This is a genomic window from Sorangium sp. So ce375 (genome assembly GCF_051473855.1).
In the GTDB taxonomy this organism is placed as follows: Bacteria; Myxococcota_A; Polyangia; order Polyangiales; family Polyangiaceae; genus Sorangium.
This window is the reverse complement of the sequence record NZ_CP150335.1, coordinates 12,807,449-12,865,119: the sequence shown is the minus strand read 5'-3', so window position 1 is coordinate 12,865,119 and position 57,671 is coordinate 12,807,449. Positions and strand designations below refer to the sequence as shown.

Sequence of the window (57,671 nt, the reverse complement as noted above, 5' to 3'; positions counted from 1 at the left end):
TTCCGGGCACTGCGACGGGTCGAGCACCGCCGGGTCGCACGGCCTCGCGCAGAACGCAGGCGGGCCGCGCGGGGCGTCGTACACGCCGTTCCCGTCGCGATCCAGGAAGATGGGGTTCGTGACCGCGTAGGGCGCCACCGGGTACCAGTCGGGGACCGGCGGCGACGCCGTGAAGAACCGGGAGAGCGCCTTGACCTGCGTGAAGGCGAGGCTCGCGACCCGGGGCAGCTGGAGCTCGCCGAACGACACAGGCAGCGCGACCGGCGTGAGCAGGTCCTCGTCGCGCAGGCCCATCGCCACGACGACGACCCAGCCGTCCGACGAGGGCGCCGGCAACAGGAGCCGCTCGTCGACGTCCACGATCGCCGACGGCCCGGCCGACGGCTCGAGCACCCGGACCAGCCGGCCGCTCACGTAGACCTCGACGCGATCGACGCCGAACCAGCTCGCGGTCTCGATCCGCAGGTCGAGCGGCACCGTGTCCCCCTCGACGCGCGCCACGCCGCCGAACGTCGCGCCGCCCACGCTCGCGCGGACGAACGGCCCGTACGTGGCGAACGCGCTGCCCGCGCGGAGCGACGCCGTCGCCTCCTCGACGTCGATCGCCGCCGGCTGGTCCGTCCGCGAGCGGAAATAGGTGCGCGGGAAGCCCGGCTCCGGCGAGGCGCCGTGGCTGTCGCTGCTCCCTACTTGCGTCGGAGAGAAGCCGTGGTCGAGGTAGCGGAGCAGGTCGTCGACCTGGCCCGCGTGGAAGGTGCACGGCCGATCCGCGTCCTCGGGCGGGACCGCGCCGCCCTCGCCTCCCAGGCAGAGCGCCTCCCCGTCGGCCGCGGTCCTGTCGAAGCCCCAGATCGCGTCCTGCTCCTCGGGCGTCCTCGTCAGGATCCGCTTTGTCACGCTCCAGGCGAGCGCCGAGCGGGCGCGCTGCTGGCACACCGCGTACCGCTCGCCGGGCTTGCACGCCGGCAGGCCGCCAGGAAGCTCGGCGCAGGCCGCGCGGAGCGACGCCTCGTCCCTCGCGGCGTCGATCCGGGACAGGCACCTGTTGAAGTCGACCACCTCCTGCACGGTGGGGGTCCGGAGCAGATCGAACCGCTTCGCGTTGAAGACCTCCATCGCGTCGAAATCGCAGCTGCCCGCCTGGAACAGCGGGTTGCTCGCCTCGAGCGTCGGGATGGTCCGGTTCAGCGTGAAGGGGTCGACGCCGAGCTGGTCGATGTACCCGATGAACCCGTCGCGCGGGTGAGCGACGATCACGAGCGCGTCCTCGCCCTCCGCCGCCGTGCCGCGCACCCCGTCGATCACGTCCCCGCCCGCGCGGCAGACCCAGTCGAAGACGCCGTGATCCGGCACGTCGAGCTCGTCGTAGCGGAGCGGGAAGCCGATGAAGTGCCCTAGCTCGAGCGTCGAGACCTCGGCGCCGACCGCCGTCTTCAGGAGCGGCTCGAGCTCTAGCTGCCTCACCGCGGGCCCGAGATCCGTGTGCACGTCGTGATCGGTGGCCACCGCGACGTCGAGCCCCTCGACGACCGCCGAGGTGACGCGCTCCTCGAGCGGCATGCCGCTGTCGAAGCTCGGGCGCTGGTGCAGGTGCATGTCGATCGACGCCCAGCCCGTCGAGTCGATCTCGCGCGGCACGACCGCCTCGATCCGCCGCAGCTCCCCGGCGCGCACCTCGAGGTCGGGGACCTCGAACCGGCCGAACTCGGGCCCGCGCGTGACGAGGACGCGGTAGCGCCCGGGCTCGATCTCGGCCGCGCCCTCGCCCGTCGCGGACCGCTCGATCTGCCGGACGCCGCTGCCGAGGCGGCCGTGGCCCAGGTAGACCCGCCTCGTGCCGTCGCCCTCGAGCGGCTGCCCCGCGGCGTCGAGCGCGACGAACGTCAGCTTGGCGGGCGCGAGCCGGCCTCCCTCGTCGACCACGCGGTACGCGATCCGCGCGGGGCTCGGCAGCTCCGCCGCCACCGAGACCGTGGCCCCGGCGCCGAGCGCCACGCGGATCGGCGCGGACACGGCCGTGCCCTCGGGGTTCTCCGCGACGAGCAGGTAGCCGCCGGGCGCGAGCCGCGCGTGGAAGTCGCCGTCCTCCACCGGATCGAGCCCGAGGTCGGCGTCGATGGAGCTGAGCAGCCCCACGTCCCCCGAGCGCGCGAGGTTCGCCTCGACCAGCGCGTCGACGCTCGCGAAGCGGGCGGCGGGGTCGGGATCGCGGAAGACGTGGACGCGCGCGTTCGGCACGGGCGCGCCCGTCGACCGCCACCGCACGGCGCCCTCGAGCGCGCCGGTCGGCGTGCCCCGGGCGCCGTACACAACCTCGGCGACGCTCGCGATGTCGCCCTCCCCCACGGCGAAGTACCGCTCGTAGGTGAACGACCGCTTCGTGTCGCACGCCTCGTCGTCGGAGTCCGCCGTGAGGCAGCTCCGGCCGGCGCTCAGGAAGGCCGTGGCCGCGCTCGTGAAGACGGGGACGTTGACCGTGGAGGGCGGGCTGCCCTCCGGCGCCTTCGTGAAATAGCCGTAGCTGACGTCGCCGCCCGCCGCGGCGACGAAGTCGAAGCTGAGCGGCTGCTGGAACGTGTCCCTGCCGGCGAAGAGGGCGTCGAACACCGCCTTCTCCTCGTCGAAGCCCATGCCGGGGCCGAAGATGTCGTTCTGGTTGCCGAAGAAGACGAAATCGCCGGCGACGATCCCGCCCTTCAGCTCGGGATCCCCGTTGCGCTCGTCGCCAAGGATGCCCCTGAAGATGTCCGAGGGACCCGTGTAGTTCACGAGCGAGAGCGGCTCCCCGCAGGCGCACGTGGGGCAGCCGTCCTCGCCCGCCGCCAGGCCGTCCTCGCACTCGAGCGCGCACGAGGCGACGCTCGGGCACCCGAGCACCTTGTCCGGCAGGAGGAGCGTCGTGCGGATCGTGACGAACCGCTCGCCCGGGCGCAGAACGTAGTCGGTGCGGAAGCGCATCTCCGGCTTGAGGCCGTCGAACAGGAGGCCGAGCAGATCTTCCTGGGTCTTCAGCACGCCGAGCGCGTGGAAGAGGAACCCTCCGTCGCCCTCGACGCGGACGATCGCCTCCTGCCCGTCGGAGCCGTCCTTGACCACGGAGACCTCGGTGGCGCCGGGGTCGGGCACGAGCAGGTTGGCCACGGGGAACGACTCGGCGAAGCGGTCGCGGCCCGCCGCGCTCGCGAAGCGCGGATCGGGGCGGCGCAGGTCGGCGTCGACAAGCGAGCCGCCGTAGACGCCCGGCCCCGGCGAGTGGCGCGGGCCGAGGATCGCGACCCGGATCTCGTCGTTTTCCAGAAGGAAATCGCCGACATCGGCCATCGCCACCGGGCCGCCGACCAGCTCGAACCGGTTCTCGATCGTCTTGGCGCGCAGGAGGTTCGGCTCGTCGCAGCCGGCCAGGCCGAGGACGGCGAGAGGAGCGAGGCAGGCGAGGGCGCCGCGCGGCGCGGGCAGGGCGAGGGCGGAGCGGCGGGTTCGCATGGCGGGCCGCTAGAGGTTGAGCTGGAGCTGCAGCGCGACGGCGTCGTTGTCGAGCGCGACGCCGTGGCGCTCCTGCCGGTGGGTGAAGTCGGCCTGCGCCTTGAGCGTGTTGTCGATGAAGTGGTAGCTCGCACCGGCGGTGAGGGCCCAGCTGTCCGTCTCGTCGGAGATGTCGAGGTTGGGATCGAGCCACTCGAACCGCGCGCTCACGCCGACCTTGATGCGCCTCACGAAATAACCCAGCTCGCCGACGAGCCCTATCGACGTGACCGGGGCGAGCTGGCCGAGCGGCTGTGTCGGGGTGCTCTCGGGGCGGCTCTGGTTCCAGAGGAGCTCGGCGAGCGCGTGTGCGCCGTCGAGGTGGACCAGGAGGTCGGCGCCGATGCCGTGGAGATCGCGCGTCCCGCCGTCGCTGAAGAAGTAGCCCGCGCCTGCGCCGACGCGGAGGCGCGAGGCGGCGAGGTCCTGCACCGAGCGAGGGAGCGGGCCGAGCGGCTCGGTGGCGAGCCGCGCGACATAGGCGATGTGGTCGAAGCGGTTGCCGAAGCTCGCGGCGTTCTCGACGTAGCCGGCGAAGAGCTGATCCGCGCGCTGGAAGCCGTTGAACATGCCGGCGAAGTAGCTGAACGCCCTGCCCCGGAAGTGCCCCTCGACGTGGAGGCCGACCTGGCGGGAGGGCGCCATGGCGCGCACGGCGAGGGGCCGCTCGATGAGCGCGCCCTCGCCCGCGCCCGTCATCGCGGAGCGGCTGAACGGCACGTCGTGTGCGCCGAAATAGAGGTTCGCGAACGGGAAGTGCGCGTAGCCGATCCACGCCTCGGAGAGCCGCGCCGAGCCGTCCGCGCCCCCGGCGAGCTCGCCCGAGACCGCGAACGGCACAACCCCGGCGAGCGTCCCCGCGAAGCCGACGCGCGCGCGCCGCAGCCGGAACCCCTGCCCCTCGGCGACGTCGCCCGCCTGGAGGAAGGCGTCGTCGCCGATGTAGGGGACGGCCTGCGCTTGCACGAGCACGATGGGCGAGAGCACGAGGCGGCCGATCGCGAGCTGGAACGGCGGTCCGGCCGAGCCGCCCGCGGCGGGCGCGGCGGGCGCGGCGCCCGATCCGGCAGGTGACGGAGCGCCTGCGGCCGCGGGCGGTGCGGCAGGCGCGGCCGCTGTGGGCGGCGTGGCGCCGGCTCGCGTGACGTCGGCCGGAGACGCGCTGGCGGCGGGTGCGCCGGGTGCGGCCACCGCGGACGGCGCGGCGCCGGCTGGCGGTGCGCCCGGCGTGGTCGCGGGGGTGCCGGGCGCGGCGCCGGAAGGCGGAGTGGCCGGCGTGGTGCCGGGCGGTGCAGCTCCGGGAGGTGGTGTAGCCGGAGCGGCGCCGGGGGGAGCCGCGCCGAGCGGCGGCGCGACCGGAATGGCCGGCGCGGCGGGCGGGGGAACCGGAAGCGCGTCGGCGGCCGGGGGCTGGGTCGGCAGCCGCTGGGCGGGCTGCGCGCTGGCCTGCGGACACCCGAGCGCCACCGCTGCCGCGAGGAGCGCGGCGATCACGGCGCCGTCCGCCGCAGCGCTGCCCCCGCGACGCTGCGGCCGGGAACATCGAGGATCGGCACCGCGACGAGTCCATGCGCAAGGTGTCATTGGCATCCGTGCTGGCCGGCGGGCGAGAGGGGATCGCAACGAATTCGGCGACAGCGCCGCTGGCAGGCGCCATTCGTCTATCCCACGTGTCGACAGGGTGTCAACGCGCCGCACCGCCGCCGCGCGCACCAGGCGAGTTGCCCTTTCCGAGCACCTGCGATGAGCGTACACTCGTTGCTCCCGAACCCCGCGGCGATCGACGTCGATCGCCGCCCGTTCCCGGAGGCGGGCTCGCCCGCCGCCGCGCGGAACGCCGGAGTAGCCGGCGCGCCGCGCGGTCGACCTCTCGCTGGATGTCCGTCAGCCGCGCGAAGGCGCGCAAAGGAGGTGGTGAATGAGGGTGTGCAGGAGAGCGCACGGCGCGGCCGTAGCGCTGCTTGCGGTGCTGGCTGCGCCTGGAATGGCGCAGGCGCAGGAGGTCGTGCCGCCGCCCCGGACGCTCGCGGAGGGGCCTGCGGCGGTACTGGCTGACGCGCAGTTCAAGGCGCGGTTGGAGGCGCTCGTGGCGGAGCTTCCGTCCGCGCAACTGGGACGGAGCTGGAAGAGTGTTGTTGACGAGGCGCTGCGGCGGGTGACCGACCTGCCGCACCCGATCGCGCCGACGCTTCCGTCCTCGGACATCCTGGCTGATCCGGAGGCGCTGGTGGGGATCGACGTCCAGAGTCAGGAGTTTCCGGAGACGGGCACGACATTCGAGCTGGGCCCATACGAGGTCACGCTCGCGCCGGTGGTGCTACCCGTGTCGCCGGTGGTCTGGAGCGTGCCTGGAGAGCAGGGGATCCTCCCCGGCGCACGGGTGCGGCTGCCGTGGGCCGTTCCTTAGCGCAGCCTCCTGGTTGAGATAAAACTCTGGCCGGAGGCTCTCGACAGCCTCCCGGTTCAGAAACCCCTCTGGCCGGAGGCCCTCGACAGCCTCCCGGTTCAGAAAAAACTCTGACCGGAGGCTCTCGACAGCCTCCCGGTTCAGAAACCCCTCTGGCCGGAGGCTCTCGACAGCTTCCCGGTTCAGAAAAAACTCTGACCGGAGGCTCTCGACAGCCTCCCGGTTCAGAAACCCCTCTGGCCGGAGGCTCTCGACAGGTAGTGGGTGGTGGTCGCGCGGTGTGGGGGACGGGCCATTGTCCGCTCTGGTGAAAGATCAGGACAGCGGTAGGCGCTCGGAGAGGGTGGCGGTCGCGCGGTGTGGGGGACGGGGCGTTGTCCGAGCCCAACAGCGATGTCTCCTCCGGCTTCGCCGGAGGAGACATCGCTCAGGCGAGTTCGGCGGGGCCCCCGCACCGCGCGACCGCCACCCTCTCCGAGCGCCGGTCGACTCGGCACTACCTCTTCTTCCTCTTCTTCGCTCCTTCGCGTCCCCGTCCGCCGCGCCCTCACCCGCCCCCGGAAGGCCCGATCATCCTCTCCGGCCGTACGATCTCGTCGAACTTCTCCCCGTCGAGGATCCCGAGCGCGAGCGCCGCCTCTCGGAGCGTGGTCCCCTCCGCGTGCGCCTTCTTCGCGATCCTGGCAGCGTTGTCGTACCCCACGTGCGGGTTCAGCGCCGTCACCAGCATCAGGCTCTCGCGCAGGTTGCGCTCGATGCGCTCGCGGTTCGGCTCGATCCCCCGCGCGCAGTGCTCCTCGAACGACGCACACCCGTCGGCGAGCAGCCGGATCGACTGCAGCACGTTGTGGATGATGAGCGGCTTGTACACGTTGAGCTCGAAGTTGCCGCTCGCCCCGCCGACGCCGACCGCGACGTCGTTGCCGAGCACCTGCGCGCACAGCATCGTCATCGCCTCGGCCTGGGTGGGGTTCACCTTGCCCGGCATGATCGAGCTGCCTGGCTCGTTCTCCGGGATCGTGATCTCCCCGATCCCGCAGCGCGGCCCGCTCGCGAGCCAGCGGACGTCGTTCGCTATCTTCGTCAGGCTGCACGCGAGCACCTTCAGCGCGCCGTGCGCCGCGACCAGGGCGTCGTGCGACGCGAGCGCCTGGAACTTGTTCGGCGCCGTGACGAACGGCGCGCCCGTGAGCTCGGCGATCTTGTCCGCCACCTTTGTCGAAAACTCCGGGTGCGCGTTGAGCCCCGTCCCGACCGCCGTCCCCCCGAGCGCGAGCTCGAGCAGCGGCGGAAGCGCGCGCTCGATCGCGGCGATGCCGGCGTCGAGCTGCGCCACATAGCCCGAGAACTCCTGCCCGAGCGTCAGCGGGGTCGCGTCCTGCAGGTGCGTGCGACCGATCTTGACGATCCCCGCGAACGCCGCGCTCTTCTGCGCCAGGGTCTCGCGCAGCCGCCGGACCTCCGGGAGCAGGCGGCGCTCGATCTGGAGCGCGGCGACGACGTGCATGGCCGTCGGGAACACGTCGTTCGAGCTCTGCGACCTGTTCACGTCGTCGTTCGGGTGAACCGGCGATTTCGACCCCATCACACCGCTGCTCATCTCGATCGCGCGGTTCCCGATGACCTCGTTCACGTTCATGTTGGTCTGGGTGCCGCTCCCCGTCTGCCAGACGACCAGCGGGAAGTGGTCGTCGAGCTTGCCCTCGATGACCTCGTCGGCCGCCGCGACGATGAGCGCGCACCGGTCCGCCGGCAGGAGCCCCAGATCGCGGTTGACGAGCGCCGCCGCCTTTTTGACAGTCGCGAGCGCGGCGATCATCTCCCGCGGGAAGCGCTCGCCCCCGATGCGGAAGTTCTCGAGGGAGCGCTGCGTCTGCGCCCCCCAGTAGCGGTCGTCCTGCACCGCGATCGGCCCGAAGCTGTCCTTCTCGATGCGCGTCCCCATGGCCGCGTCTTAGCGGCGGCGAACGCCCCCCTCAAGCGGCGCGAAGCCCTGTCGCCGGCGCATGCGCAGCCGCGCAGGTGCGTAGGTGCGTAGGCGCGTAGGCGCATTCGCGCCGCCGCGGTGAAAAGCGGGCGTGCTCTTGTTTTCCCGCCTGTTTTTTGCGAAGTTCCGGGCCGCGCACGCGCGAGAAACACGGAGATCAGCATGGCCGGCATGGACACAGTACCGCGGGAGCTGCTGCAGGCTGCCTACAAGCGCAACCCCATTCACCTGCTCAAAATCCCGCTTCATTTCGGCATCTGGGCCGCGGTCACGTGGGTGCTGTACGCGACGCAGCACCACGCGCTCGCCCTCCCGATCGGGGTCGCCTGCTCGTGGTTGATCGCCAACCTCGTCCGCGGCCTCGGCGCCGTGGCGCACGACGCCGTCCACGGCAGCTGCTCGCGATCGAAGCTCACCTCGTACGTCATCGCCCTGCTCTGCTGGGCGCCGACCGGCATGAGCGTGACGCTGTACACGAACTACCACCTTCATCATCACAAGATCGCGAACACCTACCCTGACGTCGACAACTTCGTCGTCACGGATTACACGCGGAATCCCGTCCTCGCGAAGCTCCTGCTGCTCGCCGTCTACACGTTCGCCTATCCGCTCTACTTCCTCGGCTGCATGGCGCGGTACGTGAAGCGGCTGTCGCCGCTCCAGCGCGTCAAGATGAACGTGGAGCTCCTCGGCTTCTACGGGCTCATGGCCTTCTTCTTCTGGGTCATGCCGCTCCAGGTGTTCTTCTTCTTCTATGTCCTGCCGTTCATCTTCGGCGCCATCCTGGCCAGCGTGACCTCGATGATCGAGCACTACGAGATGCTCCCGGGGGAGGACGCCTACAGCTCTCGCACGTACGGGACGAGCGCGCGCGTCACGAACTTCCTCTGGAACAACGTCACGTACCACAACGAGCACCACAAGTTCCCGGGCATCCCGTTCTACAACCTGCGCAGCTTCCACGAGGCGGCGTATCCCTACTACGATGAGCGGGTGAAGTCCGCCTGCCACCCGTCGATCGTCGGGGTCGCCCTGGAGCTGTACGGCCGCATCCTGAAGCTCGAACTCGCGAAGCTCGACGAGCGGTACCGCGGCCTCAACAAGGACGACGAGCGGCGGAAGATGATGGCGCTGAACGGCATCCAGCCCGGCGCGACCGCCTGAAAAAAAATTGGAGAGATCCTTCCGCTCGCCGGACGGCTCCAATAGCAGCCGAAGGAAGGATCTACCTACCTCACGATGACCCGGATTGGCTGTGGTGGAGCGAGATAGCAGCGCAGGACCTCACGGGCCTCCTCTTGGCTGAGGTGCTGGAGTTTAATCTGCTGCAGCACTTCCTCATCGGAGGCGCCGGAGCGTGCAAGCACGAGTCCAAAAACATCGCGACGCGCCTCCGGCGCAAGAGGGCGCGACGAGCAGTACCTAACATAGGCCTGTGCCATCGCCTCCCAGATCGAGATCTCGCGCTCGGGGTTTGACTCGCGCTCGAAGTCGTCGAGCCACTTCTCGAGCGTGCTGTCGCCGAATTCACCAAAGATTTTTTGCAAGGCTTCGATGCGTGCGATTTGCTCAGGAGTAAGCGCGCTGCGGCGTCCCACATCAACGTTGATTTTTGCGGGGTCGATCCAGTGAACCGACGGCTTTGAGACCGGTGGCGCAGCGCTTTCAAACAGGGCGAGATAAGGGGAGAATGCGAAGCGCCTATTCCTCTTGAACCCAGTCATTTCTCGCAAGACACCGAGTTCACGCAGCCTGGCCATGTAGCCATTAGCGGTCACGTACGACACGTCCAGCTTCGTCGCAAGGGTAGCCGTCGTCAATACCGGATGTGCAAATAAAACATCGAGTGTACGCAGCAGGGCTGCTCCGGCCTTCCCTTCGCTCTTGAGCAACTCCTGAAAATGACCATACAGATCTAGAATCTTTCGAGAAGTTGCATGTGCCTCAGTCGCAACATCTCGTACGCCTCGCAAAAAGAAGGACAACCATTCTTTCCATGCACCGTGTGTTCGGACAGCCTGAAGGCGATCGTAGTACTCGATCCGGTTCTGCTTTAAAAAATGACTGAGATACAGAAGCGGCCGCGAGAGAACACCTCGGTTGCATAGGAGGAATGTGATCAATAGACGTCCAACGCGTCCGTTTCCGTCGAGAAACGGATGGATCGTCTCGAATTGCGCATGCGCGAGACCAGCATGAATTAAGGGCGGTAGCATCTCGTCATGGAGAAACCTCTCAAAATCGCCCATTATTTGGAATAGCTGGTGCGGCGGAGGCGGCACGAATGTTGCGGTAGTCAGAGTGCATCCAGCCGGTCCGATCCAATTCTGCGTTCGGCGAAATTCACCTGGCTCCAGGTGTTCACCGCGAACCCCCTGCATCAGACGACTGTGGATCTCTCGTATGAGACGCAGGGACAAGGGCAACGAAGTCTGCTCAAGGCCATAATTCATCGCCCCGACGTAGTTCACTACTTCGCGGACATCTCGCAGTTTGCCATCGTCGTGTTCGCCTGCCTCGAACTGAAGGACGTCGGTGAGGGAGGCCTGGGTCCCCTCGATTTGCGAGCTGAGGACGGCCTCCTGTTTGACATACATCGCGACAAAAAGATCAGGATTGGGCAGAATCCCTGTAATTCCATCGAGGCGGCCGAGCGCAACGTCTGCTGCGGAAAGGAGCCTGGCGAGCTCTCCTTCTATCGGGACGGGCGGATCAGGCGGAAGGGGTGTGGGTTCAAAGGCGACATATCCGGTGGGCTGCTGAACGAATCGGCCCGCTCTCATGGTTCGGGTTCCTTGCACAAGGGGGGCGAACGGCCCTCATGATAAAAGAAACGGCCAATTTCTTTAACATGCAGCGTCGCGCGGCGCCATAGTTAGGAAAGACGAACGATGTCAGCAGACTTCAGCCACTTCCGACGACCATCGCCGTACCCCTCGAGGTCGAGGCAGGCGGCGTTCCGTTACGCTTGGTCGGCATTTTGCTTCCGGATTCCTGTGCTACCCCGGCGCCACGAGCGGACTCAGCTGCACCGTCGTCGTCGGGCCCCCCACGACCTACACAGGTTGGGTCGCTGGAGCGGCATCAACGAGCAAGCCTAGCGGCGGAAGAGGATGGCGCTGAACGGCATCCAGCCCGGCGTGACGGCCTGAGCCGGACGAAGGCTCAGTCCGCGGCGAAGCAGTAGATACGGCCCGCGCCGCCCACCGCGACGAGCTGCTGCTGGCTGCAACCGGCGGGAGCGTGCACGGAGTTCCACGAGTTGTAGGGGGCCTGGCTGCTCATGTTCGGACCGAGGCCGTCGGAGTGCCCCACCTGCGGCCCGGGCGTGGCGGTGGACGACGTCCAGTCGTTGCACGTGTCGTCCAGGGCCGTGCCGTCCGCCGCCGAGCCCGTGAGGATGTCGTGCTCGATCGGCGTGGGAGAGCCCTGCCACTGGCCGTTGATGCGGTTGCCCTTGTGATCGACGAAGAGCTCCGGGTTGCCCCCGGGCAGCGCGTGCAGCGCCTCGACACTGGCGGCCACCGTGACGCCCTTGGCGTTGACCCAGGGCCCCTTGCCGATGCGATCGCGGGCATTCTGCGTGCTCGTGCTCAGGTACGCGCGCCACGTGCGACCGCCGGCGCCCACCTCGGCCGCGAGCGCCTGGCAGGTCGTGTCGGCGCCGTCGATCCCGCCGAGATCGCCGCCGCTGTCGCTCGGGGTGGACACGAAGAAGCCCAGCGTTGTGCCGCCCGGGTCCCCGCCGGCCCCGGTATCGGGCCCGCCGGCTGTCCCGGCGCCGCCCTCGCCTGCGCCGCCCGCTCCGCTCGTCGCGCCCGCCCCACCAGCGCCGCCTCCTCCGACGCCCGAGCTGCCCGACCCGCCGCTGCCCCCGGTACCGCCGCTCGCGGCGCTGCTTGTCGACGCGCCGCTGCCAGTCTGGTCATTGCTCGTACCGCTAGAATCGGATTCATCCGAGCAGGCCGTAGAGGTGACGAGGAATGCTGCGGAAAGGGCGAGGTAGATCTTGTGCACGGCAGAGCTCCTGAATGGGCGAATGGCGCGCACAATACCGACAGCTCGCCCCTTGCCGCAACTCTCGAGCGCGGAAATGCTGATAGGTTGGAGACAGCCCGAACGAGAAGGCAGCGCGGTAGACCTTGCGGCTGACCGATCGGGTCGACGTGCTCTCCCGTGCGACCATGGCGGGAAGAGGCGCCTTTCAGGTGCTGTGCCGCCCTGTTACGCTCGCGCTCATGGCGCGCACAGCCCCCGCCCCGAATATCCCCGCGATCCCCGGCATGAATCCCGGCGTGTTCATCATGGGCGGCGGCGGCAGCAGCGGCGGCGGCAATGGCAAGGGCGGCAAGGGGAGCGGCAAGGACCAGGGCGCCGACGGCTCCAACGGGGGCAACGGCGCCAGCGGAGGGGGGAAGTCGGCCTGCGGCGGCGCGGGCGGCGACGGCTCCGGCTGCCCGAACCACCACGGGTCGAAGAAGAGCGGGAAGGTGTCGAAGGGCGACCCGGTCGACGTCGCCACCGGCCGCGTGTTCACCGACCCCGTTGTCGACCTCGAGTTGCTCGGCCCCCTCGGCTTGCAGTTCGTGCGCCACTACAGCACGAGCGCCCACGAGCGCGACGTTGGCCTCGGCTTCGGCTGGGTGCACTCGTTCGCGTGGGCCGTCGAGGTGCGGCGCCAGACCACCGTGCTGTGGACCGACACGGGCGCAGAGCTCTCGTTCGACCCCATCGCCGAGGGGGACGCGGGCATCGGCCCCGACGGCTGGGTCCTGACCCGCGACGCCAGCGGGTTCGTGCTCGATGACGCCGCAGGCACGTTCTACCTGTTCTCCGAGCGCGACGGCTCGACATACCGCCTCTCCGCCGTGCGCGACGCCCATGGCAACACGACGCGGCTCACCTACCGCGAGGGACGTATCGAGTCGATCGCCGACGCCGCCGGCCGCGTCGTGCGCGTGCGGCGCACGCCCGGCGGCCGCATCGCCGCGCTCGAGGTCAAGAACGCGCCAGAGCGAGGGAGGTGGGTGACCCTCCGGAGCTATACCCACGACGAGCGCGGCGACCTCGTCGCTGACGCCGACGCCGAAGGCTGCGTCACCCGCTATACCTACGACGATCACCGGCTGACATCACGCACGGATCCCGAGGATCTCACCTTCCATTTCCGGTACGACGAGCGTGGCCGCTGCGTCGAGACGTGGGGCGATCACCCCGATCCGGCGCGCCTCGGCCTCGCGGAGGGCGTGCCCGATACGCTCGCCGACGGCACGAAGGCCCGGGGGATCTACCACTGCACGCTCGTCTACGGCGACGACGGGTACTCGGAGGTGGCGGACTCGATCACCGTGCACCGCTACTTCGCCAACGAGTTCGGCAAGCTGGACAAGGCCGTATCCGGCGGGGCCGTCTACTGCCGCACCTACGATGAGAACGGCAATCTGCGCTCGTTCACCAACCCGCTCGGCGCCACCACGACATGGGTCCGCGACGCCCGCGGGCGCACGCTCCGCGTGAGCGATCCGCTGGGGCGCACCACCGTCATCGAGCGCGAGCCGGACGGGCACATCCGCCGCGTCACCGATCCAGGCGGCGGCGTCACGGAGGTGACGCGCGCCGCGGGCGTCCTGTACTGGACCGACCCGATCGGCGCGACCTTCGAGGTACGCATCGAGGCGCGCGGGCTCATCACGGAGACCGTCGCGCCGAACGGCGCGCGCACGCGCTTCCTCCACGACGCGCAGGGCAACGAGATCCAGAAGATCGACGGGACGGGCGCCGTCACAGAGCACGTCTACGATTTCTGGGGACGCTGCCTGTCGGTGCGCGACGCGCTCGGGCACATCACGTCGTACGCCTACAACGACCGGGGCGATCGCATCGCCGTCCGCCACCCGGATGGGGGCGTGACCCGTTACGCCCACGATCGCAACGGGGACGTCGTGCGCGTCGACCACCCGGACGGCACCTCGACGCGCTTCGATCGGGGAGGCCTTCACAAGGTCTGCGCGATCCGCCGCCCGAACGGTGAGGTGAACCGGCTCGGCTACGACCGCGAGGGCCGCCTCGTGCAGGCCGAGAACGCGCGGGGAGACGTGTACCTCATGCGATATGACGCCGCGGGCCGCATGGTGTACGAGCGGACGTTCGCCGGGCTGGAGAAGCACTATCGGCACGACATGGCCGGACAGCTCCTCCTCGAGAAGACCGGCGCGGGCGAGATGACCGAGTTCGCCTACGACGCGGCCGGACAGCTGGTCCAGCGCACCCTGCCGGACGGGGCCACGGAGTCGTTCGAGTACGATCATTGCGGCCAGCTGATCGCCGCCGTCACGCCCACCGGGGAGCTCACGTTCACGCGCAACGCCGTGGGCTGGGTCGTGGAGGAGCGGCAGATCGCGTCGGGGGACGCGTTCTCTGTGCGGCGAACGTACGATCTCATGGGCAACGTGGTGCAGCGGACGACGTCGCTGGGCCACTCGGCCGCCTTCGCGCGGGACGCCTGCGGCCGGGCCACGCAGGTGGTGCTGGACGGGCGCACCGCGGTCGGGGTCGCGCACGACGCGCTCGGACGCGAGATCGCCCGCGCGCTGCCGGACGGAGGGCGCATCCAGGTCGTCTACGACACGCTCGGCCGCATGGCGCAGCGCTGGGTGGGCCACCCGGCGCAAGCGAGCGCGGGCGCCGGCCGGCCCGAGTGGGTCGGCCCTCGCCCGCCGGGGACGACGGTGTACCAGGCGTTCCGCTATGGGCCGTGCTCGGAGCTCGTCGAGTCGTGGGACGACGCGCTCGGCCGGAGGCTGTTCGAGCACGACCCCGCGGGCCAGCTCCTGGGGGTCCGCGACGAGCGGGGCCGGGGGCAGCGCTTTGCGTACGACGCCGCGGGCAACCTCCACGAGCCGGACGGCGAGCAGCGCACGTACGGCGCCGGGAACCGCCTGGTGCAGAAGGGTGGCACCACGTACGCATGGGACGAGTCGGGCAGGCTCACGAGCGCGCGCGACGCGGAGGGGCGGCTGACGCGGTACACATGGAACGCCCTCGGGCTGCTCGGCGCGGTCGAGAGGCCCGACGGGAAGGTGATCGAGCTCAGCTACGATCCGTTCGCGCGGCGCATCGGGAAGCGCACGTTCGAGCGAGCGCCCGACGGGAAGCGGCGCGAGCTGTCGAGCGTGCGCTTCGTGTGGGACGGCGGCGTGCTCGTCCACGAGATCAAGCGCGTGGCGCAGGTGGCGGGCGATCCCGTCGTGGAGGAGCGCACGTACTGCTTCGAGGAGGCCCGGTACGCCCCCTGGGCCCACCGCGACACGCGGGTGGCGGGCGGGCGGCGCGAGGAGAGCCCGTGGTTCCATTACCTGAACGACGACGTGGGCGCGCCCGAGCGCCTGGTCGGCCCAGCGGGCGAGGTGGTGTGCGAGCTCGACCGGTCCGCGTTCGGCGCGAAGGTGAAGGAGGGCGGGCGGACCACGACGCCGCTCCGCTTCCCGGGCCAGTACGAGGACGAGGAGACGGGGCTCGTCTACAACCGCTACCGCTACTTCGATCCCGCGCTCGGCCGGTACCTGAGCGCGGACCCGGCGGGGCTCGACGGCGGGTTCAACGGCTTCGACTACGCAGGCAACGCGCCGACGCGGTTCGTCGATCCGAGCGGGCTGATGCCGTTCTCGACCGTCCGGAACGCGGCCGGGAACAACCCGGAGGGCAAGGATTTCACCGATCCGAAGAACCGTCGCGGGGTGCCGGGCGATATCGAGGGCAAGAGCCAGGGAGAGCGCGGCGGGAAAACAGCGGAGGACCATCGCGAGAAGCACTACAAGGACCCCGCGATCACCGAGGCCGTCAAGAATGCGCAGAAGGCGCGCAATCCGAAGCAGACCGCGACGGGGGACACGACGTGCGCAGAGGTGGACGCGCTGCACAAGATGGCGAGCCAGATCCGCGCCGAAGGAAACGCCCAGCGAACCGCGAAGGGGAAACCCAAGATGACCAATGAGGAGGTGCGCGCCGAGCTTCAGAAGCGCTTCAGGAACGGCGCGACGATCGAGACCACGAACGAGGATGGTGAGGGTATGGCGCCCTGCCCCATGTGCGCCCAGATCTTCCGCGAACTCGGCCTCCACCCGGCGAACATCGGAGAGGACGCCAAGGGCGGCGTGATCGGCCCGAACAACAAGGATGAAACCAAGGTGAATAAGATGGGCCGGTGGGACGGGACCTGGACGCAGAGCAGCGAGCGCACGAAATCTCGGGAGAAGAACATCACCACGGCGCCCTCCTCGACGCCTCCGTTCGCCGGCACTTGACCCGCGAGATGACGATGTCCCCGCCCCATATCCTCGCCCCCGCACCCGTCGAGCGCGCCTTCCGTTGCGCCTGGAATGAAGGGTCGAGCGCTGCGCTCGACCCCGCGGAGCAAACCGCGCTGGCCGCGCTCAGCCGGTGGCTCGACGAGCCGGAGCTGCCCTATGCGATCTTGCATGGCTCGCGCGCGAGCCGGCGCGCGGTCGTGGCCGCCCACCTGGTCCGTGCACAGAACGAAGGTGTCGCCTACGGTGCGCAGCTCGTGCCAATCGGGCCTGATCTCAGGCTCGAGCGTGACATCCTCGCGCTGCTGGTCTCGCGGGTGCTCTCCGACTACGCAGGCGGCGAGCCTCGGCTGTTGCGTAGACAGATCGCGCAGGAACACCTGCGCGTCGGGCCGACCGAGAACGAACCCTCGCTGCTGCTCGCGATCACCGACGTCGAGGAGGCGGAGCCGCTCGTCGCCTGGCCGGCGCTGTTCTCCGCCGTTGGCCCCCGCGTCAAGGTGCTCGCCACCGTCGAGGGCGACGACGCCGCGGCCCGCGCGTGGATCCAGCGCCTCGGCTTCGATCCTGCGCGCACGCAGATCCATCCACTGCCGGTGCGGCCCTGGCCCACACCGGGCGATCCCGCGGAGCTCCTCGCGACCGCGGGCGCCGCATCAGCCAAGCTCCTCGGCCTGCTCTCCGTCGCCTACGGCCGGCTCCCCGAGGACGAGATCACTGCCGCCCTCGGGGCGCCCATCGAGGGCGCCCTCGCCGGGAGCGAGCCGCTCGTCACGGCCGTCGATGGCACCTACGCGTTCCGCTCGAACGCGGCCCGCCGCGAGGTCGAGGAGCGCCTCGTCCTCGGCGCGCGCGAGACGTCGACCCGCCAGCTCCTAGCGCTCCCGCCAGACGGCTATCCCTGCGCCTACGTGCGCGCGCACATGGAGCAGAGCGACGCACCGCTCCAGGCATTCGCCGCGCTGGTCACCGAGGAGCACCTCGCCCGCTGGATGGCTCGGCCCGAGGCCTACCTCGGCTTCGTCGCCGACCTCGAGCGCGTACGCCGTCGCGCCGTCGTGGTGCTTCCCATGGGTCGCGAGGCAACGGCCCTCGCCGTACGCGCGGCCCTCGTCGAGGCGAGCCTAAACTGGTGCGCCCGACGCAAGGACCATGATGCTCCCGTCGGCGTCGAGCCCATCAACCGGCAGAAACGGATCGCCGACGAGCGAGATCAGGCCAGGGCGCTCACCGCGCTCGGCGCGGCGATGACGGCCGGCCCGGCGCGCGCCGAGGTGCTCGCGTGGGCCGCGGACGCCGCACGGCGCATCCCGGAGACCGAATTCCGCGGGGATGTCCTCCTGAGCCTCGCCGAGTGCGCCGGGGCCGAGACGGGATACGCGTTCGCGCGGGAAGCGCTCGCCGCGTTTCGGACCACGGAGGACGCGGAGAAGCGAGCGCATCAGATGCTTGTCGCGACAGGGGCACTGCCTCCGGAGGAAGGGGTCGCGGTCGCGCGCGAGGCGCTCGCTAGCCTCCGCAACGGCGCCGGAGATCCTGGCGATATCGAGGCCTTCTCCAGACATTTCCCGCACGCCGTCGCCGAGGCGCTCTGGCCCGACGCGGAGGCGCTGCCTGGGCCGGCGCGGGCGCGAGCGCTCGCCGCGCTCGCGCGGGTCCTCGGCGATCCCGAGCGCGTACGCGCCGCCTTCGCCGCGGTGGAGCAGCACATCGAGCCGTACGACCTGAAAGAGCACTGGACGCTCGCGCGGCTTATACCGCACCTCGCCGCCCCGGAGGCCCGCCGTGCCGCGGCGCTCGCGCCCGGGTTCGGCGAGCACGCCGTCGAGCTCCTCGAGGGGCTGATCCCGCGCCTCAGGGCGCTGGGCGATCCCGCCGACGACCTGATCGAGGCGCTGCCGGCAGCGCCTCGCGTGCGGGCGCTGGCCCGGAGCCTCCCCTTCGCCACGGAGCCGGCGCGGCTGCTGGCGCGGATCGACGAGGCCATTCAGAAGGCCGAACCGCGCGACCGCTACGGGCTGCGGATGTTCGAGGTGGGGCCCTGGTTCGCGGCGAAGGGCGACAGCGACACGCTGCTCGCCGCGGTCGGGCCGCTCAGCGACGCTGGCCGTCTGGGCGCCTTCGGCTTCCTGGCGCGCCACGACCCCGTGCACGCGCCCGAGCTGGTGCGTCAGGCTCTCCCCCTGGCCCTGCGCTTCGGCGCCGACGAGCCGGACCGCCTGCTCGACCTGGTCCCGCTGGCCCGCCACTTCCCGCCCGAGGGCGCCGCCGCGGCGCTCGGCATCCTGCTCGACGCGCTCGCTGGCGACTTCCGCCACGCCGCGCTCGCGGGCGACGGTGTGACCCTCGTGCGGATCGCGCCCCTCATCGCGGCGCTCGCGGGCGACGAGGGCCTGGCCGGCGCGGCGCGCGAGGTGGTGCAGGTCGCAGCGTGGTTCCCCTGAGCGCCGCGGTGCTCGCGGGCTGCCGTCGTGGACTGCCGCCCGCCTGCCTTGGCAGCGCGCCGGCGGCATCCTCGGCGGCCAATGGCGCCCAGGCCTGGCACGGACCAGCTACCGCTTCTTCGTCGCCATCGCCTTCACGACCGCGTCGACCGCCGTGACCAGCGAGCGCCTGAAGGCGTGCAGCCGCTGCTCCGCCGCCGATCCCTTCGCGACCGGCTGGTTTGGCGCGAAGCTGAACCAGGACATCGACAGCCCGAGGAGGATGACGAACAGGTCCTCGGCGCACGGCTTCGGTGTCGCCCCGAGGTCGTAGGCCGCGGCGAGCTCCTGCACCTTGGCGGTCGCGACGTCGTGCTGCGCCTCGTCGGGCAGCTCGAGCTGCCTCCACATCATCATCCGCACGCTCTTCGGATTCTCGACCAGGTGATCGAAGACGCCTGCGACGAAGGCCGGCAGGTCCGACGGGTCGAAGGGCACGGCGTCGAACGCGATCTGGCACCGCTCCTCGAGCACGCTGCGGAACAGACCCTCCTTGGAGCCGAAATAGGCGTAGATGGCCTGCTTGTTCGCCGAGGCCCGCTCCGCGATGCGGTCCACGCGCGCCCCAGCCAGCCCTCGCTCGGCGAACTCGTCGAGCGCAGCGTCGAGGAGCCTCTTCTTTGTCGCCGCCGAATCGTAGCGCATGGGTGGATCCTTCATGGAGCACACGCCGTGGCGCGCGGCAAGCAGAGCGCACCGCCCCCTCGCCCAGTTGACACGGCCAAGGCCGCTCCCTAGATTTAAACCATCCAGTTGGTTTAACACAGATGCGCGCGCCGACGATGACGATGGCGCCGAGAGAGCCTGGGCCGGTACTTCTGAATCGGCCCGTTATCCATGAGATCTTCCCACAGGAGCTTCGGTGTAACGCATGAAGATTGCCATTGTCGGCGCCGGTAGGATTGGGAGCACCTTTGCCTTTCAGCTCGCGCGCGCGGGGCACGAGGTGACGGTGATCGCCCGCGGAGAGCGGCTGGAGCAGCTGCGGCGAGACGAGGCGATCGTGAGCGCCTCGGGCGAGCGCGCGGCGGTGCGCGTGACCGCCGCGCTCGACGCGACGGCGGCGTGGGATCTGGTGCTCGTGACGGTGCTCGCGCACCAGGTGGACGCGGTGCTGCCTGCGCTGGCCGAGAGCGCGGCGAAGGCCGTGATGTTCATGTTCAACACCTTCGAGCCGCTCGGCCGCCTCCGAGAGGCGGTGGGCCCGGCGCGCTTCGCCTTCGGCTTCCCCGCGATCCTGGCGACCCTCGAGGACGGCAAGCTGACGTCGAAGGTCGTCACCCGAGGCATGGTCACCCCGGTGACGGACGCGGGATGGGCGAAGGTCTTCACGGACGCCGGCATTCCCGCCGTCGTGCACCCCGACATGGAGAGCTGGCTGCGCACGCACGCGGCGCTCGCCGTGCCGGCGATGGTGGCTATCACCACGGCGCACGCGCGGAACGCAGGCGTGTCGTGGGCAGAGGCGATGCGCCTCGCGCGCGCCCTGGAGGAAGGGTTACGCGTGGTGCGCCACCTCGGAAACACCATCACGCCGGAGCCGATCGTGACGCTGAGCCGCCTGCCCACGCCGGCGGCGGCCGCGCTCCTGTGGGGGCTCAGCAGGGTCGACGCCGTCCGCAAGACGGGCGCCGTCGGGCCTGGCGAGCCGCGCGCGCTGATCGACGCGATGGCCGCCGCGGCGCCGGGTCAAACACCGACGCTGCTCGCCATCCGCCCCTGAAGAAGACAGCGCGCCCATCCACGAGGGCACGAGGCGCCCCGCCCTCGTGAAGACGCCCGGGATGTCGTCTGGCCAGGGCTAGGACGAGCTCTCGTCGACAGAGCCCAGCCCGTCGTCCGGCTCGCCGGCGCCTGCCTCTGCCCCGAGGCCGTGCCGCTCGATGAGCCGGCGAAGCTGCGTCCGGTGCATGCCGAGCGCCCGCGCCGCGGCCCGCACGTTGCCGCCTTGCTCGCGCAGCGCCGCCTCGATGCGGGCGCGCTCGCCGGCGTCGAGCGGGGGGGCGCGCGAGGGCAGCGCGCGGCGTGCCCGGGGCGCGGCAGGTGTGCTGTTCCGGACTTCGGCGGGCGGGGCGCCGGAGGGCGGGTCGGGCTCGAACAGGGCGCCGGCGCTCGCGCTGAGGTGCGCGGCTTCGATGCGCGAGGCCCCCTGCATGAGCGCGCCCTGGGCGGCGGCGCGCGCCTCGACCAGGAGCTCGCGCACGTTGCCCGGCCAGGGCCGCAGCAGGCACGCCTCGACAAGCGAGACGTGGAGCCCCAGCTCGGGCGCGATCTGCCGCACTTGCTGCTCGATCAAGAGGGCCATCTCCTCGAGGCGCCGCCGCAGGGGCGGCAGCTCGACGGCGGGGCGCCCCAGGCGAAAGTAGAGGTCTTCGCGCAGCCGCCCGCTCGCGACCTGCGCGCGCAGGTCGCGGTGGCTGGCCGAGCAGAAGGCAAAGTCGACCTTCTTCGGCCTGGACGCGCCGAGCGCGAGCACCTCGCGCGTCTCGAGCGCGCGCAAGAGCTTGGCCTGCACCTCGAGATCGAGCTCGCCGATCTCGTCGAGAAAGAGGGTGCCCCCCTCGGCCGCCTGGAGATACCCCTGCGCGTCCGCGTTGGCGCTCGAGTAGGTGCCGCGTTGCACGCCGAAGAGCAGGCGCTCGGCGATGCCCTGCGGGATGGACGCGCAGTTGACGGGCACGAAAGGCCCGGCGGCGCGCGGGCCTTGCTCGTGGAAGGCGCGGGCGACGCCCTCTTTGCCGGTGCCGCTCTCGCCGCGAATGTGCAGCGAGAGCCCGAGCTCGGCCGCGCGCGCCGCCTCGGCGAGCCGCAGCTGCATCGCCGGGCCTCGCACGAACCCCTCGCGCGCCACGACGCCCTGGCGTGCCAGGGGGCCGACGTCGGTCGAGGGCACGAAGAGCGAGTCGCCGAGGCGCACGACACACCTCGCCTCGCGCGGCGCCCCCGCCGGCAGCGGCTCCCCGTCGACGACGGTGCCGTTCTGGCTGCCGAGGTCCTCGACCCAGAAGCGCCGCCCATCGAAGCGGAAGCGGGCATGGCGCCGCGACATCCGAGGGTCCTTCGCCTCGCCGAGCACCGCCGAGCCGCGACCGAGCTCGAGCGCCTCGCCCTCGAAGGGCAGCGCTCTGGCCAGGGTCACCCCGGCGCCGAAGACGCGAACGAGGCCCGGCGCGGCGGCGGGCGCGCCGCTGCTCGAGGCGCGGTGCCCGCTCGGCTGCAGGGTCGATCCGTCGTCCGTCATCCCGCGGTCATTATAGGTGCCTGGCGCCGGCAGATGTGCCCATAGCGGTGTCCACAGCGGTGCCCGCGCCGGTGCCCGCGGCGGGGTCCTCCAAGGGTCGACACGCGGCGCAGCGGCCCGCGGCGGCGCACGCGGGCCTGCGCTGGATCAGGGCCGGCGACAGAGCGGCTGGCACGCGCCTCGCTAACCATCGCGAACGACCATCGCGCCCGCGGAGCACGCCGCGCGCGGCGGCACCGACTCCCGCGGTGCCCGGTCGACGCCACCACGCTGTGCCCCCCTGAGCCGGGGGGCGCGAGGCCATCCGCTGCCGACGCCGCGCCGCGCGCTGCGCGCGGGTGGCGCGAGCCCGCTCAGGAGGAACTCATGTCGAATCATGTCCCCACACGCACCCGCCGTAGCTCGGTCCTGTCTCCTCTCGTCCTGGGAGCGCTCGGCGCGCTCGCGGCCGGGTGCCTCGCCGACGCGGAGCCCGCGCCGGAAGCGCAGGACGAGACCGGCGCCGGCGAACAGCCGATCGTCAGCGTGGGCTCGCCGGTCGTCGGCCCCTCCACCACGAGCGCGACCCTGCCCGCGGCCGGCATGAGCGCGGTGCCGGCGAGCACGCCGATCACCGACACGAGCTCGAGCGCCATCCGCCTGGCGAGCTTCTCGAACGGAGCGGACCTCGCGGCCGGGCCGACGAGCGACCGCGCGAGCTGGCGCAACGCGGCCACGACCGACCCCTTCTCGGCGCCTCCGGCGCTCAGGACGCACCTCGACGAGGCGCTCGCGAGCGCGGACGCGAAGGTCGTCGCCGCGCTCGACGAGGCCGACGCCAGGGCGGTGCTGGCCGATTTCGCGGCGAGGTTCCCCGGGGGGCTCTCGGCCAGCGTGACGCAGGACTTCGACGGCTTCGCCGCGGCGCGCGCCCGCTGGCTGAAGCGATCGAGCGAGAAGGCGGGTACGTTCAATTACCCTGACCCGCGCCTGTTCAGCGAGGCGCGCCAGCGAGGCGCGCGCCTGTACTGCGCGGCCCGCGAGGTGCAACGCCAGCAGAGCGCGCGCCGCAAGCGGTCGATGGGCCGGAGGGCGCTCGCCGAGCTCAACCTCTTCGGCCGCACGGTGGACTTGCTCGTCATGGAGCCGACGGTGGTGCTCGACGGGCCCGAGCGCTTCACCGGCTCGGGCGTCAACGACGGCGCGCAGGCGTTCGTCGTGCCGATCCTCGCGGGGGGCAAGCTGACGCCGATCGGCAACATCGGTCTGCCGGGCTTCGGCGAGATGCGCGCGCCGCTCGCCTTCGTCAGCGCGGACGGCGAGGTGGTGAACGATGCGTCGCGCGACCTGACGACGGGCTTCTTCAACCGGCGCTTTCAGACCGTCACGCACGCCGACGCGGTGGTCTCGCGCCGGGCGGTCGTGCAGCCCGACCCCGTGAGGTTCCCGCTGTTCGATATCGGCGTCGTGCACGTGAATTTCGAGCTCAAGGCGCGCGCCGACATCGGCACGCTGGGCACGCCGAACGAGCGGCTGCTCGGCCACACCACGGGCACGCTGCCCTTCGGCCTGACGCCGCGGCCGACGGGCCCCCTCGGCTCGATCGTCACGCCCTTCCCGGTGTCGTGGGGCGACATGCCGATGATGCTCAACTCGGGCACGCCCGCCACGCCGACGCCGGTCGCGCCGGCGGCGGGCCTGCGCTGGTTCCTTCTGTCGCCCTCGGGGGCGGGCGACATGGGCCTGATGCCGGTGACGAACCCGATGCTCGCGCGCATGATTCAGGACGATGATCACACCTTCACGGTACGGCACAGCGCCGGCATGGAAGCGGTATTGACGGCGGGCGCCGGGCTCGACATCGGCATCTTCGCGATGTGGCTCGACGTCTCCGGCGGGCTCGGGGTCAACGGCGGCCAGGAGCAGGTGCTGCGCGATGCGGTCGTGCTCGAGAACCAGCAGCCCGTCGCGATGCTCTCGGTGACCCCGCGCGGCTTCGTGAACGCGACGTACTCGGCGGGCATCAAGCTGCACCTGCGCTTCGGGCCCTTCGGCTTCGACGTGCCCATCGTCAACACCCGCGGGACGCTGGCCGAGACGACGACGGGCGACTGGCCCGAGGCGAACCGCTTCCGCATGGGCACCGGCTCCGGCACGGGCGCTCCCTTGACGCAGCCGAACGTCCTGTCGCACCTGCCGCTCGACCCGGGAGGCGCCTTCTCGAGCTTCCCCGCCGGCAACGACGTCAATACCTGCCTCGCCGACACGGCGCCGAACCCGCCGACGCCGCCGCCTTGCGCGGCCGACGCGCCGAGCGGCACGCGCCCGGCGGTAAGCATCTGCCTGACGGGCCGGGCGGTCTCCGGCTTCCCCTACCCGTCGAACGTCTGCGCCGACCCGGCTTCGTACTCGAGCACCCTGCGCGCCAGCGGGTTCAGCGCGGCGCAGGCGAAGTGCGTCGAGTCCCAGCTCAGCCTCGTGTGCGCCCCTGTCTCGGCGCAGACCAGCCTGACGAGCGTGAATCACGTGACAAACATTCGCTTCAACCCCGACGGCAGCGTCGACACGAGCGCCATCGGCGCCGAGGCCGAGGCGGTGCGCGCGGCGATGCAGCAGTGCGAAGACGCCTTCGGCGCGGGCGCGGCTCGATCGCTCTTCGGCGTCGAGGCCTGCGACGACCACGGCAAGCCCTTCAGCCCGAACCAACCGCTCTTCAGCGTCACCGGCGGCAACACGACAATCCGCCCGCCGAGCTGCGAGTGAAGGCGGCGCCCGGGGCGGGAGGGCCGCACCCTGCCTCCCGCCCCGGGACGTCACGCGGGTTGTCAGGACACGGCGGCCCGCGTCCAGAGTGAGCTGCTGGCCCCGGGGTGGTGAGGGCTGCGAGCACGACCAGCGCGACGAGGAGGATGACCGATGATGAACGGAACCTGGCTAAGCGAGCGACGTGGGCGCGGCGTGAGGGCCGCCGGAGGCGTTTCGGGGGTGTGGCGCGTGCGTTCGATGCTGGCGCTCCTGGCGATGGGCGCGTGCGGCGCCTGCGCCCTGCCCGCGCCCGGGGATCCCGAAGACGCAGCGCCGTCAGCGCCGGACGCACCCCCGTCCGACGTCGAGGCGGACGGCACCGGTGAGCCCGCCGATGCGCCTCCGCCCGGCGCGGAGACGGGGGGCGTCGAGGGGGACGCGACGTACGAGCTCCCTGGTCTCGGGGCGCGGAGGCTCTATGACCCCACGAAGCGCCCTGGCAGCAATGGCCCGGGCATCTACGTGGGGGCGGCCAGCGATAGCACCTACTGCTTTCTCAGCGATCAAGGCGTCCCGGCCTTTTGCCCCGAGCGGTTCATCAACGGTCCGGGGGGCGTCAAGCTGGAGCTCCGCAGCGCGTCGAACCGCGCCGCGGTGTACTCGTCCGCCGTGAGCGCGTCGCGCGTGCTGCCCGGCGAGACGGCTTTTCGGCCGGTCGTGCTGCGAAGCGTGCGCGCCGCCGGGATGGATCTCGAGATCGAGTACGCGCTCGACGGCGTTGTGTACTCGCCCGTCCGGGGAGCAGCGCTGTCGTCGTTCAAGCTCGAGGTGGCCGGCCCCGGGGGCATGCCCTTCCGCTACGAGCTGATGATAGAGCCGCCGGGCCCGGCGCTGCTGACGCCGCCGCCGCCGAACCCGGAGCCGCGCTCCTGGTTCCGCCGGTACAGCGTCAAATACCGGGTGATCCCCGCCGAAGCCGACCCGAGCGCCTCGATGTGGCGCCGCCACTGCAGCGTGGGTGGCATCGACCTCCGGGCGTCGTTCGCGGGCGAGATCAAGGTCGACGGCCTCCTCGCCACCGTCGAGCGCGACGCGAGCGCGACAACGATGAGCTGTGAGACGGGGGCCATCGACGCGTGCCTCTCGTGGGGATATGCCCCCTGGAAGACCGAGAACACGAGCCCCGACCAGGGCCGGTACCTGTTCGGATCGTGCCTGCACGCGAAGCGCGCGGCCTACTTCGCCGGCCCCGCGGGCGGCGCAGAGCGCACGACCAGCTTCACGCTCCCGAGCACCCCGATCGTCGTGCGCGACGTGCGGGGCATCCTTCCGGGCGCCGATCCGGCGTACCTCGAGGCGGTCTGGAGCCCGGAGGGCGCGGTCTGCCTGAACGTGGAGAACCTGCGCATCTCCGAGTACCGCGACTACGTGAGCACGCTCCCCTCGCTGCCCGCGTGTACGGCCCCCTGGGCCAGCATCGGCGCGTTCGCCACGGGGCGCGTCGGGCCGCCCGGCCCCTCGACGCGGTGAGCAGGCCCGATGGCTACCATGTCTCGATGGCCCTCCTGCCGCCGGAGCCGCACCGGGCAAGTCATGCTGCCTGCGCGGGTTGAGCCGCCGGAAACCACAGGCGGAAGCTCGAGCCCTGGCCCGGCGTGCTCTCCACGGCGATGGTGCCGCCGTGCGCCTCCATCAGCCCCTTGACGATGTAGAGGCCCAGGCCGAGCCCCGTGTTCTTCTCGCGCGCCCGCGGGGCTTGAAAGAAGCGATCGAACAGCCTGCCCAGATCCGCCGCCGAGATGCCCGGGCCGCGATCCTCGACCGTCAGCGCCGCGCCTCCCCCCTCCGGACGGAGGGTCACGCGGATCGGCGAGCCGGCATCCGCGTACTTGGCGGCGTTGTCGAGAAGGTTCGTGAGGATCTGCGACACCCGGGCCGGATCGACGAAGACCTCGGGCACACGCCCCTCCACGTGGAGGGTCACCGGGTGCTGCCCGAGGGTCGGCTCGATTTCCGTGAGCAGCGCGCGCGTCGCCTCCTCCAGCGACACGCGCTGGCGCTCGAGCGAGAGCCGCCCGAGCTCGATGCGAGAGACGTCGAGCAGGTCCTGCGCCATGCGCGAGATCCGGCTGCCTATCCGGCGCAAACACTGGAGCTGCTGAACCGACACGACGACCGAAGCGCCCTCGCGTCTCGCGAGCAGCGCGTCCAGGAGCAGCGTCATGGCCGCGACGGGGTTGCGGAGATCGTGAGCGATGACGGCCGCGAACTCGCTCCTCAAGCGGTCCATCTCGCGATGGGCCTCCTGCGTGCGCGCGACTTGCTGAGCGTAGGCGATGGCCAGCGCCGACTGCGCGGCGAAGAGCCGGACCATACGCTCGTCCTCCTCCGTGAACTCGGCGCCACCGTCCTTGTCGCAGAGATAAAAGTTCCCGAACACCTTCTTCCCGATGAGCAGCGGGACGCCGAGGAAGGACGTCATCGCCGGGTGATGCGCGGGGAAGCCGACCGATCGCGGATCGGCGTGGATTTTCGCCACCCGCCTGGGTCGCGCGTCGCGGATGAGCGCACCCAGGAGCCCGCGGCCCTGGGGTAAGCTGCCGATGTGGTCGGCGACCTGCTCGGGGACGCCCACGTGGACGAAGTCGGAAAGGCCAGTGCCCTCGGCGTCGAGCACCCCCAGGGCGCCGTAACGGGCGCGGGTCAGCTCGCAGGCCTGCTCCACAAGGCGGCGCAGCAGCGCGTCCAGGGGCATGGCGGCCTCGATGTCCATGGCCACGTCGCGGAGCAAGCGCAGCCGGCGGGCCTCACGGCGCTCGGCTTCGCGCAGCCGCGCTTGCCGCAGCCCGAGCGCACAGGCGCCCGCCACGCCCCGGAGCAAGCGGCGCTCGATCGGGCTGAGCTTCCCCGGCTGCCGCCACGCGAGCCCTAGCACCCCGACACGCTCGCCCCCCGCGCTCAGGGGGAACGCCGCCATCGCGTGGAACCCGAGCTCGAGCAGGCGCAGGGTGCCGCGGAAGGCGCTCGCTGGCAGCTCCTCGATGCGCGCGACCTCCTGGATGTCGCCTGTCTCGGCTGCCAGCGCCATAACGCTGTTCGCCAGGTTCAGGTTGGAGTCTTGTACGAATGCCTCGGGGAGGCCGACCGAGGCCACCAGCCTGAGGCGTTCGCCGCGCTCGGTGGCGATGAGGATTACGGCGTCGGCGCGAACGGCGGCGGCCACCTCGTCGAGCAGCCCATGGGCCAGGGCCGAGGGCTCGTCCGCGCTGGGCAGCGCGGAGCCGATGCTGGCCACGAGGTCGGCGAGCCGGACCGCGAAGGGCTCATCGGCGACGTTCTCGAACGCCAGCAGCGCCTCGCCGGCCGACGCGCGGCAGCGCACCAGCAGCAGGAGGCGGCGATCGGTCCGTCGATCGTACCAGACCTCCTCGTCGCTGAAGGACTCGCCGCGAAGGGCGCGCCGCCACGGCGACTCGTTCTCGGCAAGGACCGCCTGGCTCCCGAGCCGGGATATCTCGAAGCGCTCCGACAGGCGTTCCGGCGTCGGTGATTCCATCTCCAGGAGCTCGCTCAGGGACGCGCTCGCCTGGACCTCACCCGTGCTGGCCAGCCTCATCACCGGCCAGGGGAGCAAGGACTCCACGATCATGCAGAAGCTCTTGGGACGCCCGAGGGCGACCGTCGAGGTCACCCCGGCCGCAAGCGCCGGGCGCATCGAGATCGATAACGTGAGGTCGAGCGGCGGCTCCGCCGGGTCGCGCCCGATCTCGATCGCCTTCTGCTCCGAGTCCTGCGGGTCGAGCCCGCGCGCGAGGTCGCACGAGGCCCAGTCGTTGTAGAGATCGCCGAGGTTCCACCGGGGGATTCGGCTGGCGAGGACGGAACCTCAGGACCGACTGCCGAGCGCGGCGGCGGCGCCGCCCGCCCGGTCAGGGGTCGCCCCAGGGAGGGATGTCATTTCCCCAGGATGCAAAGGTTTCGACCCTGAGATTCGTGCGCTGGACGTCCGTGCAACCATCCGAGTAGGCGCAGTAGAGTGTGCGCGCGCCGACCCGAACCTTGTACTTCCCATCGACCCTCGGCCGAGTGCCGATGAGATCGCTGACACAAGCGCCGGAGCTCCACACCCCACTTTCTTGAGTGGTGGTGATGGTGGGGCTGCTGGTGCTGGTATCCCAGACATAGTAGCCCGTCAGGAGGTGGGTACGCTCGCAGTCCGTCTGGTTCGTGATGTCTCCCAAGGTCGTGCCGCCGTGGAGCCTGGTACGTATCGTCATACCGACGATGGCACTGAAAGGGGGCAAATTCGTGTACTCCACGAGGTACTGCAAAGGACAAGTGGGACCTGGGTTGTAAGTCCAGTCCGGGCTCTGCTGCACCCCGCGGGTCGAATTGATGTTCCCATTCGCGGGAGCCATGCCTGTCATGCTGATCGTCCCGCATCCAACCTCGCCGAGGGCCTGCTGAGCCTGGCCGAGCTCATCGTCGGCGAGGTCCGACTTGTACGATTCCCCCTCGATGCAGCCGGCGGCAAGCGCAGACATCGTCGCCGTGATCAACAAAAACAAATGCTTCATGCGTTTTCCCAACGATTGGTTTGATGTTGAAGTTGTGGCGACGGCTCTCCCCGGGAGACGGGCCCCGCGCCGCGCATTGCATGGGCTGTGCCGAGCCCGAGATGCCGGAGCGTCGCCCATGGGCCGCCACGCCGCGGCCGGCGAGTCGCCGTCGCAGAGCGCACCCACACGGGCAAATTGAGCCGAGGAGCCTACTTTACCGGGCAGTTGCACCAGCGCACCACCGGCTACGGCGAGGAGCGAGTCGCGCTGCGCCACACCGGAGCCGTGACATGTCACGCTGGAGCGGAGGCACGTCACGTGACATGTCTCGTGACATGTCACGGGGGGTTGATGCCCAGCACCAATCCAAAGATGGCCCCAGCGAAACAGGTCCTTGGGTAGCAGCGGGGCGATGAGAGATGTCGAAGCCGAGGAGGGCACACGCGAGGGGTAGTCGCGCCGGCTGGACCGGGGGGCGCGGGGCGCCACGGACTCGAGCGCCCTCCGGCCTCGTACCGTGCTCGCTCGTGAATATCTCGGAGCTCCGCGGCAACGAAGCCGACGCGGGGACGACGTCCCCAGTACACGCGCTGTGCTGGGCGCGACGCGCTGCAGCTCGAAGCTGACCGCGGCGCGCCCCTGCGGCACCCGTCGGAAGGACCATCGCGATGCCCGGCCTACGTCTCCTCTTGTGTGCTCTGGTCTGGCCCCTCCTCCTGCTCCCCGCGCGCGCCGCGTGGGCCGCGATAACGGTGAGCATCATGGATCCTGCGGCGGACTCGGTGCCGTTCAGCCCGATGCTCGTGCGGGCACGCATCACGTCGACCGACGCGCTCACCGGCGTGGCCGCGCAGATCGACGCGAGCTCCTTCGATCTCACGGCCGCGGGCAATGACGTGTTCTCAGCGCTCGTGCAGGTCGACGCGCTCGCCTTCGGTCCCCACACGCTCACGGTCACCGCGACCGACGTCACCAGCGCGAGCGCGTCAATCTCCAGGGAGCCGCGTCAGCTCGTGCAGGGACGAGATCGCCTCGAATCCCAGCCGCCGGTACATCTCCTTCGGCCAGTCGTCCGCGGTGGCATTGAGAAAGAGGACCCGGTGGCCGCTCTGCTGAGCGGCCTCGATCGCCGTCCGCACCACGGCCCGCGCGTAGCCCCGTCCGCGGTGCTCCTCCAGCGTCGCCACCTCCTCGATCTGCGCCACCGCGCCGCCCTCGTAGAGGTCGCAGGAGCTCACGACGCGCCCATCCACGATGACGCCGAAGTGGCGCAGGCGCGCCGCCCGGCGCACGAGGAGGTTGCGGTCGACGAGCTGCCGCACCACCTCGGCGCCCTTCCCCTGTTTGAGGCGCCGCACCGTCTCCTCGACCATCGGGCGAACGGTGCTCCAGTCGAGCTCGCGGACGAGCTGCGCGCCGGCGCGCCCATCAGGCAGCGCGCGGTGCACCATGACCAGGTCCCGCCGCGCGACCCAGCCCATGGCCACGAAGTCGGGGGCCAGCCGGAGACCGGTGCGCTCGTCCTCGATGGTGATGCTGCGGTGCGCGTGCCCCGCGGCGCCGAGGAGGTCGTCGCAGATCGCGGCGAGCTCCGCCGCCCGCACCTCGCCCCCCGCCTCCTCCAGCCGAAGCCGGTTGTGGCTGAACGAGAGGCGGAATTCATCGTTGAACAGCGCGGTTCCGCCCGGGAACCGCTCGAGGCGGGTGGAGGCCCGGTCCTGGAGCGTCCGACGGAATGAAATCACCTGTGCGAGCTCGGTGGTCATGTCCAAGGAGCTCGTGGCACATCCATGAGCGCGCGCGAACGCCCAACTGCACGCGGTGTTCTTGCTGCGGACAGCGCGTTGCCGAGCGCCCGTCGCGCGCGGCTTCTCCAGGAGAATGCGGATCGCGTAAGAGCCTCTATGCCAACCAGCGCGTGCAGCGTGGCTGTACCGTGGGACGAGCGCCACGAGGAGATTGACTTTCGGATCGCGATTGGATCTCCTAGCGCGACAAACGGGCTGGTTTCAACGTGTTCGGTGTTCTAGCGCCTGTGTCGCCGCGATCAGAGAGGAATTCATCATGAATGCGCGTTATGCGATCGGACTCATCGTCATAAATTTCGGTTGCGCGGAGACGACCCCGAGCGCCTCGAGCCCGCCGCCGAGCGCACCGCTCGCGAGCGCCGGAGCTCCCGCGCCCGTTGCGCCCGCGCCGTCGGCGCCGGCACCTTCGCAAACGACGCCGGCGACCGAGCCCGCGGCGACGGCGGGCGTCCCCAAGCTGGCGCCCCCCGAGACGCCCGATGCCATCAAAGCGCCGAGCACGGCCAATCTCGTCTTGAAGGCGAGCGCCAAGGGCTCTCAGATCTACGTGTGCGGCAAGAAGAAGGAGCCCAAGGCGAAATTCGAATGGACGCTCAAAGCCCCGGACGCGACGCTCTCGGACGAGTCAGGAAAACCGCTGGGCAAACACTACGGCGGCCCCACGTGGGAAGCGGCCGACGGCAGCAAGATCGTCGGCGCCATGAAGGCCAATGCAGACGCTCCCGACACCACCGCGATCCCCTGGCTGCTCCTGGAAACCAAGTCGGCCGAGGGGCAAGGCGTGCTCAGCCACGTCGCGTGGGTTCAGCGCGTTCAGACCGTGGGCGGCAAAGCTCCGGCGGACGGCTGCGACAAGGCGCACGATGGCGCCGAGGCGCGCATCGACTACAGCGCGACCTACTACTTCTATGCGAACCCGTGAGCTCGCTCGATCCCTGATCGTGTTCGGCGTACCGGGCGAGATGCCGTAAACCCCACCACCGCCTCTCACCAACCGTGGGAGCGCGTGAGCTGGTGGCTGAAGAGCGTCGCGAGGGCGAGAAAGCCGCAGAGACCGAAGTAGCGAATGGCCCAGGTCTTTCGGTCGTCGGCCGTAACAGCTTCGAGATCGTCGTTGTTTCGGCTGAAGGCCCCTCGCAAGCTGAGCGCGGCGATCACGATCAGCTGAGGGGTCGGGCTCGCGACGCAGAGCAAAGCCATGAGCACCGCGCCGATGATCCAGGCGCGCCGTGAGAGCACGCGGGCGATGCGACCGCCGTCGAGGAACCCCAGCGGCACAAGGTTGAACAGGTTCAGGAAGAACCCCGTGTAAGCCAGCGCGAGGAGGAAAGGACTTCCGAGCGCCAGGCCCAGCCCCGCTGCCGCGAGCGCGGCTGCGGTCCCCGCGACGGGACCCGCGTAGGCGATGTCGGCTTCGATCCGCGGATGTTCGGGTTGCGCCTTCATCGCGATCATCGCGCCGAAGAACGGGATGAACACGGGCCAGCCCGCGGGGATGCCGGCCCGTTTCATCGCAACGCCGTGCCCGAGCTCGTGAATCAAAATCATGAGCACGAGCCCCACGGCGAACGCCACGCCTCCGTTCAGCGCGTAGGCCAACACCGACGCCCCGAGGGTCCCGCCCGTCAGCAACAGCTTGCCGAAGGGCAACGTCTTGGCGATGACCAGCAGGCTCTTGCCCTTCGCGAGGAGCGCGAGCCCAGCCGCGACCGCGCCCGTTCGAAGGAGCCCGGTGCTCCGGGAGGCAGGTGCCAACGCAGCAGCAGCGCCGGCGTTCGCCGGCGCCGGCTCGCTGCCCTTCACCGGATCATGCCTCGGTGCCGGCATCTTTCTTCCTGTTCAACAGGCGCTTCAGCAAGGCTCCGAGCGCGAGCACGCCAACCACGACGAACTTCTTGCCGGCCGCCAGCGCCACGATGATCACCTTGAAGAACTTGGCGAAGAGCCCGATCTTGGCCGCCTTGAGCAGCCCGAAGCCGGCCCCGCCCAGCACGAGCCCGGTGAGCCCGTATTCGGCGACCTTGTCCGTGGAATCGTTGAAGTCCTCGTAGCGCTTGCCGGCGCCGAAGCCGGTCTTCGACAAGAGGAGCGCGCCAGCCGGTTTGTGTCGCGCGAGCTGCTCCTTGTCGGTGACGAGGTTGAGCGACAGATAGCCCATTCGGCCGAGCACGCGCGTATTGTAGTTGATCGAAGCACCCTCGGGGCTCTGGACGATGAGCCCCCAGATCAATTGATGCTTGGCTTGATCGTAGCGCGGCAGCTCATCCCAGCCGCCCGCGTGGAGCGGAGGGAACCCGCGCTTCTTCCGCTCGGCGTTGTACTCCTCTTCCCCCTCTCGGATCGACTCCAGGAGCTCCTCGGCGTCGAGCTTTTCGTCGTCCTTGATGTAGCCGGACTCCTCGTAGCGCAGCGTGACCAGGTACTCGTTCGCCTCGTCGGTCGAGACGATCAGCCCGACCAGATCCTCGACATTGAGGTTGCCCATCCTCTGCATGATCTGGCCAGCGTGAGGCGGGGCGAGAAACGCGAAGCCCTCGGGCAGGTCGATGGCCGCACCGTGCCCGAGATCGATGTTTCGAGGTCCCGGTTGCCAGGGCAGCTCTTGCGCCGGCGCGGCCGGCTCGGCGGGGACCGGAGCGGCCGCCGAATCGGCAGCTGCAGGGTCGACGCCCTGCGAGCCCGTGCCCTCTGCCAGCGCGGGGTGCGCGCCGGTCATCACCATTGCGAACCCGAAGAATACTGCCAAGACCCACCATCGCCTGCGCATGTCGTCTGACTCCCGCCCGACCTTGGGCAGCCCCATAGGTCTCATACTTTGGGCTGCAAAGCAACGGCCCGGTCCGTTCGCCCGGCGGCGTTTCGACGGACCAGGATTGAAGGGGGACACCGATCGCGGCTCATGAGCACCCCGGCAGCGCCGCGCCGGCGTGGCGCGCACCGGTATCGTCTCCGGCGATCTCGGACCAACCGCTCACCGAGCCGCCCCGGGAGGCCCGACGGCGACCGCAGGCCTATCAGCCTCGGCAATGTACGACAGCGTGGCCGTCCGCATCCGTGTTGCAGGTGACGGGTTCCCCGCACGCGTCCTGATCGTCCACGACGCAGGAGCATTCGTCGGCGCCGCCGCAGGGCACGGGGAGCGGCTGACACCCGAACGTCACGACGCCCGGATGCGTCAACTCATAGTCGACTTTCTTGCAGTAGGATTTGCCAATTTCGCAGAACGTGAACCCGCACGCGAACGTGCCCGCCGGCGGCGTGCACGCGCCGTTCGCTGCGATGTCGACGCGCCCCAGCTGCGGGCAGTCCTGGCGCTGGACGGTGCCGTCGCACGAGCAGACCTGCTTCTCCACGTAGCCGCACTCGATCGGGACCGGGGTGCACGCGCCCTCGGCCTGGCCCTGGCCACACTGGTAGTCGGCGAAGTGGCAATACTCGCCCGCGGCGCAGTCCGCGCTCTGTGTGCACGCGGCGGCGGCAGCGCCGCCGCCACCGGCGCCGCCGCCGCCCCCGTCGCCGCTGTCATCGCCGCTCTGGCAGCCTGGAAGGATCGCGAGGCCAAGGAGCAACGCGAAGAGGGAGGTCGTGGATAAGGTTCGGAGAGAGTTGTGCATGCAGCTGTGCCATAGCAAGCAGCGCACCAGCTTTGATTGACGCGTATTCCCCAGCGATTCAGTGAGCCACTGCGCGGCGGACCGTGCCGTCGTGTGCCAGAGCGGTGGCACACGGCGTTCGCCTCCCGGAGCGCGTGCATCGCGCCTCCGCCGCCCGGTCCGACCGTTGGCGGGCGACACGCATCGCTCGTGGATCGAACGGACGAGGAGCGGGAGGCCCCGGTTGCGATCGCAGCCGGCACGAGGCACCCTGTTCCGAGCTTGCCGCTGTGCTGACGAGGCGGCGGGGGATGGGATCGCGGTGCACCTCATGCTTCTCGACGGATCCTTTCGACGAACGCTCCTCGCCGGTCTCCTGCTGAGCGCCGGCCCGTGGACCGCAGCTGCGCTCCTCATCGCAGCGCCGGGCTGCGACGGGACCGCCGGGGATGACATCAGCTGCTTCGACTGGCCCGAGGAGCTCGGGGCGTGCCTGGACCGCGAGCAGGCGCTGGAGGAGCTCAACCTGCTCAACGGACATTGCTCCGACTGGATCGTCGTGTCGGTAGAGAGCGACGCGAAGCAGCGAGACGGCGAGTGCTGCTATGAGGTGGTCACCAGGTATAGTCATCGCTGCCCCATGGAGGGCGTTGGTGGTCGTGGTGTCTCGGGGGTGGGCAGCGGTGATTCGTCGGTGGGCAGTGGCGGCCAGTCGGCGGGCGGTGGTGGCCTGTCAGAGGGCGGTGGTGGCCTGTCAGAGGGCGGTGGCGGCCTGTCGGCGGGCGGCGGTGGTCAGTCGGACGGCGGTGGCGGCCTGTCAGAGGGCGGCGGCGGCCAATCGGCGGGCGGTGGTGGCCTGTCAGAGGGCGGTGGCGGCGCCGCGACGGGCACGTCGCTCTGATTCAGAACCAGCGCGCGAGCGCGTCGTCGAGCGACTTCGACGACGCGTCTGTCCACGCGATGCAGCCGTCGGGACGGACGAGCGTCGACGGGCCGTCCTTGGTGCGTGCATGGTGCACGGTGTGCGGCAGTGACCGTTCCGAAGGCGAGATGAAGAGGCCGCCGCCTTTCTCCATCAGCGCGTAGAGCCGCTCTTCGCTGCCGTCTTCAAGCGTGAGGAGCTGGTCCTTCGCGAGCGTGCCGACCAGCGGGTCGTCGTCACCGAGGTCGTAACGAACGCCGACACCCGTGAGCATCTCGCCGAAGTAGCGGTTGCCTTCGGGCAGCTTCATCAGGTCGCTCACGATGGTGCGGAGCGCGCTCGTCAGCGGGTCAGGACGCATGAGCGCGACTTGCGCGCGGGTATTCTCGAGGACGCTCGCAGCGACGGGATGGCGCTCGGCGGTGTACGAGTCGAGGAGATGCTCGCGCCCCTTCACCGCCGTGGCGAGCTTCCAACCAAGGTTCGCGGCGTCGACGAGGCCGAGGTTCAAGCCTTGGCCGCCAAAGGGCGAGTGGACGTGCGCGGCGTCACCGGCGAGAAAGACGCGGCCCATCCGGTAGGTCGTCGCTTGCCGCGCGTGGTCGGTCCAGCGCGTCGCCATCGTCATCGACAGGATCTTGACGTCGGTGCCGCTCACGCGCTGGATCGCCGCTTCGACCTCGGCTTGCGTGATCGGCGCATCCCGATGGGGCGGCGGCCCGTTGAACTCCGCCGTGAAGACGCGCCCCGGCGCCGGTCCGGACGCGACGAGGCCGCGCGGCGTTCGGTGCCAACCCATCGCGAGCTTCTCGGGCGTATCGAGCTCGACGACAGCCTGATAGCCGGTGATGGTCGGATCCGTGCCGGGGAACTCGAAGCCGGCGAGCTTGCGGACGCGGCTCCGGCCGCCGTCGCAGCCGACGAGGTACTTCGCGCTCAGCGGGCCCGCGCTCGTCTGCACGGTCACGCCGTCGTCGTCCCGATCGAAACCTTCCACCGTGATGCCGCGACGGATTTCGATCCCGAGCTCCGTCGCGCGCGCGCTCAGGATCCTCTCGAGCGCCTCTTGCGGCACGAGACGCATGTAGCGCTCCGGGTCGCGCTGGAGGCTCTGGTCAATCAAGAACATCCCAGAAAAGTGGCCTCCCGGCCTCTTTATCGGCCCAGATCCGAAGCGCGCCTTCAGCGCCGGCATCATCCGTGCCATGATGGCACGGCGCTCGTCGTCGAGCGCACGCGCGAGCCCGCGTCGCTCCAGCGCCTCGGCTGCCACAGCGCCGACCCCGGCGGCCTTGATCGTGCGGTCGGGCTCCACGAGCCGCTCCAGCACGAGCGGCTTCACGCCCGCGGTCGCGAGCTCGATCGAAAGGAAGAGCCCTACCGGGCCAGCGCCTACGATGACCACGTCGTGAGTCATGGCGTGAATAGTAGACTCGGTAAAACTTTGCGCAAGCAAGATTTTTTACTTAGTATAATTTTTGATCCATGGGCGAGCTCCGGGAAAGCAAGAAGCGCGAGACCAGGCAGCGGATCTCCGACGTCGCGACGGCGATGTTCTTCGCGCGCGGCTTCGACGCGGTGACGGTCGAGGAGATCGCCGCCGCCGCGAACGTCTCCAAGATGACGGTGTTCAACTACTTCGCGCGCAAGGAGGATCTCCTCTTGGATCGCGAGGACGAGGTGAAGGTGCTCTTGCGCGAGGCGATCGCCGAGAGGCCGCGAGGGCAGTCGCCGATCGACGCGCTCCGCCGCCTCGTCGACAGGCTGTGCGAGCAGAGGCATCCGTTCGCCCGCATCGACAGCCAGACGGCCGGCTGGTGGCGCGTCGTTGCGGCGAGCCCGTCGCTCAAGGCGCGCCTCCGCGAAATCGGGGACGAGGTGGTCGAGGGGCTCGCGGTCGAGCTCGCTGGTCCGAAGCCCGATGGCCTCGCGCGGCTCGTCGCCGGCATGGTCGTGCTGACGTGGCGCACGGCTTACGGCGAAGCGATCCGCGTGCTCGAGCGCGGAGGCTCGGCGAAGAAGGCGAACGCTGCGTTCATCGCGTTGATCGATCGCGGCTTCGCGGCCATTCACGGAATGGCGGCGAGCTCGAGCTGGCAGACGACCGGATGACCCATCCTGACCCAGGGTTGTGCGCGTAGTGCATCGTTGAGCAACGAAGCCTGTCCTCGCTGCCATCGCGCCGACGCTTTGCCCGCCGGGAGTCGAGGCGCTCGGTCCAGATGCCCGGTGCCCAGGTGGCCTGCCTCCTCGCAGGTTGGCCAAGCGCCTCCGCTGTTTTGCGGAGTCGGCCATGCGGCGCCCCTCAAGACCTTACCGTGCCGCTGGATCTGTACGGTGCTGCCGAGCCGAGCCGAGCCGAGCCGAGCCGAGCCGAGCCGAGCGACGACAACGGCAACAGAAGACAGAAGGAGGGGGCACGACCGGGCGCCCCCCCAAGCAGGACGCAGGCCCGAGGCGCCCGTCCCCGGCCGCGCGGTGACGACGGCGTGACGCTGGCCCCACCCCCACCCGCAACCGAAAGCGGAACGCGACCCGACGCAACCCCACGCAACCAAACAAAAAAGCGCGGGGCTTTAAAAATAGTCTAGACAATCGAAACGCTGATTCGTTATCTTGAACAATGGTCCCGTGCGCATTCTTCAGCAAATCTCGGCAGGCACTCCCGCGTACCTGATCCGATCCTGTTCCTCCCTCGGCGCCCGCGAAGGCCCGGAGAGGGCTGCTGAGCGTCGCAGCGCGCCGCCGTACGAGCCGCGCGGCAACCCACGAGCCGCGAGCCGCGCGCTGGCCATCGCTCCTGCCGCCGTCCTGGCCATCGAACTCGGTGCGCCAGACGGCGCTCCTCTCCACAAGACGCGAACAGACGCGAACAGACGCGAACAGACGCGAACAGACGCGAACAGACGCAAGCAGACGCGAGCAGATCCAGAGCGTCCCAAAAACGTCACTGCACGACCCAAAATTGTCACCGACACCAATCAATGTTTTTCTCGCGTCTGCCACCAAAAAGTCCTGGACACTTTCATCCCACAGTTGCTAACTTGAACACTGTCACCTTGCGCATCCGCTCTCCGATCGAAGCAAAAGCGCCCGCGTACTTGATCTGATCCTGATCAGCCCGCGGGGCTCATTCCGACCGGAGCCCGCGAAACCGACCTCGCCTGACCCATGGGTCATGGCGCCTGCACTTCGGATGACGCTCCAGCAATGGTTCACCCGTGAGGACCTCGAGGAGCTACAAATGAAGCAGTTCGCAATCGCATCTTCCGCCGCGCTCGCCACGCTGTTCATCACCGCCACCAGCCTCGCCAACACCACCGCTCCGTCCCCCACGTGCACCGTGATCAAGCGGGGTGTCCTGGGCGACATCTACAACGCCGAGATCTGGAGCCTCGCCCCGAGCTACCACGTCCCGACCCCCTTTGAAGTGAACACCGGGTATTCCAGCTCGGTCGGCGAGAAGCGCGCCGTGTTCCGCTTCGATCTCAGCCCCATCCCCGCCGGCTCCCTCGTCACGTCGGCCACGTTCTATGCCCTGACGTATACGAGCACCGCGAAGACCGTGTACGTCCACCAGATGCTCGCCCCCTGGAGCGAGGAGCTCGTCACGTGGAACAACTTCGGCGGCATGGACCCCGCCGCGCTCACCTCGTTCGTGCCCAACGTCACCGGGTGGAGCTCGGTCGACCTCACCGGGATCGTGCAGGACTGGGTGAACGGGACGGCGCCGAGCTACGGTATCCTCCTCGAGGAGGGCGCCAGCGGGAAGACGTCGTACAAGGGCAGCGCCAACACCGACATGGGTCACCGCCCTCTCCTCGAGGTCTGTTACACGGCGCCGAAGGGCTCGATCGGTGACAAGGTGTGGTTCGACGCGAACGCGGACGGCATCGAGGACGCCTCCGAGCTCGGCATCTCCGGCGTCGTCGTCGACCTCTTCGGCGACGCGAACTGCGACGGCGTCGCCGACGGCGCCGAGCTCCAGACGGCCGTGACCGGCGCGAACGGCGTCTACCGCTTCACCGAGCTCGAGGCGGGCTGCTACGTCGTCGATGTCGACGACGCGACGCTCCCGCTCGGCCACATCCTGACCAGCGACGACGAGCCGCTCGGCGTGTCCCTCGACGCGGGCGAGAACGTCGCCAACGCCGACTTCGGCTACGTGACGTACTCGTCGATCGGCGACACGGTCTGGCTCGACAGCGACGCCGACGGGCTCTACGAGCCGGAGTCGGGCGAGCTCGGCGTCAACGGCGTCCGTGTCGAGCTGTTCCAGGGAGCCCAGCTGATCGACTTCACCATCACCGGCAACAGCCCCTACACCGGCCAGCCCGGCTTTTACCTCTTCGACACGCTCCCGGCGGGCACCTACTCGGTGGTCATCACGCCCGACAACTTCATGACGAGCGGTCCGCTCGCCGGACAGGAGCCGACGGCCGACCCCGATGGCGGGCTCGACAACGTGGGCGTGGTCTCGCTCGGCTGGGCACAAGACCTCCTCGACGCGGACTTCGGCTACCAGCTCTCCTGCGGCAACGGTGTCTGCGGCGGCGACGAGAGCTGTTCCAGCTGCGCCGTCGACTGCGGTACCTGCCCGCCCCAGTGCGGCAACGGCACCTGCGAGATCGGCGAGGACTGCGGGAGCTGCAGCGCCGACTGCGACGTCTGCCCGCCCGTCTGCGGCGACGGCACCTGCGACGCGAGCGAGAGCTGCAGCACCTGCGCGGCCGACTGCGGAGCCTGCCCGCCCGTCTGCGGCGATGGCACGTGCGAGGGCGGCGAGGACTGCGGCACCTGCTCGGACGACTGCGGCGCCTGCCCCGCGGTCTGCGGCAACAACGTCTGCGAGAACGGCGAGGACTGCTCGAACTGCGCCGGCGATTGCGGCGCTTGCCCCGCGGTCTGCGGCAACAACATCGTCGAGGCCGGCGAGAACTGCCTCGAGTGCCCGAGCGACGTCGGCATCTGCCCGCCGGTCTGCGGCGATAACGTCTGCGCGGTCGGTGAGACCTGCTCGAGCTGCGCGGCCGACTGCGGAGCCTGCCCGCCGGTCTGCGGCGATGGGGTCTGCAAGGCGGGCGTCGAGAACTGCTCGAGCTGCGCGGCCGACTGCGGCGTCTGCAAGTGCTCGTCCCCCGGCACCGGCTCCCCCGGTTACTGGAAGAACCACGAGAGGGCCTGGAAGATCACGAAGCTGACCATCGGAGGCAAGACGTATACGAAGTCCCAGCTCCTCGACATCATCAGCCGCCCGACGAGGGGTGACGTCACGTACATCATCGCCAAGCACCTCATCGTCGCCAAGCTCAACGTCGGTATCGGCAACCAGTCGAGCTGCATCGAGGACACCATCACCAAGGCCGACGCCTGGCTCAAGAAGTACCCGCTCGGCAGCAACGTGAAGGACAGCTGCAGCAGGAACGCGCCGTGGACGACCGGCGAGCCGCTGGCCGACAAGCTCGACGCGTACAACAACGGCTACCTCTGCGCCCCCCACCGCGACGACCTCGACTGCGACGACAACCGCCACGATCGCGACCACGACCGCGGCTGCCGCCACTGAGATCCAGACGCTAGCGCCCCGGGGCCAGCGCCGACTCCAAGCGACCAGCCTGGAGAGCCGCCGAAGCTGGCCCAGCCCCCTCCCCGCCTTCCCTCTGCCCTCCCTCTCCTCTCCCGCAGGCTGCGCAGTGAATCCCGCAGTCGATGGCTCACCGCCTCGTCAGCGAAGGCGGATCGCGAGCGCTTGAGCGACCTGCTCGCGCGGCTCCTCGATCAGGTTTTGGACCGTTGAACCAGCTGCGCGAGGGCGCGCGCGCTCGCCTCGTTCGCGGGTGAGAACACGAACATCGAGAGGCCGTCGCTGCCTTCGACGTGAAACACCGACGACTCGAGCACGATCTCGCCGACACCGGGACGGATGAGCCGCTTCTGGAACCCGCCGTGCGACCGGATCTCACCTTCGTCCCACAGGCGACGAAAGTCGGCGCTCGTCTCCATCAATTCGTCGATCAGCGCTGTCGCCTCGTCAGATTGGCCGGCACGCGCGATGTCGACGCGAAACGACGCGAGACAGGTACGGCGAACGTCGTCGACGTTGTGCACCTTGTTCTCTGAACCCGGCTGGAAGACCCGGCGCAGCAAGTTGCGGTCGCGCTCCGGTACCGCCGCGTAATCGCCGAGCACCGCGACCGCCGCGCGATTCCACGCGACGATCTGGAACGTCGGCGTCTTCACGAACGCGGGGACGGAGAGGTTGTCGAGCACGCGCTGGAGCGACGGCGTGACCGCCACGGGCGGCGCGGGCTTGCGCGGCGGCGGACGGTCGTGCGCGAGCAGGAACAGCATCTCGCGATTCGTGTCGTCGAGCTCGAGGGCGAGGGAGAGGCGTTCGAGCACGTCGTCCGACGGCACGCCGCCGCGACCTTGCTCGAGCCACGTGTACCAGGTGACGCTCACGCCGGCTCGGGCGGCGACTTCCTCGCGGCGCAACCCGGGAGTGCGTCGGCGCGCGGTGGTCGCGGGGCGGACGCGCTCGCGGCGGTCGCGCAGGAACGCGGGGAGGGTGGTAGCCGCCATACCAGTATAGGCGCTCGTCTTTTCGGACGAGCGAACCGAGCCTACGGTCCTGACATGACCAAGTCAATGCGAGTGTTCGTCACCGGCGCGACTGGCTGGATCGGTACGGCGGTGCTGAAGGAGCTGCGCGGGGCCGGCCACAGCGTCCTCGGCATGGCGCACAGCGATGCGGGCGCCGACAAGTTGAAGGCGCAGGGCGTGGAGGTCTATCGCGGCGACATCAGGGACCCGAGAGGCCTCGTCGAGGGCGTCCGTGCGACAGATGCGACGATCCACCTGGCGTTCCACATGGACTTCTCGGACTTCCCGAAGATGAACCAGATCGATCGCGACGCGATCGGCGCGATGCTCGATGCGATGGCGGGCACGAACAAGGCGTTCGTCGGCACGAACGGCACGCTGGTGGTTTCGAGGCCCGGCAAGGTCGCGTTCGAGACGGACGAGTCGCCGGCGAGCTCGCCGCTCGCGGTCCGGCTGCAGGCCGAACGTCTCGTGGTCGACGCGGCGAAGCGCGGAGTGCGTAGCAGCGTCGTCCGGCTGGCTCCGACGGTGCACGGCGCCGGTGACAAGGGCTTCATCGCCATGCTGATCAAAATGGCGCGCGAGAAGAAAACCGCTGGTTACATCGACGATGGCAACCATCACTGGCCCGCGGTGCATCGCGACGACGCGGCGCGGTTGTACCGGCTTGCCGTCGAGAGCGCACCGCCGGGATCCGTGTTGCACGGCACCGCCGAGGAAGGCATCACGATGCGCGCGATCGCGGAGACGATCAGCAACGGCGCCGGTGTGCCGACGAAGAGCGTGCCGGCCGCGGAGGCAGGCGCTCACTTCGGATGGATGTCGATGGTCGTCGGGCTCGATAACCGGACCTCGAGCGAGGCGACGCGTGAGCTGCTCGGCTGGAAGCCGGAGCAAACGGGCCTGCTCGACGACATGCGCGCTCACTACTTCTGATCTATAGCGGGGAGCCAGCTCAAGCGCCCTGCTGCCACACGTACGGGGTGGTGGCCGAGAGCCGGACGAACCCGAGCCGTTCGAGGATGCCGCGGCTCTCCGTCGAGGCGTCGACGAACAGGTAGCGAAAGCCGCGCGCGGCGGCGATGCGGGCGCGGTGGGCCACCATCGCGCGATAGACGCCCCGCCCGCGGAAGCCGGGCAGCGTGCCGCCGCCCCAGAGGCTCGCGAACTCGGTCCCGGCGTGGAGCTCGACCCGGGCCGAGCAGATCGGGAGATCGCCGGCGAGCGCGACCGCCGCGGCCACCGGGGTCGGCGTCTCGTTGAGCCTGGCGAGCAGGCTGCGGCGCAGCCACCCGTGATCGACGCCGAAGACCTCCTCGTGGACGCGCGCCACCATCTCCACGGTGGTGGCGTCGGCGACGGGGAGCAGGCGAACGCCGGGAGGGGGCGAGACATGGAGATCGAGCGCCGCGATCTCGGCCACCATCAACGCCTCTTCCGGCTCGGCGACGAAGCCGGCGGCGAGGAGGCGTCGCGGCAGATCCGCGGGCAGATCGTGGGCGTAGTGCTTCCACTCGAAGCGCTGGGCGATCGCGGCGAAGAAGCGCACCTGCTCGGCGATGGCCGCGTCGGCGCACGCCTCGTCGAGATCGGACCAGAGCACGGCCGACCATCCGTCGCCATCGGGCGCGACGTGCCTCGCCACCTTCCCCACGCGCTCGGCGCGGGCCCCCGGCGCCTCGGGCTGGGGTCGTTTCCTGATCTGCTCATCGAAGGCCGCGAGCACGGCGCGCCGATCCATGCGCGACAATGCACCACGGGCGCGCCGCTCGCACAACGAGTCCTTTACCCCCTCTGCGTTGCGCAACAGGGCGCGGCCATGCTCTGCGGTCGACAGCGGCCGCAGCGGCTGCGTAGGATGTAAGATATGGCACAGAGGGAACGAGCGAGATGGCTGTGGGCGGCGTTGGCTCTCACGGCGGGCGGGTGTGCGACGGTGGCGAGGCCGGAGAAGGACGTGGCGACAGGAGGCAACGGCGGGAGCGGGACGGGAGGCGAAGCAGGCGCCGGAGGCGAGGCAGGCGCCGGAGGGCGTGCCGGTGTGGGAGGGGAAGCAGGCGGCGAGGCCGGTGGTGTTACGGGCACCGGCGGGAGCGGGGGAGCTGGAGGCGGGGAAGAGTGCACGCCCGGCGGGAACGAGTGCGTCGGACAGACCTGCGTCGAGGGGAAGTGCACCGGGGAGTGCGTTCCGGCGACCGTACGATGCTCAGGGAACCGCACGCAGCGGTGCGATGCGCGCGGCGCGTGGGAGGACGCTGAGCCGTGCCCTGCGGCAGCGCCCGTGTGCCGTGAAGGCACGTGCGTGGTGCAGCCGAGCTGTGTCGGACTGGCCGAGACGTGCGGGCCGGATGGCGACGAGAGCTGCTGCGCGCGCGGCGAGGTGGTGCCCGGAGGCACGTTCAACCGGAACAACGATCCAGCGTATCCAGCGACGGTGAGCGACTTCGTGCTGGATCGGTTCGAGGTGACGGTAGGGCGGTTCCGCAAATTCGTGGAGGCGTTTCCCGGGAGCACGCCAGCGCCGGGCGCGGGGGCGCACCCGCTGATCGCGGAGAGCGGGTGGCAGGCGCAATGGGGGTCCGAGCTGCCGTTCGACGCAGAGGCGCTCAAGACGGCAGTGATGTGCAGCGCAGGCTACATGACGTGGACGGTCGAGCCCGGTGACCGCGAGCACCTCCCGATGACCTGCCTGAGCTGGTTTGACGCGTTCGCGTTCTGCGCGTGGGACGGGGGCCGGCTGCCGACAGAGGCGGAGTGGAACTACGCGGCGGCGGGAGGAGACGAGCAGCGGGAGTATCCTTGGTCGAAGCCGGCGAGCTCGACGACGATCGATGACAGTTATGCCGTGTATGGCTGCATGGGGGACGGGGATGCATCCAACGACTGTCGGGCCAACGATTTCGGAGCCGTCGGATCGCGGTCGCCGAAGGGCGATGGGAGGTGGGGGCACGCGGACCTGGCCGGGAACGGCTGGGAGTGGGTCCTGGACTCGTACTGGTACGACCCCGTAGATTTGCCGTCCGAATGCAACGATTGCGCGAACTTGACGGACTTCTCGCGCCGGACGATCCGGGGCGGAGGCTGGTTCTACGACGCGTCGGGCCTCCGCTCTTACAGCCGCTACGACGGCACCCCATGGGTCCGCTCTTTCACCGGGGTCCGGTGCGCGAGGACGCCCTAGTACTACAGCCGCACGTCGCGGAATCTCCGCAGATTTCGATGGGCGGGCGGGCGATCGTGACGCTTGGCTTGTCCGCACACTGGTGGAGCCCAGCTCGTTCAATGCTCACCGACGTGCGGCTGTAGTACTGGTACCAAACGCCCCGCTGCCGTCGTGATGGGTCCACGGCCATCATCACCCGCCGACGCGCTCCAGAAGAAAATACCCGCCTTGAGCGTTTCTGCCAATCATGTCGCCGTGATTGTTGATGCCGGAGATTGTCCTCAACTTCGTTTCAGAGGGCAGGTCAACGGTCAGATCGGCCAAGTTGAAATACACCCCGGGCTTCGTCGCCACGTAGCTGTCGTTCGTTGTGGTGCGGGTGGCGACGTTCGTGTTGTTGTCGTTGAACGTCAGGAGGAACTACTGTTTCAAGCGACCGCTCGTTATCGACCGATTTTTCTGGCGGGACGATTCCGCGGGCGGCCCCGAACATCGGAGAGAGCCCGATCACGGCGAGCACCTGCACGAGCTACTCCGGGGCGCGGTGGTAGAGGAGGTTGCTGCGCAAGCGCGCGCTCCGCTCGATGCTGCGCCGGGGACTCGACGACCTCGAGCACCTGCGCGCGCTCGTGTCGTCGGAGGGCTTCGAGCTCCGCGCCGCGCACACGGCGCGCGACTTTGCGGTCCGGGCTGGCATCGCGCCGCCGCTGCTCGACCTGTTCGTCATCGCGGAGCTCGCGCCCGCGCGGAGCGGCGGCGACGCCGTACGGTAGCAGCGGTGACCGGCCGCCGCGCGGGCAGCCCCCGGGAGGCCCCCGACTCGCGGCGCGCGCCGTAGCACACGGCCGAGCCTGGCGCGGCCGGCGTCCCCTTGCCGTGCTCTCACCCCCTGACGCTGAATGCGGCAAGCTTGGTCCGCACCCAAGCCGCCATGCGCGACGTTACTTACCTGCCCGCCTTCCGGCTCATGGCATTCACCACGGCGTTCTCGGCTGCGTGCCAGGGAGGCAATCACGACGGCTTTTCGAGCGTAGGCGGCGCGGGCGGGACCGGCGGCTCGGGCGGCGGTCCGTCCTCGTCGTCGTCCTCAAGCGCGAGCGGCACCGGCGGTTCGGGCGTTTCGAGTGGTCCGGGTGGCACGGGCAGCTCGATCGGTATGGGAGGGACCGGCGGCTCGGGCGGCTCCGAGACGGGCTCCGGTGGCGGGCAGCTGAGCTGTGGCGCCGCGTGCGCTCCCGGGCAGAAGCTCTGCTCGAAGGGTCCGGTGCGCACGTGCCGGTCGGTGGAAGACGCCGCGGTGGGCTGCGGCGACCCCAATTGCGGCCCGTGCCCTTCCTTTCCCAACGGGCTCACCCTGTGCGCAGGCGGGGCGTGCGCTCTCGGCGCTTGTCTTCCCGGCTTCGTCGACTGCGACATGGATCCAGCCAACGGATGCGAGGTCCACGTCGTCGACGATCCGACCCATTGTGGCGCCTGTGGCAACGCGTGCGCGACGAGCGAACGATGCATTGGCGGCCATTGCGTGGGCGCGTGCGGTCCGCCCTATGTCATCTGCAACGGGCTGTGCACCGATACCCAGACGGCGGTGCACGCGTGCGGCGGCTGCGATCTGCCCTGCGCCGCCCCGTCGCCGGGGCAATCCGTTGAGTGCGTCGCTGGCAGCTGCGTTTACGCGCAGCTCCCTTGCCCCACGGGCCTCTCGGCGTGCGACGGCGTCTGCACCGATCTCACGACGAACCGGAGCCACTGCGGCGCGTGCGGCGCCGTCTGCCAGGACCCCATGAACGCGTTCGCGGTGTGCAACGCCGGCCGGTGCGAGCCCTGCCCGCCCGGCACCACCGATGCGTGCCTCCCGAGAGAATGCACCGATCTCGCTCACGAGAACGGCGCGTGCGGCGCGTGCGATACGCGGTGTCCGACGGGTGCCATGTGCCGCGATGGCCGCTGCGTGGATCTGGCGACGCTCAGGATCGTGGAGGCGACGGTGAGCGACTTCGTCGTCGATGGGGGGCTCGTGTACTTCGTCAACGCGACGGACGGCACCATCAACAGCGTCCCGGTCGGCGGAGGCGCCATCCACCAACTCGCCAGCTTCCAGGAGCGCCCCGGGCACATCGCGGTCGACGCGACGCGCGTCCTCTGGACGAACACCATCGGTGGGACGGTCATGGCTGTCCCCAAGACGGGCGGGTCGCCGGCCATCATCGCGTCGGAGCCGGGCACGGCGCCCGATTACGTCGTATCCGACGGGACCAATGCCTATTTCATCATCGCCGATCGCCTGCTCGCGGCGCCGATCGCGGGCGGCCCCACGACGCTGCTCTACCAGTCACCGCTCGACATCACGTTCGGCATCCGCGCCCCGCTGTCGAACCTCACCCAGAACTCGACGATGCTCTTCTTCACGATCCACGACCCGTTCATCAAGCAGGGCCAAAGCGTCCACAAGAACGGTACGCCGACCGGGCTCCCCTCCCTCGGAGGGTACTCGATCGCCGCGACGGACACAGACGTCTTCTCGATCGGTGACGTGCTCACTGGCCCCGGCAACCTGAAGCGCTGCTCGATCGCCGACCCGGTTTGCGAGGAGCTGTGGGGGGTGGGCCCCTTTGGTTACCACGCGGCCCTGGACGCGCTCGCGCTCGACGGGGACGACGTATTCTTCTTCGGCACGGCCGGGATCGAGCGCGTGCTCGCGTGCGGATCGCGGATGCCGGACGTGATCGCCAGCGTGCTAGAGACCCCCGTGCGCAAGATCGAGGTCGATGCCAGCCATGTTTACTGGAGCGACGGGGCCTCGATCTCGCGCGTCCCCAGGTGAAGCTCGGACCATCGCGGCGGCTCGACCAACTAGTGTTCATACTGAAAAGCAGTTGATATATTTAATCAATACTTAGTTAAGCGAAGGATAAGTTTTATGAAGCTGAAAACTTCAACCGATGAAGACGAATTTTCTTGTTTGAGCGCGTAGTGGGACATTTACAATCGTCTTATGGATATTCACTCGAAGATGCAGAGCGTCTGGTGAGCGGATACTACGAAAAATTTACAGATCAAAATTTTTGCGATAAATACGATACCATGGCTCAAACGATGGATTTTTTTGGTCACATAGAATCGAGAGGGATGGCTGATAGAGTTCATTTTTATGAAGGCTTGAAGCATGATGCTGATGAAGCGGCGTTTATCGAATGGCAGCAAAAGAACGGGATGTGATTCAAGGTGCGTGGGTGGGTTAAATGGCTGTTTTAATTGAAGCTCTTTCAGTTGGCCGAGTTCACGCGGATCCTCGACGGGATCACACGGGAGGGCTGCGGGCGGTTCCGGATGAAGTACGCCGATCTCGCGGCGCATATCCACGGCGCGACCCTCAGGGGGTGAGACCCGCGCCGCAGGTCACGCGTCTTGGCGCCCGCTCCTGACCGACTCGAGTCAGCGCTTCATCGCGCTCGATCCCACGGGCGCGTACGGCGGCGAGGGAGGTCAGCTCTCGCGGTGGTCTCGCGACGACGAGCTTCGCTGCATTCTCTTCCCGAGCTTCGACGTCTGGCTGGAATGCTTCACGGTCGGCATGGAAGCGGGCCTCTTCGAGCACACCGATTATTGAATACCGTCATGTCGTAGTTCTGCACCATGCTGACGTCGTGGTCCGCGCCCGTGAGCGGACATTCGAAGACGGGAACGCGCCCGGCGCGCAATAGCGGCACGAATTCTGCTCCGCACCGAGACATGCTTTCCAACTCAATCCTTCGAAGTCCTGGAAAAAACTCAGCGATCGCGCCGTTCCCTGGCCCGAGCAGAGGAAGCAGCGACCTTCTCCATGTGCCAGGGTGTGTCAAAGCAGGACAGAGGCCGAGCCTGACGCCGCGCCTCGCGGCCCCATTTCTGGCAGGCTCACTCTCCCTCGCGCTCCTCGCCTGCGGAACGACCGTGGGCGGCCCCGCGATGACCGAGGAGCGCTCGTCGGGAGCAGGCGCGGGCGGTGGCGCGGCGTCCGGTGGTGCATCGAGCGGCGGTAGTTCATCAGGCGGAGGGAGCAGCAGCGGTGGCGGTACCGGCGGCGCGGAGGGTGAACCCGGTGATAGCGGCGAAGAGTTCCTGCTGATCTTTCCACGGCGTCCTGCCTTCGGGTTTGGTCAACCGCTCGCAGCTATGCCGAATGGCTCCGTCGTGACCGTGGGAGCGCGGGCCCCGGCGGAGCTCCTCCCGGACGCGGTGGATGAGCCCTTCTTGGCTGAATATTCGACGAAGGGGGAGGTCCTGAACGTGCTTTCGCTCACCGGCGCGGCCGAGCCCGAGCTATTGGCCGTCGATCCCGAAGGGTCGATCCTCCTCATCGGTCAGCTCTATGCGGATATGACCTTCGGTGAGTTCACGCTGAAGGCGGTCGAGTACGGGTACTACCTGGTCAAAGTGGCCCCCGATTTTTCGATCTCGAACGCGGTCGGGGTACCCCTCGAAGGAAGCACGCCCCTGAGCGCGATGGCCGTCGACGCGGCGGGTGATATTGTCGTCGGGCTCGGGGTGTATAACGACGACGCCACCGTTCAAAAGCCCCTGATCCAGAAATTCTCCGGCTCGACGCTCGAGCAGATCTGGAGCGAGACGTTCGAGCACGACAGGAGTCAAGGCTACGCGACCGCGCTGGCCTTCACTGGAAGCGGTGAGGTCCTCGTCGGCGGCGTCTTCACTGGAGTCCTCACGGTAGGCGAGGCCGTGCTCACGAAGGCTGGGGGACAGGATGACCCCGTGGTTTACAATGGCTGGCTCGCCTGGCTCGATCCGGAGCGCGGTGCTCCCCTGCGCGCGCAGCGCTTCGGGGGCGCGTCCTTCGACTATGTGCATGACTTGAAGTCCACGAGCTCCGGACGGCTGATGCTCCTGGCCACACAGACCTCTCCGTCGACGTTCCTCGATCATGCGGTGAGCTTCGAGGAGGAGGTGACAGGTTCGGTCCTCTATGATTTTCTGGACGCTGGAGCGGTGCGCTGGGCGAGCGCGCTCGGGGCGCCGGATCATTTCGGAAAGGCCCTGGCGCTGGGCAGCGGAGGCCAGAGCTATGTGGCTTGTCGTTATGGTGATCTCGCCAACGATCAGACCCCCCAAGGGGGGTGCCTGACACGCTTCGAAGCGAACGGCGACAGGGGTGAGAGCGTCGAGTTCGCGAGCGGCATTCCGAACGGGCTGACGCACATCGCGGTCGACGCGAAGGGCGGCGTATGGGTCAGCGGGGCCTTTGACACGGGCTTCGACTTCGCCGGAGAGACCTACGATCCCCCGGCCGACGGTGGCCAGTTCATCCTCAGGAAAAAAGGGTTCTGAGCTCGCTCGGGACCAGCCACGCAGACAGATCAGGGGGGACTTCTGACCCGCGGTATCAGCCTCGACTTGGGCACAGCTGCCTGACACCGGGCACATGTCCCCAAGCCGAGCCTACGGCCGAGCGGCGCCCGGCTCGGCGCCCTCGGCCCCTCGCTCTGCTTCACGCGCCGCCTCGGCGTACTCGTGCCGGAGCAGCGGGTCGAGCTCGAAGGCGCGCGCGAGCGAGGCCTCTGCCTCTCGCGCTCCTTCGCGGCGCGCCTTCGCGTCGGCCGCCCCGCGCGCCCGCGAGAGCAAGAGCCCGCCGCGCAGGGCGTGGGCGTGCGCGAGGAGCGGGTCGAGGCGCAGCGCCCGCTCGACGTGCTCCAGCCCCTCGTCGGCGGCGCCGCGAGCCTCGGCCGACGACGACGCTCGCGCGAGGTGCCAGCAGGCGCGCGCGAGCTCGACGTGGCCTTCGGCGTGGGGGTAGATCGCGATGGCCCGCCGCGCGTCGTCGCGCGCCCTCCGCAGCGGGAGCAAGGGTGAGCGCCCCCTCTGCCGCGCCCATCGGGCCTCGACCAGGCCGAGCTGCGCGCCCGCGAGCAGGCAGCCGAGGCAGCTCGGCTCTGCCCTGTAGGCCTCGGCCAGCGCGGACCGCCCGGCCTCGAGATCGTCGCTCGGATCCTCGCCCGACTGCAGGGCGTAGAGCGCGGCGAGGCGGTGGCCCTCGGCGCGGTACGACGAGGTCCGCCCGGCAGCGGGGTTGATGGCGCGCGATCGATCGAGGTGGGCGAAGGCGCGCTCGATCGACGGGCGCGGGTCGGCGCCGCGCTCGGCGAGGTGCTGCGCCAGGGTCAGCTCGGCCACCGCGGCCTGGTTGAGCGCCTGGTAGAACTGGCCGTCGAGCGCGAGGGCCTGTCGCCCGATCTCGAGCGCCTTCTGCACCGTGTCCTGCGGATCGAGCCCGTGCGCGAGGTCGTACGAGGCCCAGTCGTTGTAGAGGTCGCCGAGGTTCCAGTAGGGGAAGAGGTACTTCGGATCGCTCTCGAACGCCTGGCGATAGTAACGCGCGGCCTCGGCGTACTCGGGGCGAGGGTCCTGGCCCTTGTCGCGCCGGTGGTTGCCCTTCCAGCGGTGGACGTTCGCGAGATCGTTGAGCGCCCACGGGTAGTTGGGCTCCAGATCGAGGGCCCGCGTCAGCCGGGCGCCGGCCTCGTCCCACGCGGGGCCCGGGTCGAGGCCCGCGCGCGCCTGCTCGAACCCGCGCGTGAAGTGGGCCAGCCCCGCGGCGTCGTGCGCGTACACGTCGCTCGGGTCGAGCTCGACGGCGCGCGCGGCGGTGGCGAGCCACTCATCGAGGATGGGCTCGGGCTCGAGGCCGCCGCCTTCGTCCTTCATCAGCTCATACCAGCTCATCAGGACCTGGGCCCTCCGGGTGTGGCCCGAGGCGCGCCCCGGCGCCGCCCGCACCGCGTTGCCCGAGGCATCGAGGGCGCGCCCGAGCGCCTCTTTGCGGGGCCTGCCCTGCCGCTCGTCGACCTCGGCCCGCTTCAGCCAGGCCACGGCGAGCGCCTCGTACGTCAGCGCGTCGCTGCGGCCGATCTCGAGCGACGCGTCGTACTTCGCGATCGCCCGCTCCAGGTCGGCGCGCGCGCCGTCGTACTCCCCTCGATCGAAGCGATCCACGGCCTGCGCGTGGGCGATGTCGCCGGCGAGCCGGCGGGCCTCGTACGACCAGGGCGCCTCGTCGACGGCGCGCTCGGCGGCGCGCGCGGCGGCGTCGTGGTCGCGGCGATAGAGGGCGATGAGCCCCTCGAGGTGGTGGGGCGACTCGAGGCCGAGCCCGCGGCTCTTCTCGAGCGCGGCGAGCGCGGGCCGGAGGTACTGCTCGTCGAGCGCACGCCGCCGCCCGGCCACCCACGCGGCGCCACCGCTGCGCCGTGCGTCCTCGAGGGCGCGGCGGTAGAGCTCACCGAGCGCGCGCCCGAGCGCGTAGTTGAGCTCGGGCGAGTCGATCCCCAGCGCGCGGGCCCGCTCGAGCTGCTCGCGCGCCTCGTCGAACTCGAGCAACGCCAGGTGCCCGCGCCCGAGGGCGTAGCGCGCGAGCCCCTCGCCGGCGCCGCCCGCGTCGACGTGACGGGCCGCGATGCGCGCCATGCGCTCGCGGACCCGCGCCTGCTCGCGGCCGGTGTCGTGCAGCGGCAGGCCGTAGGCGGCGCGCAGGAACCACTCGATCTCCTTGACCTCCTGGCCGATCTCTTCGCCGAGCCTCGCCCGCTCGGCCACCTCGGCCCGCGCGCGCCGCGCGTCGAGCTGCGAGCGCAGGCCGAGGGCGCCGAGCGCCGCGATGAGCGCGAGCGAGAGGGCCGAGACGGCCACGAGACCGCGGTGCTTGCGCGCGAACCGCCGCAATCGGAAGGACAGGCCGGGTCGCCGGCCGAGGATCGGCTCGCCGTCGAGGAAGCGCCCGAGGTCCTCGCCGAGGGCCCTCGCCGTGGGGTAGCGCTGCTCGGGCTCCTTGTGGAGGCACTTGAGGGCGATCGTCTCGAGGTCGGCGGGCAGCTCGGGCGCGAGCGCGCGCGGGGGTCGGGGCTCTTCGTGCAGCACCTTGAAGAGCGTGGCGGCGGGGGTCGCGCCCTCGAACGGCGGCGCGCCGCAGAGGAGCTGGTAGAGCGTGGCGCCGAGGCCGTAGACGTCCGCGCGCTGGTCGGCGCCGTGCGCCTGGCCGCGCGCCTGCTCGGGCGCCATGTACGCCGGCGTGCCCAGGAGCGCCCCGGTCTCGGTGAGGCTCTGCTCTCGATCGGCCTCGTAGGCGAGGCCGAAGTCGACGACCACCGGGAGGAAGCTCCCGTCCTCGGCCCGCTCGATCAGCACGTTCGAGGGCTTCAGATCGCGGTGCACGATGCCGAGCCGGTGCGCCTCGTGGACCGCCTCGGCCACCGCGCGCATCGCCCGCACCCTGGCGGGCAGCGACATCTCGCTCGCCGCCTCGTCGAACCTCCGGCCGCGCACGAGCTGCATCGCGATGTACGCTCTGCCCGCGACCTCACCGACCTCGTAGACCTTGCAGACGTTCGGGTGGTCGATGCGCGCCTGCGCGCGGGCTTCCTGCAAGAGGCGCAGGGCGCGATCGGGGTCGGCCCCGCGGATGAACTTGAGCGCGACCGCTCGGCCCAGGCGCTTGTCGCGCGCCTCGACCACTTCCCCCATGCCGCCCCGCCCGAGCGGCCTGACGAGCTCGTAACGGCCCCACGAAGCGACCGGAACCCCGGACGCTTCGGCCGCGGCGCTGCGCGTGGGCGCGCCCCCTTCCGCTTCGGTGTCAGACGGGTGCGCACTCCCTTCGGCCGGAGGGAGGGGCCGGGTCGGCGTCGAGGCGTCTGCCGGCGGCACCGTCGTCGACGCCGGGGGCCCGCCCTGCGCTGGACCCGGGGCAAGCGCGCCGGGGCGCTCCGGCGGGAGCGTGGGCTCGAGCGTTGCGTCTTCTTCCGGCGCCGACATGTTGGAAGTGGGGACAAGGTGGCACGGCCGTGCGGGCGGCGAAACGTGTCCATGGAGGCCAGCCCGATGGCGCGCTGCGGGGAGCGCCTCCACTGGCGTGTTCCCCTGGCAACGGGTCTTTCCCGAGACGCGCCCTTATCGCGACAGGCATCGCGAAGAGCGCGTTCGCGTGCACTCGGCGCGCCGAATGGTAGCTTGACACGCGCGAGGTCAGCGTGTTGCCTGCCTGCTCGGAGAGCACAGGAGAAAACGTGGAAGGATGCAGTCACCTTCATCACAGGCGGCGGCTCGGGGATCGGGCGAGCGCTCAGCTTGGAGCTCGCCATGTCCTCAACGTGGCCTCGCTCGCCGGCTTGGGCCCAGCACCGCTCTTCGCGCCGCACTCGATGAACCAAGCACGCAAGGAGAAAGCACGTGACTAAGCCAGGTCCAGTGATCGCTTCAGATGTTCCGCCTCGAGCCAAGCCATCCAACTACCCGGAGCCGTTTGCCTCACGCGTCGCCGGTCGGCAGAAGCAGGCCCTGGGTGATGTATTCGGACTTAAGAGCTTTGGCGTGAATCGCACCACGTTGAAACCCGGCGCGATGTCAGCTCTGCGTCACTGGCATTCGGTCCAAGATGAGTTCGTCTACATTCTTTCAGGCCATCCAACGCTCGTCACCAATACCGGAGAAACAACGCTCCACCCCGGCATGTGCATGGGGTTCAAGGGGGGAGATCCCGACGGGCATCATCTGGTGAACCGGTCAACGGAGGATGTCGTGTACCTGGAGGTAGGAGATCGTCTGCCGGGTGATTCCGGGTCGTATCCAGACGATGATCTAAAGGCCGTCATGGGGGCTGACGGCAAGTGGCAGTTCCAGCACAAAGACGGGACGCCATATTAGTGGTCAGCGTACCCGACCCGGGGGTGCAGTGAGGGGCGTTGTCGCCGCGGCGCGCCCGTCGATCGCGTACGGGCGCGGCCGAGGACCTCGTTTCGCGGAACGGGTACGGATATACTGTTAGCGTCGCGCGTCGTGTGATCGCGCCCCGACATGGCCAGCGAAGGCGCATTGCTGGCACGCCGCGCGCCCGCGCGTGGCAAGCTCAGCTGCCCTCGCGCAACCGGATCCGGTTATGGGGAGGCTGCTCAGCTGCCCTCGCGCAACTGGATCCGGTTACGGGGAGGCTGCTCAGCTGCCCTCGCGCAACCGGATCCGGTTGCCGCGAGGCTGCCAGCCGCCCTCGCGGCTGCCATGACGAGAGCCGAGCCCTGCCGCGGCGCGCAAGGTGGCGCTCCCGTCAGGCTCTCCGAACGCCGCCGCACCCGTCGTGCAGCCGCGCCCCGGCGCTCCCTACTGCCCGCCGGGCACGCAGATCGCAGTCGCCGAGCCGGCGCCCATGCACGAGAAGCCCGCCGCGCAGTCGGTGTTCGCCGCGCAGGGGAAGGCGCACTTGCCCACGGCCGTGTTGCACTTGTGCGTGCCGCAGACCATGTCGTTCGTACACGGGAGCGCGAGCGGGCTCGGCTGCGCCGTCGTCGCCGGGGCGGTCGTGCCCGGCTGCTGGTACTGCCCGGGCTGCTGATACCCCGGCTGCTGGTACTGACCGGGCTGCTGGTACTGCCCGGGCTGCTGGTACTGCCCGGGCTGCTGGTACTGCCCGGGCTGCTGGTACTGCCCGGGCTGCTGGTACTGCCCGGGCTGCTGGTTGTAGGCGTTGTTGTACTGCTGGTCCGACGCATCCTCGGCATCTCGGCCCCGGCTGCACGCGGAGGTCAGGAGCCCGAGGCCTCCGAGGGCAAGGACGACCGAGGCCGCCGAGCGCGCGCTGGTGAACCACATGGATCGCTTCATCAAGATCTCCTCGAGGTGCGGGGCCTTCCCCGCGTGAGCGACGGGCCGGTGCCGACCCGTCGCTGAGATCTGAGCCCCCGGCCCCCGGAGGAGGAGCCGAAGGCCCTTCGCCGGCGAGCGCCGCGTCGCGGGCCCGCTGGACAGCAGCGTACCCCCGGTCGGCGGCCACGCGCCCCTCAAAAAGGAGGCGCCACGGCGCGCTCACCGGGGAGCCGCATCCTTGCAGCAACGAAACCCTTGCTCGTAGCCGTAGTCCTCTTCCTTGTGGAACCCCACCGTCGGGCGGCAGCGGCCGCGCATGGGGCCCCACCAGCCGCCCTTCAACCCGCTCCGCTCCGGCGACTTGTGGCCCGGCCGGACGACCCACTCGTTGATGTTGCCGTTGAGATCGTAGGCGCCGAACGGCGATACACACGCCGGCATCGAGCCCACAGGCACGCGCTGATCGAGCCGCTCGAGCTCCGCCTTGCACTTGGGGTGCCGCATGCACCGCTCGTAGTGGTAGAGCGTCACCTCGCGCTGGCGAAACGGCCGGTCGATGTTGCACTTTGTCGCGTCGCGGACGTAGCCGTACGTGTACGGGAGCATCTCCTCGCCCTCGCAGGCGAAGTTGAACTCGTCCTCGGTGCAGAGGCGCTTGCCGGCGCCCTCGCACGCCTTGACGGCCTGCCGCCACGAGACGAGCACCGCCGGGAGCTCGCCCTTCCTGTTGGGCCACTCGTACCGGTCGACGCAGAACCGCATCGGCGCGCGCTTCTTCGAGAGGCACTCGCTCGGCCGCCTGTACTCGAGGCACCGCTCGCTGACGCTGGTCGGGCCCTCCGCCTCGCTGTAGGACGACGCCCCCCGCCGCTCCCGGTCCTTCTCGTACTCCTTGTGGTGCTTCAGGCAGATCTGCTCGACCACGGGGCAGTAGTCGCCTTCGACGAGGACCATGTCGTCCGGGCACCCCTCGGAGCTGCCGGGAAGCCCGCCGTCCGGCAAGCCGCCGTCCGGCGAGCCGCCGTCGGCCGCCGCCGCTGCGTCCGGCTCCACCGCGCTCGGCGCCGCGGCGTCCGGCTCCACCGCGCTCGGCGCCGCGGCGTCCGCTGCCGCAGCGTCCGGCTCCGACGCAGCGTCCGGTCCCGCCGCGAAGCACGCCAGCTCCGCGCCGGCATCCAGCGGCTCCGCCGCGGTGTACAGCAGCTCCGCCCCGGCGGAAGGCGGCTCCTCCGAGACGGCGCCGGGTGATGCTGGCTCTACCTCGGCCGCCGCGCCGGCGCGCTCGGGCCCTCCGGTGGGCGCGGCGTCGGCCGGTGCGGGGTGCGGGCTGTCGCAGGCGAGGATCGCGGCCGAGAGGCCGCACAGGAAGGCGAGGCTGGCCGCGCAGGGCCCGCTCGGGGCCCTGCGCCGTCGAGGTGGCGCGACCGGCGGCGCGGCGCGACGAGGGCGCCGGCTCATCGGCCGGGGGCGGGGATGACCTTGAGCGGCACCCGGGTCCCGCCGCGATCCACCTCGATCTCGACCTCGCGCCCCGGCTCGAGATCGCCGAGCGCGAACATGAAGTCGTGGATGTTGGTGACGGCGTGCGCGCCGATGCGCACGATGACGTCCCCCGCCTGCATCCCGGAGCGGGAGGCGGGCGCGTCGGGCCGCACGCCCGTGAGCTTCACGCCGGGCCCCTGGTACGCGTAGTCCGGCAGGGTGCCGAGCGACGCCCGGAAGCCGCCGCGCAT

The 57,671-nt window shown here is 69.8% G+C and carries 41 protein-coding genes (2 of these 41 running past the window's edge); 20 read left to right on the top strand and 21 right to left on the bottom strand.

Going from position 1 to position 57,671, the window contains the following annotated elements; translation table 11 throughout:
* A protein-coding gene (locus WME90_RS47875) for a PHP domain-containing protein (RefSeq protein WP_437278806.1) crosses the window boundary here: on the bottom strand, positions 1–3,483 show its 5' portion. The gene continues 81 nt to the left of window position 1, outside the view; the window shows 3,483 of its 3,564 coding nt (coding positions 1–3,483); the start codon lies at positions 3,481–3,483; its stop codon lies off the left edge, out of view.
* Positions 3,484–3,492: 9 nt separating this feature from the next.
* The gene (locus WME90_RS47870) at positions 3,493–5,016 is read right to left on the bottom strand and encodes a porin (RefSeq protein ID WP_437278805.1); all 1,524 of its coding nucleotides are present in this window, start codon (positions 5,014–5,016) and stop codon (positions 3,493–3,495) included.
* 424 nt (positions 5,017–5,440) lie between these two features.
* Here WME90_RS47870 and WME90_RS47865 point away from each other — a divergent pair, with 424 nt between their 5' ends.
* Positions 5,441–5,929, top strand: coding sequence for a hypothetical protein (locus WME90_RS47865; protein WP_437278804.1), 489 nt, complete (start codon positions 5,441–5,443; stop codon positions 5,927–5,929).
* A gap of 547 nt (positions 5,930–6,476) precedes the next feature.
* On the opposite strand, the gene fumC is transcribed toward WME90_RS47865, so the two are convergent.
* Entirely contained in the window at positions 6,477–7,874 is a 1,398-nt protein-coding gene (fumC, locus tag WME90_RS47860; RefSeq protein ID WP_437278803.1) for a class II fumarate hydratase, read from the bottom strand.
* 213 nt (positions 7,875–8,087) lie between these two features.
* Here fumC and WME90_RS47855 point away from each other — a divergent pair, with 213 nt between their 5' ends.
* Entirely contained in the window at positions 8,088–9,080 is a 993-nt protein-coding gene (locus WME90_RS47855; RefSeq protein ID WP_437278802.1) for a fatty acid desaturase family protein, read from the top strand.
* A 65-nt stretch (positions 9,081–9,145) separates the two neighbouring features.
* Here the strand turns inward: WME90_RS47855 and WME90_RS47850 are convergent, their stop codons facing one another.
* Positions 9,146–10,699 carry a Fic family protein gene (locus WME90_RS47850; protein WP_437278801.1) on the bottom strand — a complete coding sequence of 518 codons (1,554 nt, stop codon included), beginning with the start codon at positions 10,697–10,699 and terminating at the stop codon, positions 9,146–9,148.
* 382 nt (positions 10,700–11,081) lie between these two features.
* Positions 11,082–11,933 (bottom strand): hypothetical protein, encoded by an 852-nt coding sequence (locus WME90_RS47845; RefSeq protein ID WP_437278800.1) that lies wholly within the window; start codon positions 11,931–11,933, stop codon positions 11,082–11,084.
* 221 nt (positions 11,934–12,154) lie between these two features.
* On the opposite strand from WME90_RS47845, the gene WME90_RS47840 reads away from it, so the two are divergent.
* Positions 12,155–16,219, top strand: a complete 4,065-nt coding sequence (locus tag WME90_RS47840) for an RHS repeat-associated core domain-containing protein (protein ID WP_437278799.1) — start codon at positions 12,155–12,157, stop codon at positions 16,217–16,219.
* The gene (locus tag WME90_RS47835; RefSeq protein ID WP_437278798.1) at positions 16,120–18,666 is read left to right on the top strand and encodes a hypothetical protein; all 2,547 of its coding nucleotides are present in this window, start codon (positions 16,120–16,122) and stop codon (positions 18,664–18,666) included. Before WME90_RS47840 ends, WME90_RS47835 begins: the two co-directional genes overlap by 100 nt.
* A 108-nt stretch (positions 18,667–18,774) precedes the next feature.
* Here WME90_RS47835 and WME90_RS47830 read toward each other — a convergent pair whose 3' ends face one another.
* Positions 18,775–19,350 carry a TetR family transcriptional regulator gene (locus WME90_RS47830; RefSeq protein WP_437278797.1) on the bottom strand — a complete coding sequence of 192 codons (576 nt, stop codon included), beginning with the start codon at positions 19,348–19,350 and terminating at the stop codon, positions 18,775–18,777.
* Positions 19,351–19,576: 226 nt separating this feature from the next.
* Here WME90_RS47830 and WME90_RS47825 point away from each other — a divergent pair, with 226 nt between their 5' ends.
* Positions 19,577–20,428: a ketopantoate reductase family protein gene (locus tag WME90_RS47825; protein ID WP_437278796.1), complete on the top strand. Its 852-nt coding sequence runs from the start codon at positions 19,577–19,579 to the stop codon at positions 20,426–20,428.
* 78 nt (positions 20,429–20,506) lie between these two features.
* Here the strand turns inward: WME90_RS47825 and WME90_RS47820 are convergent, their stop codons facing one another.
* Positions 20,507–21,946: a sigma 54-interacting transcriptional regulator gene (locus WME90_RS47820; RefSeq protein ID WP_437278795.1), complete on the bottom strand. Its 1,440-nt coding sequence runs from the start codon at positions 21,944–21,946 to the stop codon at positions 20,507–20,509.
* A gap of 366 nt (positions 21,947–22,312) precedes the next feature.
* Between WME90_RS47820 and WME90_RS47815 the strand changes: the two genes are divergently transcribed.
* Both WME90_RS47815 and WME90_RS47810 read left to right on the top strand, forming a co-directional pair.
* Positions 22,313–24,688, top strand: coding sequence for a hypothetical protein (locus tag WME90_RS47815; RefSeq protein ID WP_437278794.1), 2,376 nt, complete (start codon positions 22,313–22,315; stop codon positions 24,686–24,688).
* 240 nt (positions 24,689–24,928) lie between these two features.
* Positions 24,929–26,200 (top strand): ADYC domain-containing protein, encoded by a 1,272-nt coding sequence (locus WME90_RS47810; RefSeq protein ID WP_437283757.1) that lies wholly within the window; start codon positions 24,929–24,931, stop codon positions 26,198–26,200.
* Positions 26,201–26,261: 61 nt separating this feature from the next.
* Here the strand turns inward: WME90_RS47810 and WME90_RS47805 are convergent, their stop codons facing one another.
* Positions 26,262–28,319: a GAF domain-containing protein gene (locus tag WME90_RS47805; protein ID WP_437278793.1), complete on the bottom strand. Its 2,058-nt coding sequence runs from the start codon at positions 28,317–28,319 to the stop codon at positions 26,262–26,264.
* On the opposite strand from WME90_RS47805, the gene WME90_RS47800 reads away from it, so the two are divergent.
* Positions 28,318–28,509 carry a hypothetical protein gene (locus tag WME90_RS47800; protein ID WP_437278792.1) on the top strand — a complete coding sequence of 64 codons (192 nt, stop codon included), beginning with the start codon at positions 28,318–28,320 and terminating at the stop codon, positions 28,507–28,509. The two genes, WME90_RS47805 and WME90_RS47800, sit on opposite strands and share 2 nt — an antisense overlap.
* Before the next feature lie 90 nt (positions 28,510–28,599).
* On the opposite strand, the gene WME90_RS47795 is transcribed toward WME90_RS47800, so the two are convergent.
* Both WME90_RS47795 and WME90_RS47790 read right to left on the bottom strand, forming a co-directional pair.
* Positions 28,600–29,247 (bottom strand): hypothetical protein, encoded by a 648-nt coding sequence (locus WME90_RS47795; protein ID WP_437278791.1) that lies wholly within the window; start codon positions 29,245–29,247, stop codon positions 28,600–28,602.
* A gap of 968 nt (positions 29,248–30,215) precedes the next feature.
* Positions 30,216–30,995: a GNAT family N-acetyltransferase gene (locus WME90_RS47790; protein WP_437278790.1), complete on the bottom strand. Its 780-nt coding sequence runs from the start codon at positions 30,993–30,995 to the stop codon at positions 30,216–30,218.
* Between the two features lie 298 nt (positions 30,996–31,293).
* On the opposite strand from WME90_RS47790, the gene WME90_RS47785 reads away from it, so the two are divergent.
* Positions 31,294–31,959: a DUF3455 domain-containing protein gene (locus tag WME90_RS47785; protein ID WP_437278789.1), complete on the top strand. Its 666-nt coding sequence runs from the start codon at positions 31,294–31,296 to the stop codon at positions 31,957–31,959.
* A gap of 65 nt (positions 31,960–32,024) precedes the next feature.
* On the opposite strand, the gene WME90_RS47780 is transcribed toward WME90_RS47785, so the two are convergent.
* The 3 genes from WME90_RS47780 to WME90_RS47770 form a co-directional block, all read right to left on the bottom strand.
* Positions 32,025–32,687: a site-2 protease family protein gene (locus WME90_RS47780; protein WP_437278788.1), complete on the bottom strand. Its 663-nt coding sequence runs from the start codon at positions 32,685–32,687 to the stop codon at positions 32,025–32,027.
* Positions 32,688–32,844: 157 nt separating this feature from the next.
* Positions 32,845–33,924 (bottom strand): DUF2167 domain-containing protein, encoded by a 1,080-nt coding sequence (locus WME90_RS47775; protein ID WP_437278787.1) that lies wholly within the window; start codon positions 33,922–33,924, stop codon positions 32,845–32,847.
* 127 nt (positions 33,925–34,051) lie between these two features.
* The gene (locus WME90_RS47770; protein WP_437278786.1) at positions 34,052–34,651 is read right to left on the bottom strand and encodes a hypothetical protein; all 600 of its coding nucleotides are present in this window, start codon (positions 34,649–34,651) and stop codon (positions 34,052–34,054) included.
* 301 nt (positions 34,652–34,952) lie between these two features.
* On the opposite strand from WME90_RS47770, the gene WME90_RS47765 reads away from it, so the two are divergent.
* On the top strand, positions 34,953–35,531 hold the full coding sequence (locus WME90_RS47765; protein ID WP_437278785.1) for a hypothetical protein: 579 nt from the start codon (positions 34,953–34,955) through the stop codon (positions 35,529–35,531).
* Position 35,532: 1 nt separating this feature from the next.
* Here WME90_RS47765 and WME90_RS47760 read toward each other — a convergent pair whose 3' ends face one another.
* A complete protein-coding gene (locus WME90_RS47760) occupies positions 35,533–36,969 on the bottom strand; it encodes an FAD-dependent monooxygenase (RefSeq protein ID WP_437283756.1) in 1,437 nt (478 codons plus the stop codon).
* Between the two features lie 68 nt (positions 36,970–37,037).
* Between WME90_RS47760 and WME90_RS47755 the strand changes: the two genes are divergently transcribed.
* A complete protein-coding gene (locus WME90_RS47755) occupies positions 37,038–37,664 on the top strand; it encodes a TetR/AcrR family transcriptional regulator (protein WP_437278784.1) in 627 nt (208 codons plus the stop codon).
* Positions 37,665–38,796: 1,132 nt separating this feature from the next.
* Entirely contained in the window at positions 38,797–41,118 is a 2,322-nt protein-coding gene (locus WME90_RS47750; RefSeq protein ID WP_437278783.1) for an SdrD B-like domain-containing protein, read from the top strand.
* Between the two features lie 212 nt (positions 41,119–41,330).
* Here WME90_RS47750 and WME90_RS47745 read toward each other — a convergent pair whose 3' ends face one another.
* A complete protein-coding gene (locus WME90_RS47745) occupies positions 41,331–42,134 on the bottom strand; it encodes a helix-turn-helix transcriptional regulator (RefSeq protein WP_437278782.1) in 804 nt (267 codons plus the stop codon).
* A gap of 54 nt (positions 42,135–42,188) precedes the next feature.
* On the opposite strand from WME90_RS47745, the gene WME90_RS47740 reads away from it, so the two are divergent.
* Positions 42,189–43,091 carry an SDR family oxidoreductase gene (locus WME90_RS47740; RefSeq protein WP_437278781.1) on the top strand — a complete coding sequence of 301 codons (903 nt, stop codon included), beginning with the start codon at positions 42,189–42,191 and terminating at the stop codon, positions 43,089–43,091.
* 19 nt (positions 43,092–43,110) lie between these two features.
* Here WME90_RS47740 and WME90_RS47735 read toward each other — a convergent pair whose 3' ends face one another.
* Entirely contained in the window at positions 43,111–43,896 is a 786-nt protein-coding gene (locus tag WME90_RS47735; RefSeq protein ID WP_437278780.1) for a GNAT family N-acetyltransferase, read from the bottom strand.
* A 564-nt stretch (positions 43,897–44,460) separates the two neighbouring features.
* Between WME90_RS47735 and WME90_RS47730 the strand changes: the two genes are divergently transcribed.
* On the top strand, positions 44,461–45,336 hold the full coding sequence (locus WME90_RS47730; RefSeq protein ID WP_437278779.1) for a formylglycine-generating enzyme family protein: 876 nt from the start codon (positions 44,461–44,463) through the stop codon (positions 45,334–45,336).
* Between the two features lie 174 nt (positions 45,337–45,510).
* Here WME90_RS47730 and WME90_RS47725 read toward each other — a convergent pair whose 3' ends face one another.
* Positions 45,511–45,672, bottom strand: coding sequence for a hypothetical protein (locus WME90_RS47725; protein WP_437278778.1), 162 nt, complete (start codon positions 45,670–45,672; stop codon positions 45,511–45,513).
* 203 nt (positions 45,673–45,875) lie between these two features.
* Here WME90_RS47725 and WME90_RS47720 point away from each other — a divergent pair, with 203 nt between their 5' ends.
* The 5 genes from WME90_RS47720 to WME90_RS47700 all read left to right on the top strand — a co-directional run bounded on the left by WME90_RS47720 (position 45,876) and on the right by WME90_RS47700 (position 50,640).
* Positions 45,876–46,091 carry a hypothetical protein gene (locus WME90_RS47720; protein WP_437278777.1) on the top strand — a complete coding sequence of 72 codons (216 nt, stop codon included), beginning with the start codon at positions 45,876–45,878 and terminating at the stop codon, positions 46,089–46,091.
* Positions 46,092–46,228: 137 nt separating this feature from the next.
* The gene (locus tag WME90_RS47715) at positions 46,229–48,139 is read left to right on the top strand and encodes a hypothetical protein (protein ID WP_437278776.1); all 1,911 of its coding nucleotides are present in this window, start codon (positions 46,229–46,231) and stop codon (positions 48,137–48,139) included.
* Between the two features lie 134 nt (positions 48,140–48,273).
* Positions 48,274–48,534 (top strand): hypothetical protein, encoded by a 261-nt coding sequence (locus WME90_RS47710; protein WP_437278775.1) that lies wholly within the window; start codon positions 48,274–48,276, stop codon positions 48,532–48,534.
* 36 nt (positions 48,535–48,570) lie between these two features.
* Positions 48,571–48,699 carry a hypothetical protein gene (locus WME90_RS47705; RefSeq protein ID WP_437278774.1) on the top strand — a complete coding sequence of 43 codons (129 nt, stop codon included), beginning with the start codon at positions 48,571–48,573 and terminating at the stop codon, positions 48,697–48,699.
* 564 nt (positions 48,700–49,263) lie between these two features.
* Positions 49,264–50,640: a hypothetical protein gene (locus tag WME90_RS47700; RefSeq protein WP_437278773.1), complete on the top strand. Its 1,377-nt coding sequence runs from the start codon at positions 49,264–49,266 to the stop codon at positions 50,638–50,640.
* A 111-nt stretch (positions 50,641–50,751) separates the two neighbouring features.
* Here WME90_RS47700 and WME90_RS47695 read toward each other — a convergent pair whose 3' ends face one another.
* Complete coding sequence (locus tag WME90_RS47695) at positions 50,752–54,117, bottom strand: protein kinase domain-containing protein (RefSeq protein ID WP_437278772.1); 3,366 nt, start codon at positions 54,115–54,117, stop codon at positions 50,752–50,754.
* A gap of 414 nt (positions 54,118–54,531) precedes the next feature.
* Here WME90_RS47695 and WME90_RS47690 point away from each other — a divergent pair, with 414 nt between their 5' ends.
* On the top strand, positions 54,532–55,005 hold the full coding sequence (locus WME90_RS47690; protein WP_437278771.1) for a cupin domain-containing protein: 474 nt from the start codon (positions 54,532–54,534) through the stop codon (positions 55,003–55,005).
* Positions 55,006–55,455: 450 nt separating this feature from the next.
* Here the strand turns inward: WME90_RS47690 and WME90_RS47685 are convergent, their stop codons facing one another.
* The 3 genes from WME90_RS47685 to WME90_RS47675 all read right to left on the bottom strand — a co-directional run.
* Positions 55,456–55,956 (bottom strand): hypothetical protein, encoded by a 501-nt coding sequence (locus WME90_RS47685; RefSeq protein WP_437278770.1) that lies wholly within the window; start codon positions 55,954–55,956, stop codon positions 55,456–55,458.
* 201 nt (positions 55,957–56,157) lie between these two features.
* On the bottom strand, positions 56,158–57,396 hold the full coding sequence (locus WME90_RS47680) for a formylglycine-generating enzyme family protein (protein ID WP_437278769.1): 1,239 nt from the start codon (positions 57,394–57,396) through the stop codon (positions 56,158–56,160).
* On the bottom strand, positions 57,393–57,671 hold the final stretch of the coding sequence (locus tag WME90_RS47675) for a M20/M25/M40 family metallo-hydrolase (RefSeq protein WP_437278768.1). Its footprint extends 1,914 nt past the window's final position; 279 of the gene's 2,193 nt are visible here — the last part of the coding sequence; its start codon lies beyond the right edge, outside the window; it ends in the stop codon at positions 57,393–57,395. Before WME90_RS47675 ends, WME90_RS47680 begins: the two co-directional genes overlap by 4 nt.

Bases quoted from the DNA above. Each gene is read 5' to 3' on its own strand.
- WME90_RS47830 (WP_437278797.1), bottom strand. From the start codon at position 19,350: ATGCGCTACGATTCGGCGGCGACAAAGAAGAGGCTCCTCGACGCTGCG.
- WME90_RS47855 (WP_437278802.1), top strand. From the start codon at position 8,088: ATGGACACAGTACCGCGGGAGCTGCTGCAGGCTGCCTACAAGCGCAAC.
- WME90_RS47685 (WP_437278770.1), bottom strand. From the start codon at position 55,956: ATGAAGCGATCCATGTGGTTCACCAGCGCGCGCTCGGCGGCCTCGGTC.
- WME90_RS47820 (WP_437278795.1), bottom strand. From the start codon at position 21,946: ATGACGGACGACGGATCGACCCTGCAGCCGAGCGGGCACCGCGCCTCG.
- WME90_RS47745 (WP_437278782.1), bottom strand. From the start codon at position 42,134: ATGGCGGCTACCACCCTCCCCGCGTTCCTGCGCGACCGCCGCGAGCGC.
- WME90_RS47790 (WP_437278790.1), bottom strand. From the start codon at position 30,995: ATGACCACCGAGCTCGCACAGGTGATTTCATTCCGTCGGACGCTCCAG.
- WME90_RS47695 (WP_437278772.1), bottom strand. From the start codon at position 54,117: ATGTCGGCGCCGGAAGAAGACGCAACGCTCGAGCCCACGCTCCCGCCG.
- WME90_RS47825 (WP_437278796.1), top strand. From the start codon at position 19,577: ATGAAGATTGCCATTGTCGGCGCCGGTAGGATTGGGAGCACCTTTGCC.
- WME90_RS47700 (WP_437278773.1), top strand. From the start codon at position 49,264: ATGACCGAGGAGCGCTCGTCGGGAGCAGGCGCGGGCGGTGGCGCGGCG.
- WME90_RS47840 (WP_437278799.1), top strand. From the start codon at position 12,155: ATGGCGCGCACAGCCCCCGCCCCGAATATCCCCGCGATCCCCGGCATG.
- WME90_RS47815 (WP_437278794.1), top strand. From the start codon at position 22,313: ATGTCGAATCATGTCCCCACACGCACCCGCCGTAGCTCGGTCCTGTCT.
- WME90_RS47785 (WP_437278789.1), top strand. From the start codon at position 31,294: ATGAATGCGCGTTATGCGATCGGACTCATCGTCATAAATTTCGGTTGC.
- WME90_RS47805 (WP_437278793.1), bottom strand. From the start codon at position 28,319: ATGATCGTGGAGTCCTTGCTCCCCTGGCCGGTGATGAGGCTGGCCAGC.
- WME90_RS47810 (WP_437283757.1), top strand. From the start codon at position 24,929: ATGCTGGCGCTCCTGGCGATGGGCGCGTGCGGCGCCTGCGCCCTGCCC.
- fumC (WP_437278803.1), bottom strand. From the start codon at position 7,874: ATGGGGACGCGCATCGAGAAGGACAGCTTCGGGCCGATCGCGGTGCAG.
- WME90_RS47770 (WP_437278786.1), bottom strand. From the start codon at position 34,651: ATGCACAACTCTCTCCGAACCTTATCCACGACCTCCCTCTTCGCGTTG.
- WME90_RS47865 (WP_437278804.1), top strand. From the start codon at position 5,441: ATGAGGGTGTGCAGGAGAGCGCACGGCGCGGCCGTAGCGCTGCTTGCG.
- WME90_RS47750 (WP_437278783.1), top strand. From the start codon at position 38,797: ATGAAGCAGTTCGCAATCGCATCTTCCGCCGCGCTCGCCACGCTGTTC.
- WME90_RS47850 (WP_437278801.1), bottom strand. From the start codon at position 10,699: ATGAGAGCGGGCCGATTCGTTCAGCAGCCCACCGGATATGTCGCCTTT.
- WME90_RS47740 (WP_437278781.1), top strand. From the start codon at position 42,189: ATGACCAAGTCAATGCGAGTGTTCGTCACCGGCGCGACTGGCTGGATC.
- WME90_RS47680 (WP_437278769.1), bottom strand. From the start codon at position 57,396: ATGAGCCGGCGCCCTCGTCGCGCCGCGCCGCCGGTCGCGCCACCTCGA.
- WME90_RS47800 (WP_437278792.1), top strand. From the start codon at position 28,318: ATGCAGAAGCTCTTGGGACGCCCGAGGGCGACCGTCGAGGTCACCCCG.
- WME90_RS47795 (WP_437278791.1), bottom strand. From the start codon at position 29,247: ATGAAGCATTTGTTTTTGTTGATCACGGCGACGATGTCTGCGCTTGCC.
- WME90_RS47760 (WP_437283756.1), bottom strand. From the start codon at position 36,969: ATGACTCACGACGTGGTCATCGTAGGCGCTGGCCCGGTAGGGCTCTTC.
- WME90_RS47735 (WP_437278780.1), bottom strand. From the start codon at position 43,896: ATGGATCGGCGCGCCGTGCTCGCGGCCTTCGATGAGCAGATCAGGAAA.
- WME90_RS47755 (WP_437278784.1), top strand. From the start codon at position 37,038: ATGGGCGAGCTCCGGGAAAGCAAGAAGCGCGAGACCAGGCAGCGGATC.